A 57671-nucleotide genomic window follows, 5' to 3' on the forward strand; every position below is an offset into this window, starting at 1 on the left:
TCCCACATGCGTACCCGTGAGACGGCAGTCCTCGCGCAGCGCATCCGACAGCAGCTTTCTTGGTTCGGCATCAAACTCAATGTTCTGGCCGTTCACCGTCAGCATGATCCTTGCCTTGTTCATACGGGCTCCATCTCTTGTTCTGCCAGCAGTTCTTTCAGCGCTTGCGAGACCAGGCTCTGCGTCAACTCCTTGCGGTAGATCGCAGGGATACGGGCAGATTCTTCCGGGGTGAGTGCGTGGTAGACCGCAAGACCGACACTCCTCAACCAAGGCTCGTCGGGCGTCTTGCCAAGAAGTTCTTCCAAAACCGTGTCCAGCCGTACGGGAACAGGGGTCGCACCACCCACTCCCACGTGCAGCTTGGTCACCCGCCCTTCTTGCGTGCCCAGAACCACGGCCACCGAGACAATCGCGTAATCGCCATGGCGACGTGAAAACAGTTTGAACGAGAAACGCTCCCCTGCCTGCTGCACAGGAAAGCTCACCCGCACGATCATTTCATCAGGCCGGACTGCAGTGGTCATGGCCGCTTGGAAGAAATCAGCGCTTGCCAGCTCGCGCTCTCCTGCATGGCTTGCGAGTGTGATGCGTGCATCCAGCGTGCGAGCCACCAATGGCATCTGCGCGGCAGGGTCAGCGTGAGCCAAGCTGCCGCCCAAGGTGCCCCGCTGGCGGATCGCATAGTGCCCAATGGTGCTCGCGGCTTGCGACACCAGCGGACAATGCTCTGACGCCAAGGAAGAAGAGGCCACCTCCTGGTGCCGCGTGAGCGTACCTATCTCAATGAGGTCTCCGCGCTTTCTCACGCCCGCCAGCTCAGACAGGTCGTTGATATCGATCAGATGCGAAGGACTGGCCAGACGCATATTCATCATCGGCACCAGGCTCTGCCCTCCGGAGATCAGCTTGGCCTCGGCTCCGTGCTCAGCGAGAAGCTTCAACGCCTCTTCAATCGAGGCGGGACGATGGTATTCAAAAGACGCCGGTTTCACGGTAGTCTTAATTCAAGTTGTATGGCGTCGAGCGCACAGCCGCGGACGGCCACACCAGCCCACCAAGGCGATCAAGGCTGGTGCACTCAATTGGCATGCCGCACCCGTGATGACCGCTCGCGGTCTGCTGCAGACTTCGAGATCAGGATCAATCCCACAGCAAGCTCTGCGTGGTTTGTTTGTCAAAGAGATGCAGGCGGTTGGGGTTCAGGTACAACGTGGCCTGCTCTCCCTCTCGATGACGGTACTCCTTGCCAAGGCGCAGGAAAAGCTTGACGCCCTCCACCTCGACCTCAATGAACTGATCAGAGCCCACAGGCAGCACCGAAATCACCCGCCCGGCAAGGCTCGCACCATGATCCGGCCCGCTCGTCTCGACAACGTCTTCAGCGCGCAAACCAAGCACCACTTCCTGACCCGCTTGCGCCTTCACGCGTTCGGCCATGCCCAGAGGCAGGGAGATCTTCAGACCACCGCGCTCAAAGTAAAGAGCGTTGCCTTCCGAGGTCAGGCGTCCTTCCATGAAGTTGATGGGAGGATTACCCAGGAACGAGGCCACAAACATGTTTCGCGGCCGCTCATAGATCGCATCCGGACTACCGATCTGCTGCACCACGCCACTTTGCATCACGACGATCCGATCGGCCAGCGTGAGCGCTTCAGCTTGATCATGGGTCACGTAGACGAAGGTTGTCTGCATCGCCTGATGCAGTTGCTTGATTTCCGCTCGCATGGAAATACGCAAGGCCGCATCAAGGTTGGAGAGCGGCTCATCCATCAGGAACACCTGAGGTTGCCGCACCATGGCGCGGCCCAACGCCACCCGCTGACGCTGTCCGCCTGAGAGTTGCTCCGGGCGCCGTTCCAGGAGGGGCTCAATCGCCAGCTTGCGCGCTGCATCTCTCACCCGGCGATCAATCTCGGCCTTCTCGTACTTGCGCATCCTCAGGCCGAAGGCGATGTTTTCATACACCGTTTTGTGCGGATAGAGTGCATAACTCTGAAACACCATGGCCACGTCTCGCTTGTGCGGAGGTACGGTGTTCATGATCTCGCCATCGAAGGTCAACTGGCCTTCGGTAACGTCCTCGAGACCGGCGATCATATTGAGCGTGGTGGACTTGCCGCAGCCCGATGGCCCCAACAACACCAAAAACTCCTTATCCCCGATGTCGAGATTCAGATTCTCGAGTGCGACATATCCGTTGGGATAACGCTTGCCGACAGATTCAAACTTGATTCTGGCCAATCTGTGCTCCTGTAATGCTCTTGAAACGTGCCTGCGTTCTATCCCTTGACCGCGCCTGCGGTCAGACCAGAAACGATGTAGCGCTCAAACAAGATGGCGACGATCACCGGGGGAATAATGGCCATGACGCCTGCCGCATTGATGAACGAGAAACTGATGTTGAAATCCGAGGTGAACGACGCCACCACGATGGGCATGGTTTGAGAGGCGGTGGTTTGCGTGAACATGAGCGCCAGCAAGAACTCGTTCCAACTGGTCAGGAACGTGAACAGAATGACAGCCACGAGTGAGGGCAGCGCAAGTGGCAGGTAGACCAGCCACAAAGTCTGCAGACGCGAGCAACCATCTACCCGCGCCGCTTTGTCCAGCTCATCCGGAAGGGATTCGAAGTACCCCAGAAGAATGAACACCGTGAACGGCACCGTGATGGCCAGATACGTGATGACCAACGATGAAAGCGTGTCCATCAGCCCAAGCTTCTGAATGAAGAGGAAGAAGGGAACGACCAGGGCAATGTCGGGAATCACCCTGGTGGTCAACATGAAATAGATGGACGACGAACGGCCAATGAAACGGATCTTGGCCAGTGCATACGCGGCCGGCACGCCGATGAGCAAGTTCAGCACCACCACGGCGCAGGCCACGATGAAGCTGTTCTTCATGGAAGGCAGCAGGTTGCTCGCTGTGGATGGAATGAATCCGCCCGTAGCGGTATCGCCCTCCTTGCGAGTCTCGTAAGTCATCTCGGTTTCACCCGAGGTGAAGATGGCCGAGAAATTCTCCAGCGTGGGCTGCTCCGGTACCCAGTGCGGAGGCACGGATGTGATTTCAGCTTCCGACTGAAACGACGACGACACCAGCCAGGCCACAGGGGCCAGGACGTACAGCGCAAAGACGACCGAACAGCAGAAGATCAGCAGTTGCCTTGGCGAGGGGAGGTATTTCATAGTGACTCTTTTTCCGCAAGTTGGACTTGAAGCCGATCAAAGCTTTCGGCTGGTGCTGCGGATAATGAAAAACGCCAAGGTGAAAGTCGCAATGGCCATGATGTAGGCAAGCGCGGAACCAGTACCAAAGGCCAGCTTCCGGAAGGTCTCCACATACACCTGCCAGGCCAGCACGTGGGAAGCGTCTGCAGGGCCGCCTTCGGTCAGAATGAAGAACAGATCGAAATGGCGGATGGCCATCATGGACTCGTAGATCATCACCAACGCAAACCCCGGCACCATAGAGGGCAAGGTGATGTGAACGAAACGCTGCCACGCGTTGGCACCATCGACCTTGGCGGCGCTGTAGAGATCGGGTCGAATGGATTTGAGCGTGACCAGCAGGAGAATGGTCGCCAGGGGCACTTCCTTCCACACGAAAGCGTTCGTGATAAGCGGCATCGTCTTGCTCACATCACCCAGCATCACAACGTACTTGTCGATGAAACCCAGTTGCAGCAGCAGGCCATTCAGCGCGCCATAACCGGAGTCGTAGATCCACTTCCACATCAGTCCGTTGGCCACATAGGGGATGGCCCAGGGAATCAGCAAGATGGTCGAGAGAATTCGGCGACCGCGGAACTGCTCATTCAAGAGCATCGCCATCATGGTGGCGATCACCATGATGGCCAGCACGGACATCACCGTAAAGCTGAAAGTTCGCCCCACTGACTCCCAGAAAAGAGGGTCCTGGAAAATCTTGACGTAGTTGGCGAACCAGACGAACGGTACGCGATTCGGCCTGGTCAGCTTCAGATCGTGCAGGCTGACCCAGAACGAATAGATCACCGGGAACACTGCCACGATCATGAGCACGGCCATCATCGGCGCCAGAAACAGCATGGCGCTGTGCTGATCGTATCGACTCGATGGCAAGGTCAGCCAGGGGCGGCGCTGGGGCTTTTTAGCGTTCATGGGGCTGGGTTTTATTGGCCTGGCACGCATCAAGCGTGGTGCGACGTTTCATGGGAATGCGTGCATGGGGTGGAGCTTTCAGTGCCTCTCTCAAAGGCACCGTCATTTACACCGTTGCCCCTGACGGGGCAGTGGGGCTACCCCGTTGCCAAAGCATCAAGACTTGCGCATATCGTTCCAGGCATCGGAGGACTTCTTCAACGCCGCTGCTACTGGCGTCTTGCCGAGCACAGCCGATTGCCATGCGGTGCCGTTCACTTCGTCCCACTCGCCGAACCAGCGGGTAATGACGTCTTTCTTGCGTACAAGCTTCTGCTGAGCTTCGTACATCGACAGATCTGAATACTTCGCGTAATTGGCCTGCACTTCAGGGTCTCGGAAAAGCTCCTTGACGCCAAAGCCTGTTCCCAGGTCGTTGAACAGCAACTTCTGGAACTGGTATTTGCCGTCGGCCTTGCCACCAAACCATTCGATCAGCTTCACGGCATTGGCGGCGCGAGCCTTGTTCGCCGCCGCCTGGGCTGACATGCCGTGAAAGCGCATCCAACCCACCGTCATGTGGGAACCACCCGGGCCTGCAGGGATGAGCGCCTGTTTGATGCGGCCGGCCACTGCCGACTGTTTGGGATCGTTCAACGTGCGGATGCGGTAACGGCTGAGCAGAGCGAACGCATGGTTGCCAGAGCCAAAGGATTTCAAGCCGTTGAGCTCACCCGTCTCCACGCATGCTGGAGAGATGATTTTGTGCTTTTGCACGGCATCCACCACCCATTGCAGGGCTTGCTGCGCGCCTCGTTTGGGGTCTGCCATCGCGGCCGCGCCTTGGTCGTCGGTGAAGCGGCCACCATTGGAATACACCATGGCCGTCAGGAACTCAATCAACCAGCTTTCCCGTGCCATGGAAAGCATCATCGGATATTCAGACAGGCCAGCGGCTTTGATCTTGAGGGATTGCTGGAGCAGTTCGTCCCACGTCTTCGGTGGCGCCGCAATGCCCGCTTTCTTGAGCATCTCTTCGTCGTAGAAGAAGGCCATGTAGTCGGAGTAGTAAGTCAAGCCGTACTGCTTGCCTTTGTACTGCATGGATTGCGTGCAGAAGTCGTCCGCATCGGCGTTGTACTTCATCAACTCGGGGTAGTTGTTGATGGGCGCGATCCAACCGGCGTCTGCCCACTCAGGCAGCCAGCTGTCCGAGACCCAGAGCACATCCATAGGCGCCTTGCCCACGAACTTGGTGACCATGGCTTCACGGTACTGAGCCCAGGGCGCGTTGCTGTAGTTGACCTTCAGCCCCATCTTGCTCTCGAACGCGGTGACATGGCTCCTGACCAAATCCACCGCAGCGGACCAGGTGGCCAGGTTGATAGGCGCGTTCTGCGCCATCGCGTCCAGCGACAGGGCACCTGAAGAAGCGGCGCCTGCTGCAGCGGCGTACTTGAGGAAATCACGACGATTGCTGTCGCCGGTCCAGTTCTGGCTCATCGAAAAATCTCCCTGTGGGTGATACGCGAAAGCTGGTTCGCGCACTCGCGCAAGTTCGGCTAGGTACACAGATCACCGGCTTCGCCCATGACCCGACCCGTTGTTATTGTTGCCGCAGTTTATCTATATCGTCAAGTGACGATATTGGGGACGCTTTTGCACCGTTATGGTCACCGAGGTGCACTTCACTTTGCGGGGGAGAACGCGGCGGGCGTCATGAAAACGCTTTCCTGATGCACCAAATAGGGCAGCATGGAAGGCACAAAGCTTTGCCATTCAGGGTCTTGAGCCAGCTTGGCGCGCTGGGCACTGCGATGTCCGAAATCTTCGTAAGCCCATATGAACACGGTGGAATTCAGCACACCCGACTCCTTGACCCAGCAACCCACCAAGCTGGCGTAACGCGTGATGATGCCCAGGCCCTGCTCCTGGTAGAACTTGAGAAATTCAGCAGCTTTTCCTGGCTGGATCTGGTACGTTCGCATTTCGTAGATCATGAGCGAGCTTTCAAGAGAGTGGTAGGAAAAAAATGAGGACGCAAGTCACACTACATCGTCATATGACGATATACATTTTCGAGGTAAAGTGAACCTATGTCCAGACAGGATTCGAAGCAGTGGGCTCCGACACGATGAAAGCAAAGTCAGATCTTCTTGCGGCCAACAGGCAAGACAAGGCCCCGGCCCCCGCACCGTCGCTTCAGCCGAGCAAGCGTCGTGCCACGTCTCGGATGCCCGCCAACGAACGCAAAGCGCAAATCCTGGAAAAGGCTTTTGAGTTTTTCTCTGAATATGGGTTGACGGCTCAGACCCGCGCACTTGCAGATGCCTGCGGGGTGTCTCAGCGGCTGCTCTATACCGTATTTCCCAGCAAGGCGGCCCTGATAGAGGCGGTCTACGAAGCCAATATCGCGGGCCCTTTCAAGGCCGTCTGGCTGGAAAAATTGAAAGACCGCAAGATCCCGCTGGAGCAACGCCTGCTGTCGTTCTACAGGGAATATTACGACGGCGTTCTGACCAGGGGATGGTTGAGGCTGTTTCTCTACGCCTCCCTGGCTGAGGTCGAGATGGCCCCCGCCTACATCACGGCGGTCATCAAGACACTGCTGGATACGATCGTGGAAGAAACGGCGTTTGATGCCGGCATCGCACTGCCCGCACAGCTGGATCTGCGACAGGAAATCGGCTGGCTGCTCCATGGTGCCATCTCGCATCTTGCGATCCGGAGGCATGTCTACAGGAATTCAACCTCCATGGACATTGATGCCGTCATCAGGCTGCACGTATCGGCTTATCTGGCGGCTTCGCCCACGTTGCTGACGCAAAAGCTTGATTGATTTCTCTTAGGGCGGCGGTTGGGGGTAGCCGAAGAAGATGCCGAGCGGAGCCTCATCCCGCGTCAAGCTATTGCCTGATCGGAGGGCAGGAAATGCCGCTTCGAGAATGCGCGCGATAGCGTTGAAAGCGGGTCTAGCCCATGCTTCTCACCCGTTCGGGTGATGACATATTTGGTTACGGTTTCTATTCTGTGTGTGAGCGCCTACAAAAGCTCTCAATCCCAGGTAGTGGGAAGGCGGGGATGAAGGCGTTCTTATCACCAGCAAGCTCGTTCACCGAATTTTTAAAAGGCATCACTTCCATGGCTATCCATTCCACCAAGCTTTGGCGCTGCTCCATTCTGGCCAGCGCCGTTTTCGCTCTGGCTGCGTGCGGCGGAGGCAGTGATGATCCGGCACCTACTCCAGCACCTACTCCAGCACCCACACCGGCCCCGACGCCAGCGCCCGCCCCAACACCCGCACCCGCACCCGCACCCGCACCCGCACCCGCACCCGTGCCGCTGCCCCCGACTGCAGAGCTCCTCCAGAAGTTCATCCAAGCTCAGGAAGCACTTACTCAAAACGCACTGCCGGCGACAGGCGAGGCCCGCTATGCTCAGTCAGACGCTTGTGTGCTGGACGATGGCTACACACGTGCGCTTCAAATCGCCGAGTGGAACGAGAGCCAGGCTGAGGTCAGCGTGACCAACGCCTACCTGGTGGGGCGTAAGCTCAGTAATGCGCAAGTGGTGGCTGAACGTGAGATCACCAACGCCGACGGCTCCAAGCGCCGCGAAGTGGACGTGAGCTACGACGAGACTTTCACCGACGGCACGAGCAGGCAAAACCCCCTGGTGACACTGGTAGCTGGCAGTTCATCTGGCAGCTGCGCCACGCCGCAAGATGCCCCCGAGCTGCGCCTTCTGGGCAATGGCAGGGTCGTGGGGGCACGCGTGAGAGCACGCAATGCCGTGTGGTCTGAGTACAGCATCAATACTGTGAATGGCATGGCCACCCGCATACAGCAGCGGCGCGAGGTGCGTTTTCTTGTCAGCGACCCCGCGGCCAAGGCAAGCTACGCGGTGGTGCGCTGGGCGGCGAGCAATGGAAGCGAAATGTCGCTCAAGCTGCTCTCGCCTCGTATTTCACGGGACGCGCCTGAAATGCAGGGCAAGAACGGCAACGCCAATTATTCCGACACAGACGCCTTCCGAAATTGCCGTTCCAGTGCAGACAATGTTGCGGCCAATGCGGCCACCGCTGATTGCACCGGACTGGGCATCGCTGGAAACGTATGGGGCGCCTCATTCAATGATCCCAACACCCCAGCCCACACCACTGCCGCACGGGATGCAGCCTACGATACCTTGGGCTTGAAGCAAGGTGCGCAGTTCACGATTGACGTGTATGCCGACGACGGTTGGAAAACCATCAACGGGCAGCAGGGCAAGACTCCGATTGCGACCTACACAACCACACTGGGGCGCACGCCTTTGACCTTCGCGCACATGATGTCAACCGGAGACTATGGCGGATACGCGCTCCTCTCCGGCCAGCCTTCGCGCAACACCATAGAGATCGCCAGCGATTTCAGAGGCAGCGGCAACCAGCTGACTCTGAACTGGTCAGACCCCAAAGTGACGCTGGCAGGAGCCCCGACCATGGCCCCTGTGTCTTTGACCTCATTCGCTCAGGGCCCGAAAGCGGGCGCCACCGGAGGGTTCCCATTGGTTCGATCGGATCTGGCATTCGCGCCACTTCCCGCGGGAGCCAAATCGGCAACCATGGCGATCGTCGGCAAGCCCGCCGGCGCTTCAGCGACCACCTATGGGGAGTTCGCCCTCACCTACTCTGATCGACGCGGCTTGGAGATCCTGACGGGTTACCGATTCCAGTGACCTGATGCCCGCCCCGACCGGGGCGGGTTAGCCACGCCGCCGAAGCGGCGTACAAGGCTTAGTCCAGCTTCAGGCCCATCTTGTTGGTCAGCTGACCGAAGCGGTCGATGTCGTCCCAGACAATCTTCTTGAAGGTGTCGGGCGAATCGTTGACCACCACATAGAGCAGTTGCGTCATCTTGTCCTTGATCTCCTTGCTCTGCACAATGGCGGAGATGTCGGCGTTCATTTTGTCAACGATGGCTTTGGGCGTTCCGGCTGGCGCGAGCAGACCGTGCCATTGGTCCAGCTCATAGCCGGGGTGGCCTTGTTCAGCGACGGTGGGCACGGCCGGCAAGAACGGTGAGCGGGCTTTGGACGTGACACCCAAGGCCCGTGCCTTGCCCGAGGTGATGTATTGCATGGCAGATGAGGCCGTCACGATGGCGGAGTTGACTTGCCCACCGAGCAGGTCGACCAGCGCCGGGCCGCAACCACGGTAGGGCACGTGCTGAAGCTTGACCTGGCTGTCTGCTGCGAGCATTTCACCGGCCAGATGCTGAGGCGTGCCGTTTCCGCAGGAGCCAAAGGTCACGTGACGGCCTGCTTTGGCTGCGGCCACCATCTCCTTGAGATTCTGGAAAGGTGAATCTGGTGGCACCAGAATAACGGACGGCACATAAGCCACGTTGATCACTGGCGAGAAATCAGCCTTGGGATCAAACGCCAGTTTTCGGAATACGCTGGGGTTCACGGCAAAGGAGCTGTTGACCATGAGCAGGGTGTAGCCATCTGCCGGGCTGCGTGCAACAGCTTGCGCACCGATGTTGCCACTCGCACCTGCGCGGTTCTCCACCACCACAGATTGCTTCCATACTTTCTGAAGTTCAGTGCCCAACAGCCGAGCGAGCAGGTCTGTTCCCCCTCCGGGCGGAAAGGTCACGATGATAGTGACCGGCTTCTCTGGGAACTCTGCCGCGACTGCGGGCATGAGCGGCACCGCTAACGCGGCCAGACAAGCGAACAAACGACGAATCGGCTTCATAAAAGAACCTCCTGCAATGCAGTAACGCGTGGGACAAACTATTGTTGACGACCTATTGACCGAGCACTGTGAAATAGCAACCACAAACCCCGTTCATGCTGAGCTGGCCGAAGCCCGAAAGGTGGTTTTCAGCTCAAACGACATTGGCCGCTTGTCGAAAACCATTTAGCCACAGCATGAAGAGTTCACTCATCGCAATGCAGGATCAATAACACGCCCTAATCAATACCGTGTGAAATACCACTGGCCTGCTCAGCCAGATGCGCTGCCGCTTCCAGGTCTGACGCAGCGCTGGCGTGAATGGTGTAGAGCACCTGTCCTTTTTCGACTTCCTCGCCCACTCCAGCAGCCAGATGGATGCCAGCAGCTTTGTCTGCGGGTGCACCAGCACGGCGCGCGACTTCACTGATGCGGGCGATATCGATACCCCGAACACGGCCATGCCCTTTTGCACGCACGAAATGTGCCAGAGCGGCTGGTTGAACAGGCTCCGCACGCCTGCCCTGAGCATCGACAATCTGTTCGAACTTCTGTAGCGCTGCTCCAGTGCGAAGAAGCTCTTCGGCGCGTGCGCGCCCTGCTTCATAGTGACCCAGTGCAGGGTCCCAGGCCAGAATATGGCCCGCAAAAGCCAGCGCCTTGGTTCGCAGATCTGCAGGAGCATCGGGTGCGTTACTCAGTACCTGCCGCACATCCTGCACTTCCAGCGCCGGGCCAATGCCGCGCCCGATGGGCGCAGTGCCATCCGTCGCGTGTGCCTGCACCACCAGACCCAGGGCTTGGCCCACGGTTTCAAAGAGCCGCGCCAGCTCGCTTGCTTCTGCCAAGGTCTTGAGCTTGGCCTGCGGTCCCCACGGGAGATCGACGATGACGTGGGTGGAGCCTGCGCTGAGTTTCTTGGAAAGAATGGAAGCCACTGACCAGCGATTGGAGTCAATGCCCAGCGGCCGTGTGATGTGGTTCATCACATCATCCAGCGCGGAATGATTGAGCCTGCCATTCCAGGCAATGCAGCCTCGCGTGCGTTGCACGGTCTCTCTTACCTCGGCCGCCGTGAGATCGACACGCGCCACTGCCTCCATGGCGTCCGCCGTGCCAGCGGCGGAGGTGATGGCGCGTGAGGACGTCTTGGGAATCATCAGCCCATGCGCGGCCACAATGGGGATCACGATCAAGGTAATGCGGCTGCCGGGAATGCCGCCCATCGAATGCTTGTCCACCACGATGGGCTCGTTCCAGTCAATGCGCGGCATGAACGAAGCGCGGACCCTGGCAAGTGCCACGACCTCGGCGTCGCTGAGCGAACGCGTCGCGGCCACCAGGAAGGCAGCGACTTCGCTGTCGGGGTAGCGGCCCTGCAAGATGTCCTCTAGCAGCAGGGCATATTGCGCCTCGCTGAGGGGGTTGCCCTTGATTTTCTCGCGCAAGGCCTGACGGCTTTCCGGTGCAGGGGTGCGCTTGATGCTGACACGTGTGCCAGGGGTCAATGCCAGCGATTCGAACGCATGAACCGAAAGGCCAATCTCGTCTGCTGCCAACGCTGGCCCCGCCTGTGTCACATGGACACTGGCGGTGATGCTGCGCGAGACGCCTTCGATGGAGATACGCCCCGGACCAAGGTAGTCGGCTGCGCCCACCACGCTGTCCTGGGGCAGGTAGGCCACACGTTCGCGCCAGGTGTCTATGGGATAAGGAACGACCCTCAGACTGCGCTGAGCGCTGTCGATGGATGTCAGCAGCTTCTCTACGCCTTCATCGATCGTGCCGTCGTTATGAATGTCAAACAGCTGCACGCCTTCCGGTACCGCCAGGCTGACCTCGCGTCCAAGGCGCTGTGCAACTTGCTCGCCAGCTTCACGCCCCCGGTCACGAATGCGGTCAGCCAACGCACCACGGTCCGCCGAGATATGCAACACCACCAGGCGCGGCACTTTGCCCGCCAGCTCCCCAATGACGCCGCGCGATCCATTGGCGATCACGTGGCGGCCACCTTGAAGCTCATTCGCCAAAGTGGAAGGCAGCCCATAACGCAAGCCATGGGCAGACCAGGTGATCAGGAATCGGCCAGCTTGCTCATCTTGTGCAAACTGTTGGTCGCTGGAAGCAGTATGCTGCTCACCGCCTGCATCAGCAGGCCGGGTGATCACCCGCGTGGCGAACACGTGGCGGCCACCTGCTGACAGAGCAGCACGTGCACCATCGATCAAGGTGTCCTTGCCTGCACCGCTGGGTCCGACCACCAGAAAGAAAATACCCGACGGGCCGGGCCGCATGCCTGACATGGCGGTTTCACTCACACCTTTGCAGACGGGGTTCAGGCGGCGTCCAGGCCGATATCGACCGCGGGCGCTGACTGATGCGTCTTGGAAGTGGAGATGTAGTCCACACCTGTTTCTGCAATGGGGCGAATGGTGTCCAGGCGAATGCCGCCGGAGGCTTCGAGCTTGATGCGGCCATTCACGATCTTGACGGCTTGCGCCATGTCCGCCACCGACATGTTGTCCAGCATGATGACATCGACCTGTGCAGCCAGCGCTTCTTCCACTTGCTCCAGCCGGTCGCATTCGATCTCCAGCTTGGTAAGTACGGGCAACTGGCGGCGTGCACGCTCGACGGCCTTGGCAATGCCTCCGCAGACCGCGATGTGGTTGTCTTTCACCATGACGCCGTTGTCCAGACCCAGGCGGTGGTTCAAGCCACCGCCGCAAGTGACGGCGTGCTTTTCAAGCATGCGCAAGCCGGGTGTCGTCTTGCGTGTGTCGATCAAGCGCGCAGTGGTGCCCTTGATGACCTCCACGTAGCGCGCGGTTTCCGTGGCGATACCGCTCATGCGCTGGATGATGTTGAGCGATGTGCGCTCGGCGGTCAACAAACTGCGGGCGCTGCCGCTGACCTCCAGCAGCCGGGTGCCTTTGTCCACGACCTGGCCATCGCGCACCAGGGTCTTGACCTGCACATCTGCGTCATAGCGTCGAAAAACGCGCGCTGCGACGTCCACGCCAGCCACCACGATGGACTCGCGTGCATTCATCTGGAAGAAGGCTGTTTCATCTGCTTCGATCATCAGCTGCGCCGTGAGGTCGCAATAGCCGATGTCTTCGGTCAGCCACATATCGATCAGGCGATCAACTTGAAAAGTGTCGTACATGAAAGCTCCTGGGTATTGAAAATGCTTGGCCGTCGCCAGCCCAGGATCTTGATGCATTCACTTGAAATTGCACCATGCGTGGGCTGACATGTATTGTTTTTCTATTCATGGAGTACATACTTCATGAAAGTTAGCTCATCTTAAGAGTCCACTCCGTTGCAGTCAATCCGGGATCGCAAAGTAATGGCCCGTGTTTTCCCTAAAATCATTCGAACCCTCACTACTGTTCATTCCGTTCGGGCTGAGCTTGTCGAAGCTTTGCGCAAGGCTTCGACAAGCTCAGCCCGAACGGCGAGGGGGTCTCAACAGGACGGGCAATTGCATCAGTCTCACGGCTCACTGATGACCAGAGACGACCTGAGGAACATCGGTCGCTGGCGGCGTGTTGCGGCTGCGTCCACAGCGCACGAGGCCGTCGATCATCACCATCCCGACTCCAGGCAGGTCACCCAGTTGCACGCTCTCCAGCAGCGTCTGGCCGGAGGTGTGTTGAGCACGATCCATGAAGACGAAATCTGCAGCGCGGCCCACCTCGATCAGTCCGCAGTTGAGATTGCGCATGCGCGCGGTGTTGCCTGTGGCAAAGCAGAACACAAGCTCTGCGGGAATGTCAGCCATGGAAGAGATCAGCGAGATCATGCGCAAGATGCCCAGAGGCTGAACACCTGAACCGGCAGGCCCGTCAGTGCCCAGCAGTACACGGTGCGGACACTTCAATTCGATGGCTGCGCGAGCCGCACCAATGGCCACTTTCTCATTACCGTTGTGCACGATCTCAATGCCGCGCGTGCTTTGCTCGCACAGGTCACACACGTGCTTCAGAGGCAGCGAGGTGTGTCCGCCATTGATGTGGCCAATGATGTCAGCATCCGCTTCCAGCACGGTCTCTTTGTCGATATAGCCCGAGCCGGGCACCGAAGGACCGCCCGTGTGAATGGTGCTTTGTATGCCGTACTTGCGTGCCCAGGCCACCATCTCCTTGGCTTCGTACCCTGCCTTGACCGAGCCCAGGCCAATCTCGCCCAGCAAGCTGACGCCCGCTTCCGCCAGCTCCTTGAAGTCGCTTTCGACCATGCCTTTTTCAATCACGGGTGCGCCGGCGAGGACCTTCACACCACCGGGTCTGAACGCGTCAAACGCTCTTTGCGCGGTGATGGCCAAAGCCTTCAGTCCCACGATGTCTTTGGGACGACCAGGGTAGTGGACTTCGCCTGCCGAGATCATGGTGGTCACGCCGCCGTTCATGCTGGATTCGATCCAGTTCAGCTGGCTTTGGCGCGGGGTCCAGTCACCGGCTACAGGGTGCACGTGGCTATCGATCAGGCCTGGTGCGAGGGCGGTTTTTCGAACGTCTATGGTGGTCTTGGCATCGGCGGTGTCGCAGTCTTTGAACTTGCCTACGGCGGTGATGATGCCGTCGTTGACGACGATGGTGTCGGCGTCAAGGATGGGTTGGTCGATGTCGCCTGAGAGAAGCAGGCCGATGTTCTTGATGACTACTTTGCCGGATTTTTCGCCGGCTGCTATGTCTGCCATGGGGAGTTCCTGTTTTTGTGTATTGGTGGGATGGGGTGGGGTTGGTCAAGCGGAGCTTGAGACTGATAGGGAGTTCTGTTTTAGCTCCCTCTCCCGCATGCGGGAGAGGGTGGGGGGGGCCGGCCATCCGGTGAGGGCAAACGGCGCTCGATTAAGCGCTCCGGTTCCAAATTGCCTTCTGCTCTTCTCTTCAGGTCGGAGGCCGGGATGTGCGCCCGGCAGCGCACCTACTCTTTTTTGCTCCGCCAAAATAGAGTAGGCAGAAAAAAGGCGGCCCCACTGTCCGCGTCCCTCCGCTTCGCTCCGGGCAACCTGTGGTGCTCGGGCAAGGGGCGGTGCGGCAGAACTCTCTTCGTTCGCTTCGCTCTCTACGTTCAAACAGCTGCCGCAAGCTAGTTCACGAAGCAAGAGCATCTTGCAGTGCTCTTGCCCGCCCCTGGCCCTGCGCTCCTCGGCACGGCCAAAGGGGTGGGGAGCCCAATTCGGGCCATTGCTGCGCTCGGCCTTCGAATAGTTAGTCTTTCCCATCTGTGGGAAAGATAAGTTGGAAGCCTTGAACGGGCTGAGGTCAGGGCGTCGCACGGACTATCCGCAAGACGGAGTCGATGACGAATTCTTCCCAACGCTTGAGGGCCGCTGGTGTGTCTATGGCTTCACCGAGGAATGCACCTAAGGTATAGCGGTTCGAGGTGTGGAAGTAGCCTGCAGCGGCGATCAAAAGATAGAGCTGCCTCGCATCGATGCCCGGGCGTATAAGGCCCCGCTCCACACCACCGGCCAGCAGGCGGGCTGTGACTGTGACGGCGTGGTGGGAGTACTCACGTGCTCTGCTCGACTTGGCGATGTGGCTGCCCTTGTGAAGGTTCTCAGTGTTGAGCAAAGTCACGAACTCCGGGTGATCGCGGTAGTAGCGCGTCACAAACAGGATCAACTCCGCCAGTGCTTCCAGAGGTTTTGCTTCATCCAGCGCGAGCTTGCTTTCCGCCTCGTCCATGCGGCGGTAGATGTCTTCCAGCACAGCAATGAAAAGACCTTCCTTGCTACCAAAATAATAGTAGATCATGCGATCTACCGACTTGGCAGCGCTGGATATCTTCTCTACGCTGCCACCGGCATAGCCATACTTGGCAAACACCTTGGTGGCAGCGCGCAAGATTGCTTCGCGTGTGGCTTCTGCGGCGGCGGCACGTGAGCCGGTACGCCGCTGTGGTTTGGCAATGCCGCGCGCCAGTGCCACTGCAGGTGCAGGTGCGGCTTCGGCCACTTTCTGATGGGTGCGCGCGGGCTTTTTTGTCATGTTTCGCGTGTTATTTCTCTACGAATGCGCGCTCCACCACGTAGTCGCCAGGCGTGGTGGTGTTGCCTTCATGAAAGCCGCGTTGCTCAAGAATGATCTTCATGTCCGAGAGCAGCACCGGGCTGCCACACAACATGACGCGGTCTTCTGCGGGGTTCAGCGGGGGCAGGCCCAGGTCGTCCGTGAGCTTGTTGCTGCTGATGAGGTCCGTGATGCGGCCCTGGTTCTTGAAGGGCTCACGGGTCACTGTTGGGTAGTACTTGAGCTGCTCGCTCACCAGTTCGCCCAGAAGCTCATGGTGGGGAAGCTCTTGCGTGATGAAGTCGTGATAGGCCAGCTCGTTCACTTGCCGCACGCCGTGCACCAGAATAACCTGCTCGAATTTTTCATACGTTTCCGGATCGCGAATGACGCTCAAAAACGGTGCAACGCCCGTGCCGGTACCGAACAGATACAGGCGCTTGCCGGGCAGGGTGTAGTCGATCAGCAATGTGCCGGTGGGCTTACGGCCTACGATGATCTCATCACCGACCCGGATGTGCTGCAGCCGGCTGGTGAGCGGGCCGTCTTCGACCTTGATGCTAAGAAACTCAAGGTGCTCTTCATAGTTGGCGCTCACCACACTGTAGGCGCGCAGCAGGGGCTTGTCATTGACCTTGAGGCCGATCATGGTGAAGTGGCCGTTGGAAAACCGCAGCGCGGGGTCCCGGGTGGTGGTGAAAGAGAAGAGGCGGTCCGTCCAGTGGTGGACCGTTAGAACGCGCTCTGTATGCATTGAACTCATGATGCCATTGCCTGGATAGTTTGAAACCATGGCTCGGTGTTTTCGACCTTCTGGAAAACACCGAGACGAAAACTGGGTCTATAAGGTATATTTATCTTTCATGTGGTAATTACTACATGAACATGGAGCAGATGCTACACAACTCGCACATCCGAGACAAGCGTTTTGCACTCCACTAGGGAAAACGTTGACGAGCAGGGTCCCATACGATGACAGAACATACCAAAACAGACGGCCTGCCGGCGATGGATATACCGTTGCCGCCGGAACTGGGTGCCAAGGCGCCGCCGCGCAACGAGCGCATGGCCGTGGGCAAGGTCGAGTGCAACGCCTGCCCTGTACTCTGCCAGATCGCAGAAGGCCGCTCGGGCGCATGTGACCGCTATGCCAACCAGGCAGGCGCCCTGGTGCGGGTGGATCCGGTCGTGCTGCTGCGTCGGACCTTGAACGAAGGACAGACGGCCTTGGTGCCCTTTGCGCGCGAGGTTCAGGGCGACGCCCAAGAGGCCACCGGTGGCACATCGGCTGTTGCATCGACTGCTTCCTCCGCAGACTGGGACGGCGATCTGCTGCGTTCGGGCGAGGTGTTCGTTACGGGCGTGGGCGCTTCCACCACTTATCCAGACTACAAGCCCGCGCCCTTCATCGTGGGCTCCAAGGTCGATGGTGTGGACATGGTCACCGTGGTCACGGAAGGCATCTTCAGCTACTGCAGCTTCAAGGTGAAGATCGACACAGACCGCTTCCTGGGATCTGAGCAAGCCAATGTGCGCTATAAGGGCGAGACCGTGGGACATGTCACCACGGCTGAATATGGCTCCCAGATGCTCTCGCTGGGTGGCGTGCACCACCTGACCGGGGGCAGCAAGAAGGAAGGCCGCATGGCGCTGGAAATCATGCAGCACCTGGGCAACAAGCAGGCCGTGGAATGCACCATTGACGGCGGAGCAAGCCTTGTCATTCAGGCAGGCAAGGCGCCCATCGTCGGCGGTGTGGAAGAGCAGCGCATGCGCGTGGGATGCGGCTCTGCGGCGGTGGGAATTTTTGCGCGGCAGCTCTATGGGCATGCTGATGAGGTGGTGGTGGTGGATGACCACATCACGGGCGTGCTGAGTGAACACCAGGCGGGACGCTGTCTGGGCATGCCGTCTTCAGGCATTCAGATGCGCGGACGCAAATCCACACCGGGGCGCTACTTTCAGGTAGCCAATCCGGGCACAGGCTGGGGCGGTACGGACATTGCAGATCCGCTTTCCATCATTGAAGGGTGGGAACCTGGCGTGGCGCGGCCCGGCCTGCGCCTGTTGATGACCTCCACCACTGGAGAGCACGCGCAGTGGTATGTGCTCAATGATGCGTTACAGCCCGTGGAAGAGGACATGCCCGCCGTTATACGGCGCGTGGTCGAGCGCATTGGTGAGAACTGCGAGCCTTCTCTGTGCAGCGTGCTGTTCCTGGGTGGCGCGGGCGGAAGCTTGCGGGCGGGTGTGACCGAAAACCCTGTGCTGCTCACCCGTGCCATCAAGCGCGCACTGGTCAACGTGACCTGCGGCGGTGCGCCTGCGTATGTCTGGCCGGGCGGTGGTATTACTGTGATGGCGGATGTGCTGCGCATGCCCGACAACAGCTTCGGGACCGTGCCCACACCGGCCATCGTGGCGCCCATTGAATTTTCCATGCGGCTCGATGATTTTGGCGCGCTAGGCGGGCACGTGGACTATGTCATGCCGCTGGAGAAGGCGCTTGCGCGTGGCGCGTGGCAAGACGAGGGTGCTCCACTAGCCCGGCAGTGGTTGCGCAACCCGGCTGAAAACATCTGGCCTCTGGGACAGCCACCGATGCTGGGCTAAGGTTTGAGATTTTCAGCCAGGGCACTTTCATGAACGCTGAGCGACAACGTCTCGACGCCCATCGCTGGCATTGGCAGCACGGCCCGATCGATATCGTGGCCGAGGCGCATGGGGCGGCTGATGCGGTCGCGGCGGCGCATGAGGCGGCATGGGAGCGGTTTCACGGTGGGGAGCTTAGGCACGGTGTACTCACAGAACTGGTTGGCGAACTGCCTCTCCTGCGCCAACCCGTCACCAGTGCCACCTGCCCACTGCACGGCCCTATCGCCCAGCGCATGTGGCGTGCCTGCACCCTCTTCCTTCCAGAATTCATCACCCCCATGGCGGCGGTCGCAGGCAGTGTGGCGCAGGAATTGATCGCCTGCTACCAGCAACCAGGTATCGAACGCGCCTGGCTCAACAACGGCGGTGATATTGCGCTGCACCTGGCGCCCGGGCAGTCAGTGCGAGTGGGCTTGTTCAGCGATCTGGCTCGCTTTGATCTCGCGGACATGGGGCGCCTATCCACCGATGGCCGCTTCGAAATCCGTCACACAGACCCGGTGCGCGGGGTGGCCACCAGCGGTTGGCGTGGGCGCAGTTTTTCCATGGGCATCGCCGACAGCGTGACCGTTCTGGCCGCCACGGCGGCGCAAGCCGATGCCGCCGCCAGCATCATTGCCAATGCCGTGAATGTGAATGACGCCGCAATCCAGCGCCAAAGCGCCAACACCCTCAAAGACGATACCGACCTGGGCGAGCGCCTGGTAACTACTTTGGTACCACCTCTGCACCCCAATCAGGTGCAGCGCGCCCTGGATGCGGGCGAGGCCCGGGCCCGTGCACTGCAGCAGGCAGGCCTGGTCTGGGCTGTGCTCATGGTTTGTCAGGAGCAGTGGCGCCACGTAGAACCTATATCCTTGTTGCCAGAGACTCAGAAGGTCGCTGGCGCGGTCCTTGCTTGATTTATGAAGGAAGTTTTGTTCCCATGATTGATATTCGCCGCATCTTCACGCAAGTGGAAGACATCCGCCACGAATTCGGCCCTCCGCCGCCGGAGCCGCTGATTCGCGGCGCCATTGGCGTGGTGCTCACCAATCCTTTTGCCGGGCGCTACGAAGCCGACATTCTGCCCATGATGACGGCGTTGGAGCCTTTGGGCCTGGACATGGCGCAGCGCCTGCTGGCCGCGATGGACGTGCCACGCGAGCGCGTTGCTACCTACGGCAAAGGCGCCATTGTGGGCGGTGCGGGTGAACTGGAGCACGGTGCGCTCTGGCACGTCCCGGGAGGCTACGCCATGCGTGAGTTGCTGGGCTGGAAGGGCGATCGCGCAGCGTACAAGGCGGGCAAAGGAGAGGCCAAGACCGGTCAGCCCGGCAATGCGCTTTCTATCGTGCCATCTACCAAGAAGGTGGGACCACCCGGCGCGGCGTTGGATGTTCCGCTGACCAACATCAATGCCAGCTACGTCCGTGGGCAGTTTGATGCCATTGAAGTGCGGGTGCCTGGCTCCCCTGCTGCGGATGAAATCGTCTTCATCCTGGCCATGTCCACCGGCTACCGCATCCATGCACGAGTCGGTGGCCTGCTGGCCGAGAACATCAGTGTCTGGGACGGCCTGCGCTGACAGCGTCGCCGCACCTGCTCCAACCCATCAAGGAATTCAAGAATATGTCCGCCAACATCCGCAAGATCATTGTTCAGATAGATGAAACCCGTCAGGAGATGGGGCAATCCATCAATCCGCCCACACGCCGCGCGGTGGCGATGGCAGTTATCGCCAACCCCTATGCAGGCCGTTACAGCGAGAACCTGGATGAGCTCATCGCCATTGGTGAAGAACTCGGCGCACTGCTGGGTCAGAAGGCTGTGAAAGCCTTAGGCATTGCACCCGGTGAAGCGCAAAGCTACGGCAAAGCCGCCATCGTTGGTGAGGCCGGTGAGTTGGAACACGCTGCAGCCATTCTCCATCCCAAGCTGGGTGCGCCTTTGCGTACAGCGGTGGAGAAGGGCGCGGCATTGGTGCCATCTGCCAAGAAGCGTGGCACCCTGGGTACCGCCATCGATGTGCCATTGGGCCACAAGGATGCCGCCTTCGTGCGCAGCCATTTTGATGCGGTGGAAGCGCGTGTGAGCGATGCGCCACGCGCCAATGAAATCGTGGTGGCAGTGGCGGTCACGGATTCCGGCCGGCCACTGCCGCGTATTGGTGGCTTGCAAGCCCATGAGATCAAGGGTGAAGATGGGCTGCGCTGAGGCGCCTTTGCCTCTCCGACGAGCGGGAGACGGCACCAGGCCCTCGCGCCAGCGACTATCTATTCGAGGGCCGAGCGAAGCAATGGCCCGGGTGGGCATCCCACCCCTTTGGCCGTGCCGAGGAGCGCAGGGCCAAAGGCGGGCGGTGGCACCGCAGGATGCCATTGCTTCGTGCTCTAGCTTGCGGCAGCTGTTTGAGCAGAGAGAGCGAAGCGAACGCCGCGAGTTCTGCCGCACCGCCTTTGGCGCGAGCACCACAGGTTGCCCGCAGCGAAGCGCAGGGACACGGACAGTGGGGCCGCCTTTTCTTGCGCCAGGTTCTTTTGGCGGACCAAAAGAAGGTGGCTGCGCTGCCGGGCGCACTCCCCGGCCTCCGACCTCAATGCAAGAGCAGAGATTAATTTGTGAACGCAGCGATCAATCAACCGCTGCTTGCCCTCACCGGATGGCCAGCCCCCCCACCCCTCTCCCAAAGGGAGAGGGAGTAAAGCGACGCACATTCTCCAGTTCTGGGCGCCGACTCAGCGGGTGGGAGAGAGCGCAACACGGGTCTTTATCCAGAACATTGTCGTAAGCTCGCCTCGTTCCCTTCCTCACTCAAGGACTTTAGCCATGACCACACGTCGTCTCGCCCTCATCACTCCGGTGGCTCTGGCCACCCTGCTCGCTGCTGGGGCCTCCTGGGCGCAGAGCACCTACAAGATTGGGGAGCTCAACAGCTACAAGGCGCAACCGGCATTCCTGGACCCCTATAAAAAGGGTATGGAGCTTGCCGTGGATGAAATCAACGCTGCTGGCGGCATCAACGGCAGAAAGCTTGAGCTAATCACGCGAGACGACAACGCCAACCCAGGTGATGCGGTGCGGGTGGCGGAAGAGCTGATCTCCCGCGAGAAGGTCGATGTGCTCAGTGGCACCTTCCTCTCCAACACAGGCATGGCCGTGGCGGACTTTGCCAAACAAAAGAAAGTGTTCTTCCTGGCTGGCGAACCTCTGACGGACAAGTTGACCTGGCAAGGTGGCAATGAATACACCTTCCGTCTGCGCCCAGGAACCTACATGCAAGCCGCCATGCTGGTGCCGGAAGCGGTCAAGCTGAAGAAAAAACGCTGGGCGCTGATCTACCCCAACTACGAGTACGGTCAGTCGGCAGTCGCCGCCTTCAAGACGCTGCTGAAGGCCGCTCAGCCCGATGTGGAGTTCGTTGCCGAGCAGGCCCCACCCCTTGGCAAGGTAGATGCTGGCAGCGTGGTCCAAGCGCTGGCAGATGCCAAGCCCGACGCCATCTTCAACGTGCTGTTTGCCGCCGACCTCTCCAGATTCGTGCGTGAAGGCAATACCCGCGGCCTGTTCAAGGACCGCCCGGTGGTAAGCGTGCTGACTGGCGAGCCGGAGTACCTGGACGCACTGAAAGACGAAACGCCCAACGGCTGGATCGTGACCGGCTACCCTTGGCAGAACATCCAGACCGCCGAGCACAAGGCTTTCCTGCAGGCCTATCAGAACAAGTTCAAGGACTATCCCCGCCTGGGCAGCGTGGTGGGCTACGCCATGATCAAGTCGGCTGCAGCGGGCTTGAAAAAAGCCGGCAGCAGCGACACCACCAAGATGATTGCGGCCTTCAAGGGCCTGCAGGTGGACACGCCTTTCGGCAAGATCACCTACCGGCCTGAAGACCACCAGTCGACCATGGGCGCCTTCGTGGGAAAAACCAAGAATGACAACGGCAAAGGCGTGATGGTGGACTACACCTATTTCGACGGTGCCAAGTTCCAGCCCACAGCCGAAGAGGTGAAGAAGTCGCGTTCTGCGCCTTGATGGTTTGATGACGCGCTGACAGCCCATCTAGGCTCATACGCCGAAGATGCGCTGCGGACCCTCACCCCAACCCTCTCCCGCAGGCGGGAGAGGGAGTTAAACCAGACCCTAGGGATTGCATGAGTTTTTCGGGCCTCATTGTTCAGTTGCTCAATGGACTGGCCAGCGCCTCCTCGCTGTTTCTGGTGGCGGCTGGTCTGTCGTTGATTTTCGGGGTCACGCGCATTGTCAATTTTGCGCATGGCTCGTTCTTCATGCTGGGCACTTATCTGGCCTACACGCTGGTCGACAAGCTGGGAGCCAGTGTGGGTTTCTGGCCCGCTCTGGTGCTGGCAGCGCTTGCTGTCGGCTTGTTGGGAGCGTTCATTGAATTTGTATTGCTGCGGCGCATCTACAAGGCGCCGGAGCTGTTTCAACTGCTGGCAACCTTCGCACTGGTGCTGGTCATCAAAGATGCGGTGCTGTGGTTGTGGGGCCCCGATGAGTTGCTTGGGCCCCGTGCGCCAGGCCTGCGCGGTTCAGTGGAGATTTTGGGCCGGCAGTTTCCCTCTTATGACCTGTTCCTGATCGTCGTCGGCCCCCTGGTCCTGGGAGCCGTCTGGATGCTGCTCACACGCACCCGCTTCGGCACCCTGGTGCGCGCGGCCACCCAAGACCGTGAGATGGTCAGTGCGCTGGGCGTGAATCAAGCCTGGCTGTTCACAGCCGTGTTTGCGCTGGGCGCTGCGCTTGCGGGCCTGGGCGGTGCGCTTCAGTTGCCGCGCGAACCCGCCCACCTCGAAATGGACCTGAACACCATTGGTGCGGCGTTCGTGGTCGTCGTGGTAGGTGGCATGGGATCGCTGCCGGGTGCCTACCTGGCAGCGCTGCTCATCTCGCTCATCAAGGCAGTGTGCATCTGGATGGGCGCTGTGAGCGTGCTGGGCTACCCCATCAATTTTTCAAAGGCCACGCTGGTGGTGGATTTTCTGGTCATGGCCACCGTGCTTATCTGGCGACCATGGGGCCTACTGGGGCGCCCGCAAGCGCCCAGCCGCCACGTGGGCGAGCCAGAGGCGCCACTGCGGCGTTCGGGCATGGCCTACAAGCTGGCAGTGGGTGCTTTGTTGCTGGTGCTGATCGCGCTGCCTTTCTTCGCCCGCTCTTCCTACACCACCGTGCTGGCGACTGACCTCCTGATTGCCGCCCTGTTTGCGACCAGCTTGCACTTCATCATGGGCCCTGGAGGCATGCACTCCTTCGGCCACGCCGCTTACTTCGGTATAGGTGCGTATGGTGCGGGCCTGTTGATGAAGGCGGCCGGCTTGCCCATGGAGGCTGCGCTGGTGGGTGGTCCATTGGTCGCGGCCATAGGCGCTGTTGCATTCGGTTGGTTCTCTGTGCGGCTTTCAGGTGTGTACCTGGCCATGCTCACACTCGCCCTGGCACAAATTGCCTGGGCCATCACTTTCCAGTGGGACAGTTTCACGGGAGGCAGCAATGGCCTCACGGGCGTCTGGCCAGCGGCCTGGCTGACGGACAAGAGCAACTACTACTGGCTGGCCTTGGCACTCGTCGCACTGGGCACTTGGTGGCTCAGGCGCGTTCTCTTCTCACCCTTTGGCTATGCGCTGCGCGCGGGCCGCGATTCAGTGCTGCGCGCTGATGCGATTGGCATCAACGTGGACCGCGTGCAGTGGGTCGCCTTCATTGTGGCGGGACTCATGGCGGGCTTGGCGGGTTCCTTGTTTGCTTTCTCCAAAGGCAGCATCTCTCCTGAGTCCATGGCGGTAGGCAAATCCATTGACGGCCTGGTCATGGTGCTTCTGGGCGGGCTGCACACACTGGCAGGCCCGGTCGTGGGGGCAGTCAGCTTCACCTGGTTGCAAGATGCGGTGGCGCGCAACACCGACTATTGGCGTGCCTTGTTGGGGGGCATCATATTGATGCTGGTGCTCCTGTTTCCTGACGGCATTGCGGGCGGTATTCACAAGCTGTCGAAGCGCTGGAAGAAGCCCGAGCAGGAGGCCAAGCCATGAGTCTTCTCACCGTAAAGGACCTTGGCAAATCGTTCGGCGGCGTCAAGGCCGTCGATGGCATCAGCTTCGAGCTGGCCGCGGGCGAGCTGCTGGCGCTGATTGGGCCCAATGGCGCAGGCAAGTCCACCACCTTCAATATGGTCAATGGCCAGCTCAAGGCAGACCGCGGCTCCATTTCACTGGATGGGCAGGAGCTCATAGGCCAAAAGCCACGCAGCATCTGGCGTCTGGGCGTGGGGCGCACGTTTCAGATCGCAGAGACATTTCAGTCGCTCAGCGTGGTGGAGAACGTGCAGATGGCCTTGCTCTCCCACGATCAGAAAATCTACGCCATGTGGCGCCGCGCCGCGGATTACAGGCGACAAGACGCGCTGGCTCTGCTGGACCAGGTGGGCATGCTGGCCCAGGCAGACCGGCCTTGCAGCGAATTGGCTTATGGCGACGTCAAACGCGTGGAGTTGTCCATTGCCATGGCCAACAGCCCCAAGCTGCTGCTCATGGACGAGCCCACGGCAGGCATGGCACCCCGCGAGCGCAACGCCCTGATGGCTCTGACCAAGAAGCTGGTGACCGAGCGCGGCATGGCCGTGCTGTTTACCGAGCACAGCATGGACGTGGTGTTCGCTTACGCGGACCGCATGATTGTGCTCGCGAGAGGGCGTCTGATTGCCGCTGGCAAACCCCTGGAAATTCGCGACCACCCTAAAGTCCAGGAGGTGTATTTCGGCAGTGGTAAAACTTTTGAAAAAGCCGGCACGAAGCTGGGAGGCGCATAAATGGCGGGCACGAACGAACCCCTGTTGACCGTCAGCCAGCTGCGCGCCTGGTATGCCGCCGCTGAGATTCTCTTTGATGTGGATCTGGAGGTGCGCCGCGGCGAGGTAGTGGCATTGATGGGCCGCAATGGTGCGGGTAAATCCACCACGCTGAAGTCCATCATGGGCATGGTGCCCAAGCGGCGCGGCACGGTGCGCTTCATGGGTCATGACCTGTCTCGCGCCGAGCCTTTCACCAGCGCCCGCCTGGGCCTGGGTTATGTGCCTGAAGACCGGCGCGTGTTCACAGATCTGACCGTGCTGGAAAACCTGGAAGTAGGCAAGCAGCCCGCACGTGCCTGGCCAGACGGCAGTCCAGCGCCGCAGTGGACGCACGAGCGTCTGTTCAAGCTCTTCCCCAATCTGGGCGAGATGCCGCTGCGTCCTAGTGGCCAGATGAGTGGCGGCGAGCAACAGATGCTGACCGTGGCGCGCACGCTCATGGGTAACCCCTACCTGGTGCTGCTGGATGAACCCAGCGAGGGCGTGGCGCCCGTGATCGTGGAACAGATGGCGCAGATGATTCTTGAGCTGAAAGCGCAAGGCGTGAGCATTCTTTTATCCGAGCAGAACATGCACTTCGCGGAGCTTGTTTCCGACCGCGCCTACGTACTGGAGAAAGGGCAAATTCGTTTCACCGGCTCCATGGCTGAACTCGCCGCCAACGAAGAAGTCCGGCGGGCTTATCTCAGCGTTTGACAATGTCCAGAATTTCAACGTCTGGCCAGCATGGCGCCCTTTCTATTCGGGATAGGGCAGGGATTGCCGGCGAACAGGCAAGGGCTGACGGCATACGCCAGGTAGCGCATCGTGTCTTGCCATCTCAGCAGAATGCCCTAACCCCATCCAAAAACTTCTATACAGCCGCCAAGCCCTGCAAGCTCACCCCCTGGGACCGCCGAGCTCCTGCTCGGCATTTGGGCTTGTACATGCACTGCGGTGCCGAGCAGCAGCTCGGTGGTCCCGGCGGGCACGTTCTCCAGGGCCTGGAGCTCCAACCAGGTGCGCCTGCACCAGTAGCTTCCATAGGGAAGCTTGAATCCAATGCCTGACCTTGCCCTCACCGTCAACCAGCGACCCCTCGTGCTGGATGTTCCGCACGAAGCCTCGCTACTGCACATCCTGCGCAACGACCTCGGCCTGAACGGCCCCAAGTACGGTTGCGGCCTCGGCTCTTGTGGTGCTTGCACCGTGCACGTTGATGGCGTTGCAGCAAGAGCTTGCGTAATCCCTGCGCATGGCGTGGCCGGCAGAAGCATCACCACGCTTGAAGGCTTGGGATCACGAGAGAACTGGCACCCCGTGCAAGCGGCATTTGAAGAATGCCAGGCCGCCCAATGCGGCTACTGCTTGAACGGCATGGTGATGCAAACGGCTGCACTTCTGCAACGCGAGGCTCATCCAGACGAGGCTCGCATTCGCTCCGAACTTTCCGGCAACCTGTGCCGCTGTGGCACGCACGTGGAGATCATGGCCGCGGTGATGCTGGCAGCTAAGAAAGGGTTGAACCCCGGGCCTTGAAATACCCCACTAGCTCCAACACCGTTTAGTTAAGGGACTATTCCCCCCGCCCGTTCGGGCTGAGCTTGTCGAAGCCATGCGCTGTACCGCCCCTCTTCGAAGAGCTCACGACGAACGGACTTGACCAAACCGCATGCCCTGACTTCACCCAACGCTCAACGCTGTATCGCCCACAACTCAATGTCCCGCCGCGCTGACCTTCCCCGTACCCGTTCTGACATCCTGACCGCTGAAGGCGTGCTGGCTATCGTGCGTGAACCGCCTGCGCCTCCAGCACCTGCGCCGGGACAACCAACCGCAGTCAGCGCCAACCCGCTCGAAGGCGATGAAGTGCTGCTAGCGCTGTGGGACGATGGAAGCGTCACAGGCCTTAGCGGACACGTGGATCTGGGCACCGGCCTGCAAACTGCCCTGGCGCAGATCGTGGCCGAAGAACTGGACCTGACACTGGCTTGCGTCAGCATGGCGCTTGGTGATACTGCGCGCACGCCTAACCAGGGTGCCACGATAGCCAGCGCCTCCATACAGATTCACGCAGTGCCCTTGCGCCAGGCGGCAGCCCAGGCCCGAGCCTGGCTGCTGGTCAAAGGGGCCGAGTGGCTCGGCGTGGCAGTAGAGGAAGTCGAGACACGCTTGGGTGTGGTTCGCCTGCGCTCTGAACATCAGACCCATGTGGCCTACGGAAAGTTGCTGGCCGGCCAGCGTACGGTGCTGCGCCTCGACCCTCAGGTCGCGCTGAAAGACCCCGCCAGCTATCGGCTCGTCGGTACGCGCCAACCGCGTGTAGACATCCCCGCCAAGCTTTCAGGTGAGACCGTATTCGTGCACGACATGCGTGTGCCTGGCATGCTGCATGGCCGCGTGGTTCGACCGCCGTACGCAGGGGCCGATCACGGCGACTACATCGGCAACACGCTGGAGTCGGTCGATGAGAGCAGCATCGCCCACATTCCTGGCATACGAGCAGTGGTCGTGCTGCGCGATTTTGTAGGTGTGGTGGCCGAGCGCGAGGAGCATGCAGAAGCCGCCGCGCGTGAACTCATCGTCCGCTGGAAACCATGGCCAGGCATGCCCGACATGGGCGATGTGGAGAACGCGCTGCGCACCAACCCCGCCACCCAGCGCCTGCTGCTGGATGACGGCGACGTGGATGCCGCGCTGGCCAACGGACAAGGCCTGAAGCGCACCTATTTGTGGCCGTATCAAATGCATGCGTCCATTGGCCCATCTTGTGCGTTAGCGCAATGGCAGCCCGATGAGCAGGCAGGCGAGGACCATGGTGCGGCAACGGGCGTGTCTTTAAGAGTCTGGGCCGGCACACAGAACCCCCATGTGCTTCGCGCCGATCTGGCCACGCTGATGGACCTGCAGGACGTACAGGTGGACGTGGTCCGCATGGAGGCCGCTGGTTGCTACGGCCGCAACGGTGCCGACGACGTGGCCGCAGACGCTGCTCTGCTGGCACGCGCGGCAGGCGCCCCCGTGCGTGTGCAGCTCACGCGCGCGCAAGAGCACGCCTGGGAACCCAAAGGCGCGGCCCAGCTCATGGAGGCGCGGGGTGGCTTGACGCCCGAAGGCGCCATCGCGGCTTACGATTTCGAGACCAGCTACCCCAGCAATGGCGCCCCCACCCTGGCACTGCTACTCACGCGCGCGGTAGAGCCCACCGCACGCGCATTCGAGATGGGTGACCGCACGGCCCGCTGGCCCTATGAAGCCCCCAACCTGCGCGTCAAAGTCAACGACATGCCGCCCATCGTGCGCGCATCATGGTTGCGCGGCGTGTCGGCGCTCCCCAGCTCGTTTGCGCATGAGAGCTTCGTGGACGAACTCGCTGCGCAGGCGGGTCAGGACCCGGTGGCTTTCCGCATGAAGCATCTACCCGATCCACGTGCGGCAGAGCTGGTACAGGCCACAGCAGACAAGGCGGGCTGGCGCACTCGAACCGGTCCGCAGGAAAACGCCGACGGCGGGCTAGGCCAAGGGGGTGACATTCTCTTTGGCCAAGGCTTTGCTTATGCGCGCTACATCCACAGCAAGTGGCCTGGCTTTGGCGCCGCGTGGTCTGCCTGGGTAGCCGATGTCGAAGTGAACCGCAAAACCGGTGAGGTGCATGTGCGCCGCGTGGTCGTTGGGCACGATGCCGGCATGCTGATCAACCCGTCCGGCGTTGATCATCAGGTGCACGGCAATGTGATCCAGACCACCAGCCGGGCGCTCAAGGAGAAGGTGAGCTTCGCCCCGCATGGCGGCCGCGAGCAACAGGCCACGCAAACCGCATTGGCTGGCGTTCGCCCCGCAGGGTCGGTGCAAAGCATGGAGTGGGGCAGCTACCCCATTCTCAATTTCCGCGAAGTCCCCGTCATTGACGTGCTGCACATGCCACGCCCCGGTGAGGCACCGCTGGGCTCGGGTGAATCGTCCAGCGTGCCGGGCACAGCCGCCATTGCCAACGCCATTTTCGACGCCACGGGTGTCCGCTTTCGTGCGCCGCCTTTCACGCCAGAGGTCGTGCTGGCCGGGTTGCAAGCTGCGGGTGCTTTGGCGCCGCCTGACGCAGGTAAGGGCGTTCCACCGCCGCCTGCCGTGGGAGTGGGCGGTGGCGGCAGCGAAGATGGTGCGAGAGGCAACTTATCGGCCGCACACCCAGCAGCCGCAGAAGACACCAGCAGCGCCATCCCATGGCCCAGGCGCAAGAGCGTTTGGGCGACAGCTGGTGCGCTACTAGTCGGCGGGTTCGGTGTGCTCGCAGGCCTGGTGGGATGGCGCCCCGCCATTGCACCCATCCAACTGACGACCTCGGTCTACAGCACCGAAACCATAGAGCGCGGCCGCCTGCTGGCCGCTGCGGGTGACTGCTTCGTCTGCCACACTGCCCCAGGTGGGGTACGCGGTGCAGGCGGCCTGCCCATGCACACGCCCTTCGGCACGGTGTTCAGCACCAACCTCACACCTGATGCGGAAACAGGCCTGGGCCGCTGGAGCTTCTCGGCGTTTCAGCGCGCCATGCGTGAAGGCCTCTCGCGGGACGGAAGCCACCTCTACCCGGCGTTCCCGTACACCGCCTTTGCCAAGACCAGTGATGATGATCTTCAGGCCTTGTATGCCTATCTGATGAGCCAGCCTGCCGTGCGCGCAGAAGCGCCCGCCGCAGACATGCGTTTTCCTTTCAACCTGCGCCCGCTCATGGCCGGTTGGAACGCAATCAATCTGGACTCCAAGCCTTATCAGGCGGACCCCACGCAAAGCCTCGAATGGAACCGAGGCGCCTACCTGGTGCAAGGCCTTGGGCACTGCGGCGCCTGCCATACACCACGCGATGCCACCGGCGCCGAGCGGACGGGAAAATCCTTTCTCTCCGGCGCCATGATTGACGGCTGGGAGGCGCCTGCTCTCACCGGTCTGTCCAAAGCAGCGGTCCCGTGGGATGCACAGGCGCTCTACCGCTATTTGCGCCAAGGACATTCACCGCGCCATGGCTCAGCCGGTGGGCCCATGGCGGAAGTGGTCCGCGAAATGCAGGCCCTGCCGAATGAAGACATTCAGGCCATGGCAACCTACCTCGCTTCTCTCAATCCCACCGTGGCCGACCCCGCCACGTTGGCTGCCGCCGCCCAGCAGGTCGTGACCCAGGCAGCCCTTGGACAGGGCGCGCTGCTGGGCCCTGCCCAACGCACCTTCGAAACGGCCTGTGCCGCCTGCCATCACGATGGAGACGGCCCCACTGTGCTCGGCCAAAATCGCCCCCTGGCCCTCAGCAGCAAGCTGACAAGCGACCGCCCTGACAACCTGATTCAAACCATCCTCCAAGGTGTTCGCGATCCCGCCACGCGTGAGATCGGCTTCATGCAGGGCTTTGGCGACGTGTTTTCGGATGCACAGATCGCCGAGCTGGCCACCTATCTGCGTGCACGCTATGCGCCAAACTCGCCTCCGTGGGTGGATTTGCAAGCGCAGGTGGCCAGGGTGCGGCAGGGGCCGTAAGCGGCCGCAGGTGGCCGCAGGTGGCCACCAGATAAGTGGCCCCACTGAGACGGAAGTCCACGCGAGGTTGACCTTCTGGACTCCTCCTACACGCGGATCCCACCAGCCGGAAATGACGGGTGCCGCACTCGCACTACCGGCCTGTCTCGATACGACCGCTGGTTCTACTGCCCGGCTGTCAGCGACCACGTCGATGAATAGCTCACGGTCCCTGCACCTGCGGGCAATTCGCAAGAGATATCTCGTGTGCCCGCGAGTGTGCCGACGTCCGCATAGGACGGCATGGTGGCACCGCCCGCCGCGGCCTCCGCAGGGCAAACGTTGGTCAGCGCCGCACCGACTTCAGAGCCAGCTGCCACCATGGCGAACCAGTACCGGCTCGCAAAGGACGTGCCCTGGCGCGTCTTGTCGTACACGATCAACGTAGAGCCCTCGCTGTTGATAGGTACCGTCTCTGTACGGGTGTAGGGCGGCGTCCCCGGAATGGTGAGTGAAATGGTGGCCGTACCCTGGGCGGAGTACTTGATGAGATCGTTCGGCAGCACCTCAATGGGTACCAGGCGCAGAGAATCAGACTGGAACGAGGTGGTGATACCGCCGGGCATCGTCGAGGTACCGGAAATCGAGCCCGTATAGGTGGGGGTCGTGTCGGTGATGGTGACATTCGAAACCACCAGCACCTTGGCGCGTGTATTCTGAATCTCGGCCGATACAGCCACAGGGTTGGAGGCTGGCACTTTGGCTGGCGCCGTGTAAGTGGCGCCAGTGCCGTTGCCGGCTACGGTGCCCACACCTGCGCCACCACCTGGTGAGCCATTAACCGCCCAATTCACAACCCAGTTCAACGGGGCGGGAGTGTCTTCATCGCTATCGCAGGAGTAACCGACGTCTGCACCATTGCTATTGCCCGCGGGTCGAGCAAAGCAGAAGGCCAAACGCAACGCCAGGCTGGCACCTGTCTTGACGCTGGCGGTCCCCGGGCGCAACTGATAGCCCTTGACCAGCGACCAGTCGCTGAAATGCGTGGTGGTGGTCGTCACTGTCTTGGCTGCGGTATCCAGCGTGCCACCCTGCCACTGCCATGTACCGTCTTTCTGCTGAACCCCCACGCCCAGCGCGCTGGCGCTGCTACCCACGGTGTCCACATCGGCGTAGGTGAAGCGCAGTTGAACCGGCTTGGCAAAGACAACGCCTTCGGGCATAAGCCGATAGCCCGTACCTACGCGGCCTGGCGCACCGTTGTTGATCGGCTGGATAGTCAACGTGGTGAGTGCGGTAAGCGCCCCTTCAGGCACGATGAGGCTGAACCGCCCGTCAGCACTACCCACTGTGCCCCCCGCGCTGTTCAGGCTGGCGCTGGTTGGCGTGCCTTGGGCATCACCAACGGGTGTCACCGCAGGCAGGGGGGCTCCGGGCGCTGGTGCGGGCGCGGGCCCAGGTGTTGGGGTGGGAGACGAGTCATCGTCGCCGCCGCCGCAAGCCCCTAGGGCCACCAGCAAAGTCGCGGCAAAAGCCAGACGCAACTTGGATGCATTTTTCATAGTGATTTCTTTCAGAATGACGAGACCCAGGGATGGACATGCAGTGCGGCATGGGACCCATAGTTGCTTCGTCGCCGCACGGGCGCCAAGCCCACAGCCGCACTGTGCTGCGCTCACCGGGACGCAACAAGTGCCGAAAGTCATTCCATGGATGGAATGGGGGTCGGGCTTGTTTCTTTTTGAAACTGCTTGCGCCGCTCCTCAACCGCTGGACGCAGCGCCATTGGGAGGGCGATCTTTATCAGTTCAAGGTCCCCGCGCTGGAGACCGGTCGGATACCGGTGCAGGATTTTGATAAGCCCGGGCCGTTGCAGTTAGCACATTAGGGCAAGGCTGCCCGCGCGAGTCCACTCCAAGCTTCAACGTAGCGTTTGTCCAGCGTGGGCCATTGCAACGCAGCTGGGTTCAAACTGAGCGGCAGGCGCGTCTCAATCATGAATGCGAACGTCGCATCAAGCTTACTGGGAACCTGTGCTTCGTCAGCACCGCGGTGAAAGCTGGAGGTGTCCGGGCCATGAGGCGTCATCTGGGTATGCAGACTGAAACCACCGGGCATGAACGCATTGCCCTTTCCTTCATACGTGCCGGTGATCAGGCCCATGAACTCGGTCATGACGTTGCGATGAAAGAATGGAGGCCGGAAGGTGTTCTCTGCTACCTGCCAACGCGGCGGGAATACGACGAAATCACAATCAGCTGTGCCATGCAGATGGCTCGGTGAGGTCAGCACTGTGGAAATGCTGGGGTCGGGGCTGTCGAAACTTACCGAGCCAAAGGTATTGAACGTCCTCAGGTCGTACTTGTAGGGTGCGAGGTTGCCGTGCCACGCCACGACGTCAAAAGGCGAGTGCGCCTGCCGACGCTGCCAGAATCGACCGCCCAGTTTGGTAATGAGCTCAAAGGGTACATCGACCTTGTCGAACGCCGCGACGGGAGCCAGAAAGTCACGCTGGTTGGCCAAGCCATTGGCACCGATCGGTCCAAGTTCTGGCAAGCGCAACATGGCACCGTAGTTTTCCATGATGTATCCGCTTGCCGTGTCGTCCACAAGCTCAACTCGAAACTGCATGCCGCGCGGGATCACCAAAACCTCGACCGGTGCCAGATCGAACCAACCGGCCTCGGTTTGTACTCGCAATGCGCCTGACTGTGGAATGACCAGCAACTCTCCGTCTGCATTCGAGAACGCCATACCGTCCATCGAGCGGTTCGCCTGGTAGATATGCACGGCAACCCCGGCATGCTCGAGCGCGCTGCCATTGGCACCGACAGTAAAAATGCCTTCGATGAAGTTCTGCGGACGCGACGGCGTCTCTGGCGTAGCCCAACGTAGTTGATGCGGAATCACCAGCCCGTCAGACAGGGGGGCCGTGCGCCAGGCCGTTCCCGTCCACTCGTCATAAGTGCTCGCGTTGACCGATGGCGAGCGCCGATACAGCCAGCTACGCCTGTTTTCGCTGCGCACACTCGTGAACGCAGTACCCGAGAGCTGCTCCGCGTACAGGCCGTGTGGCAAGCGTTGCGGGCTGTTCATTCCTTGGGGCAGCACACCGGCCAGGGCTTCCGTTGCAAAGTGATTGGCAAAGCCACTCAAGTAGCTGAACTTGGTAGGAGATGTGTCCAATTTGATGTGTCCTCGTAGGGAAAGACTCGAATACTTGCCTTCTCGGAAGAAGACGAAACCTTGATGTGCCATGGGCCTGGCCGATCGAGCCGGTCAACCCACGCCATGCCCTCAGTCAACCATGGCGACGGCTTCTATTTCAAGCATGAGCTGTGGCTTCGCCAACGCTTGCACGCCGACCAGCGTGCTCGCCGGCAGCGCTTCATCCGACAGGAACTCCTTGCGCACTGCACGAATGACCGCGATCTTCTCGGGTGTCAAATCGCGCACGAAGATCGTGGTCTTTACCAGGTCGACCATATCGGCTGCGTTCTGTCGCAGCGCCGTTCGAATGTTCGAATAGACCTGTCGCACCTGCTGTTCAAAGTCTTCGGCACCGACGATCTGACCTTGTGCGTCGTAGGCGACTTGTCCTGCGACCACCAGAGTGGTCTTCCGGTTGGTCCTGACGACGTGGCTGAAGCCAGCAGGAGTGGCCAGGCCGGGCGGGTTGTTATGGTCTTTCATGGGGTGACTCCTTCTGCAATTGCTTTGCACATTTCCAGGGGCTCCGAATTGACCCATTGCGCCAGTTCGAAGTCCTGCGTGATGAACCGTTGTTCGAGCAAGAATTTCTTCTGCGCGTCAATCGCATTCAGCCAGCGCGGCTCCAGGCTCAAAACCAGGCGATCCGTGCCCATGCTGGGCCCGTACGCGTTCGCTATCCATTCTTCGGGCGCACCTACTTCGCTGGCAAAAGTGCGGCGCGAATCGAAGGGGTGCTCACTCGCCCACCGCGCAGCGGACTGCAGTGCGAAGAGATAGCGGGCCACAACGTCAGGCCGTTGCCTGCACAGCGCGCCGTCCACGGTGAGTACGTTCGGAACCTGGTTGTTGATCTGCACTTCTGGATCGGTGTGAAAGCCGAGATCCGTTACGACATGCGCACTCAGCATGGCCGCGAGCTGACTGCCTTGCGCCCCAGACACGTAGATCGCGTCCACCTCGTTGCGCATCAGTGCAAACAGTTCAGCCTGCTGGCGCCGCATGCGCGCCGCACCTGACCACATCCAGGTATTGGCTTCTCTCTCAGTGCTTAGCGGGTCGATGTAACGCTCATGCACTGGTAAGCGGACGAGTTCGGCGTCCGTCAGTTCGAACCCAACGGTGCGCAATGCCGATTGGAAGCCGCGCAAACACATGGCTTGCCAAAAATCGATCTCGCCACCCGAACGGACAGGAAGCCCCAGCCTACGGCCTTTCAAATCAGCCGCGGACCGTATGCCAGAACCTGGCAAGGCCAGAATGGCCTGGTATTCCGGTGTCCATGCAATCCCGACCAAAGCGGTGTCCGTGCCCTGGCTGCGTGCCCAGATCGGCGGGATGTTGCCTCCTTGACGGAATAGCTGGGGCAGCTTGTGCGTGAAGTGCGAATGCATCGCCGACGGATCGTCGGATTGCTCAATCGAAAGAGCCTTTTGCCCGATGTCAGCCAACGCGTTTTCAAGTAGGCCGTTGTCCAGCGCGATGCCGGAGGCAGTCGGTAACGGACAACGGGTGTACCAAAGCGGATGCTCCACCGCTTTTAGGTTTGTACTCATCGCTTTCAGGCGGGGTTGGGCACGAAGGACTTCGGCGTGAAGGCGTACAAGCGGGCCGCATTGCGCCAGAACAGCTTCTGCTTGAATTCGTCACCGAGTTTTTCCGCCGGTGCAGAAAACTCCTCCACCAGGTTTCCGTGCGCGGCCTCGTCCTGGTGCGGCATATCGCTGCCAAAGACCATGAAGTCTGAGCCGAAGCGATTGGCCATGTACGCAAAGTCTTCCGATGGTTCAACGCTGACGAAAATGCGCCCTTCGTCAAACAGCCGGCGGCTATGCCCCTTGCCAGCACGTTCCAGCGCACCGACGGCGCCCAGAAGCCACTCGCTGCCTGTGGCCTCGAGGAAGCCCCAGCGCAGTTTCGGGAAGTCGATCGACAGTGAAGTTTCAGCCAGGCTGTAGAAACCGAACTGCACTGTCATGGGACCAATCAGACGCTTCATGCCGCCGGGCCAGAAAGGCTCCTCACCGCGGATGCGCTCCTGGGAAGAAAACACACTGCGCATCTTCGGGCTGCCCGATCCAACGTGCACGGATATCGCCAGGTCGTGGCGCTGTGCTTCTTCGTAGATGGGATAGAAGAGACGGTCATGCAGGGGACGGTCCCATTCCAGGCCGCGCACATAGATCGCCACTGCACCGCCCATGGCCACGACACGCTGAATCTCTTTCACCGCCAATTCCGGAGAGCGGAAAGGCACCATCGCCGCGTACAGCAGCCGGCCACCAGATTCCTTGTATTTCTCGGCCATGAAGGTGTTGTAGCTGCGCATAAGTGCAGCCTCGAGGACGACGTCCTCGCACAGGTTCAGGAGCGCAAACGTCGGGTGGACCACCTGGTAGTCCGTCTTGCGCTGATCCATGTCCTTTAGGCGAGCATCGGTCCCCCACAGGTTCTGTGAATCCAGCGAGTAGCTCTTTCGCAGTGACCTCGTGCCAACGGCAGGGGACGCTCCAAACACCTGGATTTGCTCATCAATCAGCCAGGCCGCATTGAACACGCCCAACGAGGTGTCTTCTGGTAGCGTGACCACAACCGGGCGGCGTGCGTAGAACTCTGGTTCGAGATAGGCCCAGGTTTGCTCGGACTCCATCACGTGGGCATCAGCATCAATAACAATCACGGCGTTTTCCTGAAGTTAGGTAGTTAAAACATGAAGAGAAACAACGGTCGGCTCAGCGCCCGTTGTCTGGGAGGTTTAGACAACCGGGGGCGAGTTCTGAACTTGCCATTGCTCAACTGAAATTCGCGGCACTTGAATCACTTGATGCGCGACGCTGTAGCCGCCGCCCCCGTGCATGCGCGCCACCAGATCTAGAGCCGGTGAATCGATGTAGCAGCGCTCTTTGTCCAGCACGGCCTCATCGCGAATGTGTACGCCCATCACTGAAGCCACCACGATCTTGCGATGAGCACCGATGTCCAGCACCTGCATGACTTGGCATTCCATAGCCACCGGGCAGCGGGCGATCCGCGGAACGCTGACCCGCGTACTGGTTGCAGTCTCCAAGCCTGCCACGTCGAGTTCGTTGGTGTCGGGGTCGAAGTCGATCGCCGTGACATTCATCTCGCCCAGCAGATCCTTGCTCACCAGGTTGACGACAAACTCGCTACCTTGCTGCAGGTTCCTATGCGTATCCTTGGCCTTGCCGTCGCGCGCCCCCACGCCTATGGTGATCACGGGGGGCTCGCCAGACATCAGTCCAAAAAACGAGAACGGCGCGGCGTTAAGTGTCCCGTTGGCGTTACGGCTGACCACCCAGGCGATAGGGCGCGGAACCACGACAGCCGTCATCAGTTTGTAGACGCTGCGACCGTCCAGCTCTGAGAATTCGAAGTACATGGCCGGTACGCTCAGCTTGCGGTGACTTCGCTTGTAAGTTCCAACGGCACGGTCCGCGCGTCGTAGCCGTATATCCATCGATAACGGTCCTCAACACTGGCCGCGGACCATTCGCGCTCGATATAGGCTTTGGCGATTTCTGGATCTGCAAGCTCAGGGTTATGGACTCTCCTCAGCTGTTCAGCCGAGCTGTTGACAATGCGGCCAGTGCGCGGGCGCCGCATGGCGTCGTAGACACGCAGTGCATGGGGAGAGTCTTCAGGTGTGGCAGCCAGACAGCGCGCCAATACCAATGAGTCTTCAATCGCCATATTGGCGCCTTGGCTCAGGAAGGGAAGCGTGGAATGGCAGGCGTCGCCCAGCAACGTCACGCCATCCTTGCTCCATTGCTGCAGAGGCGGGCGCACCATCAATGCCCACTTGAAGGGTGTCTCTATGTTGCGCACCATGTGCTGCACATGGGGATGCCAGCCTTGGAAATCATCCAGGCATTCTTGCGTCGTGCCCTTCTCTGTCCAGGATTCCACCCGCCAGTCATCGCGGTCCACCATGCCAATGAAGTTCAACAACTTGCCCTGCCGCACAGGGTAGGTCACGATGTGGGCAGTGGGGCCCAGCCACATGCTTCCCCCTGACAGATTGGTCGTGGCCTCGATGGCCTCAGCCGGAATCAGGCCTCGCCATGCCACACAGCCGGTGAACTGAGGTTTGTCCAAGCCGAACAGCTGTCCACGCACCCTGGAATGAATCCCGTCGGCGCCAATCAGGACGTCAGCCTCGGCACTACGGCCACCCGAGAAGTACGCCCGCACGCCGGATGCCAGTTGCTCAAACCGTTCAAACTCGTGATCAAGGTAAATCGCATCCGCCTTGGCAGCGTGAACCGCGTCTTGCAACATGCGGTGCAAGTCTGCCCGATGAAAAGTCAGGTAGGGCGCGCCGAACTGGTCTGCTGCGTTTCCACCGAGTGCGATGAACGGCCGCTTCTGACCGGTATTCCAGAGGTAGGTGTCCTTGCCCTTGCTTAAGGTTCCTCGCTCAAGCATGGCTGACTCCAGGCCCAGTTCCATCAGAACCTTGGCGCCGTTTGGCGTCACCTGCACGCCTGCGCCGACCTCGCCCAGGGCGGGGGCGCGTTCATAGACCTCTACGTCTATCCCTTTTTTCAGCAGGGCGAGTGCCGCGGCCAAACCGCCAATACCTGCGCCGATGATGATGACCTTGTTTGTCATTTGGAATGCTCCTTTTTTCTGTCGTGCTCTACCGTTCCCACAATCAGCATGGGGACACGTGCCCTGACTTGGGCGGCTTACGTTGGCTCTGTTTGCTCGGTTGTCGCGCAGACCAGTTACTGACTAGTTACTGCTGAGCGGCGAGGCCGCGCGATTTGATGAGGTTGCCCAGCTTGGCGCGCTCCTGCTCTATGAAGCGGCCAAACTCAGCGGCAGACTGCGGCGTCGGCTCGAACCCTGCCGCCTTCAGCTTGGCTTGTACGTCACGGTCGTTGACCGACACATCCACTGCGGCGCGCAACTTCGCAATCACGGCCGCAGGTGTATCTGAGCGAACCGCGAAGCCTTGCCAACCGGATACCGAGAATGATTGGTAGCCCAGCTCAGCGATGGAAGGCACATCGGGCATCAGTGAGCTGCGTGCCGTGTCCGCGCTACCCAGGACGTTGATCTTGGAATCGTCCTTCAGCAGGGCCGCGCCCCCTGCGTAGTCCAGGAACATCGTGTCCACTCGACCGGGCAGCAAATCTTGCATGATCGGCGCCACGCCCTTGAACGGGATGTGGACGATATCAACATTTGCAAGCTGCTTGAAAAGCTCCATGAACAGGTGATGTGGCGTCCCCTGTCCCGGGGATCCGTAGTTCAGTTTGCCAGGCTCTGCCTTGGCCCGTGCCACCAGATCGGCCACGCTGCGTATGCCTGACTTTTTGCTGGCGACCAGGAAGAAGGGCAAGCGCGCCGGCATGCCGAGCAGAGCGAATCCATTGACCGGATCGTAGGGTAGCGTCGCGTAGAAGTACGGATTGGTAACGAAGGTATTGGTCGTTCCCAGCAGCACTGTGTAGCCATCTGCTGGTGCCCGTGCAACCATGCCCGCAGCGATATTGGTCGACGCTCCTGGCCGGTTGTCGACGATGACGGGTTGTCCCAGCGCCGTACCCAGCCGCTGTGCCACCACTCTGGCGAGGATGTCAGAGCCCCCTCCCGCAGGGTAAGGCACGATCAACTGGATGGGCTTGGTTGGAAAGTCTGGCGAAGCAGCCGTTGCCGACGAGAGCGGCATGGCAGCCCAGGCCACAAGGACAATGACCTTGGAGATCAGGAATCTTCGAGCATAAGCAAACATCGTGGTACCTCTTTGTTTTGCGCGATCTACCTGGGCTTTGCTCGCCATCTGTGGCGGGCAAAATCAGGAATGAGGCTCGTCTTGTGCCCGACGAGTTGAAGCGAATGATCTTGCAAATTAGTGTCAATGTCAACTGTCTTGAAACTAATTTTCGATCTAATCCGGTAAGCTTGCGGGCAGCAGCGACGTCGGTCCTCGCCTCACTCTGGATAATCCAGGCCAAGGGCTGTACCCCTGCCCCATCTCAGGCATGGTTCCAACATTCACCGCAAACGGGTAACCTGCAGCAACCACATGAACGCCTCTCCATTGAATCTTCAAGAATTTCTTCCCTACAAGCTGTCCCGCCTGGTCAACGACATGAGCGCAGGCTTGATGCGCGATTACTCACATCGTTTCGGTCTGAATGTCTCCCAATGGCGAATGCTGGCGGCATCCGCACAGCTGCAGCCCACCAGCGTCACGGAACTCACAGAGTACTCGGGCATGGACAAGGTGACGGTCAGCCGCTCTGTGCGTGAGTTGGTCGATCGCAATTTGTTGTCTCGCGAACTGGACGAGCTAGACAGGCGGCGCGCGACGATCACCTTGACGCCCGAAGGCCAACGCGTCTACGAGGAGATTGCACCTGGCGCTGTGGCTTTTGAGGAAGCGCTTCTAAGCGTGCTCAAGCCCGCTGAGCGCAAGGCCTTCTCTTCCGTCATGGATCGGTTGCTTGACCAGGCTGCCGTGCTGCGGCAGACGACGTCCCGCCGTTTCCCACGGGGAAGCGGGCCTAGGTCGAGGCAATCAAAAGCTTGAGATAAACACACGGAGATCGTCAGCTTCTCGCTCCACCTGGACTCGGCTCTTGAATGCGCCGCGATCACGTCCTATCCAGAAAAGCGAGCATCCTTGGAGGCAGGTGATCTGAGGAATAAGACCCCTACCTGAAAGACGCTGTCCCAAGCGCGGGCATCTGGTCGTCGCCCCTTCAGGTGAGGAGGTCGCGCAGCGCGATTAAGCGTAATACGCGCAGTGCCTTGGAGTGCTACTTGCGCAAGACTCCGCTGACAGGGAGCAAGGGGACGGGACCTGCTCCACGTAATTTCGAGCGCTTGCGCCGCTTACCTTCACGATATCCGTGGTCCGACTGTTTTGAGGCAGAAGCGTCCGCTGGCATTGAGCAGCACACCGACCAGCAGCGGCCTGACAACCTGATTCGCACCATCCTCGAGGGAGTGCGAGACCCCGCTACGAGCGAGATTGGTTTCATGGATGGGTTTGGCGATGTGCTCTCTGATGCACAGATCGCTGAGCTGCCACCTATCTTCGTTCCTTCTATGGCCCGCAGGCGCCTCAGTGGGTGGATTTGCAGGCGCAGGTGGCCAGGGTGCGCGGGGGGCCTTGAGCCAGCGACTAGCAGGCTTGCTCTCGCCTGAGTTCTGTCATCGCCAGATACTGGAACTGCGCGTGGATAAGGATGTGTTGCAAAGACTTCAGATATGCATTGCTGCGCCGATCCTGTCTCGTCAGTCCCGGACAGCCGGGCCCACGCAGGGGTATGTATTCAAGTTGAACAAACCAATTTCGTGCAGTTTGGGGAGCGGCGTTGAGGCCGCTCCGAGAGTCATTCCACACTCCACCGCGTCCCCGGAGGTGATCTGACTTGGCTGCTATTGCGGTTAGTCGAGCTACAACCACTCTATAATTAACACAAAAGAATTACAAACGAACTTATTAAAGATAATTATTTTAAATTTCGGTTTATTTTCAAATGCACATTAAATATACGATCACATTAAAAAAACATCTGAGTATTTTGTTGCTCTTTCTAATACTATCAATATTTACCGTTTCTTGTGCATCAGTTCCTACCAGTCATTCATTTTCTTACGATTTTGAAGACAATCCGCAAGTAAGTTTATTGACATGGGAATACTCAGGAGGGCGTGTTGGTTTCACCGGCGAGCATACGGGATTGGGCAATTTCTCACACGGATTTAGTTCAGTTGGCGATGAAATGAAAATAAAATGGCTGGACAAAAGTTCAAATAAAGTATTTTATGCTTCGCTGCCAATTAAAAAAAACATGCCATTTGACTCAAATTACTCAGAAATAAGACTTACCTTCGATGAATCCAATTCGCCAGAAATATATGCATTTTACAGAAGCCCTAGCGCGCACAAGTATTTCAAATTCAAAAACCGAATTTACGTTGATAAACGTGTTAGAAAAATATTTCCAACTGTAGAAGAGATGAAAATAAATCCTTAGGATAAGCGATGGAAAATATACCCAACAAAAACTCTCTCCATCATCTGCACCCGCAAAGAGCTCTACCTCCCGGTACGCCTCGTCCATTAACTAATATAGAACTCAATGAACTTCAAAGAAATATATCGTACTCTGAAAATCTACCTACAAAGCCAAAAGCCCAATTAAATTTCATCCTTATTCAAGACGGCACTTGGAATAAGAGGGGAGATTTGAAATTATCTGGAAATGTAGCAGACACAAGTATCAATATGATTGGAGATCTGATCTCAGTCCTCAAAGATCCAACTATTGAAGTACGACATGAGAGAGGTGTTGGCTCGGACGGCCCCATAAGTAAATATGTTGCTGGCAGCATATTACCTACTGCGGAAATCGTAGCACAAGCGACTAGAGGATATAATTCATTAGTCGAGCAATTTAATACTTGGAAGTCCAAAGGATATGATGTACTTCAGACTAAAGTCACAAGTTTATCTTTTAGTCGAGGTGGTGCAGCGTTTCTCTTTTTTTCGGATATTCTCAACTCCAAAGGTATCCCTGATTTAAACTCGGCATATACAGTACAAGTAAATGGTGACGCAGACGGGACTTTTATAAGCGAAACACGCTACTCGCGCGACTTAGTTCCGCCGGGCGCAACCGATATTGTAGGAATTCTCGTTGACCCCGTAAAAAAAGGCGTGGCTGGCACGCCCACGCTTCGTGAAAACTTTAAGAACGGCTATGTTATTCTCGCCAAAGATGAGCATAGAGGAGCATTCGCACCTGTCATATTGAGTAATCCTGATAATCCCGATTCAAGAATTATCACTATAGATAGTGCAGGAGCTCATTCAGATTTAATTAATGGCTATGACTTGAACGGAATAGGAGCCGCAAACCTGCAAGTCATTCGCAACTTGGTCCTGAGCGAGGGAATACCAGTTGCACCAATTCCGCCCGGATACGAATATAAACCTGAAACTGCACGAGTTCACGACTCTGCTGTTGGGTTGTTCAAGGACGCATGGCTTCCCATGCGGGGAGAAGACAATCACTGGGATGAGTCGCCTCGTATTAGAAGAAGCCACGAGTCACAAACCGAGCAGCCAAGGCTGCACGCCGCGCCCGAGCCCACAACTGCAGGCTCGGGAACAATTCCAGCTGACGATTCAGGCCTAGCCGACAACTTCGGCCCTCCCCTCGACCCCGGTGTACCGTGGCCTCCCTTTATCACACCTGTCGAAGCGGTTGCGCCACCACAGGGGACTTCCCCACAAGCGTCAGGCTCAAGCAACGAAGTGCCTGACGCCGTGACTCCGCACCGTCCCCCAGGTTGGTCTATTGCCGATGCGGGTTCCAACGTCTGGACCGATGGTGGGCCGCATAACTCCTATGGTGAGATTGCGGACTCCAGCAACTACAAAGCGCCCCCCTCCATCAACGATTTGATTCCAGACTTCGTACCGGAGGCAACAAACGCATCACCCGCAGGCCAAGCGCCTTCTGCACCTGCGCCAGCTCTCATCCCCACGGACGAAACCCCGGCCCCATCCGCTCCTGAGCAATCCCCAACCCTACCTGGCGAAACAGGGTGGAGCGGCATTCCGCGGGGAAATTTGAACAATCCCTACGGATACACCCCCGACTTCACCGAACCCGAGGCAGCTGCTGGGTCCACTGAGTCCGCACAAGCCCCCGCACCTGAAGGCCAGGCTCCGACAGCCGTAGCCCCAGCCAGACCACTGACGCGCGAAGAGATTGCAGGACGCAATGCCCAGACAGCGGCGAGCACGTTCACCACCATGCTGAGCACCCTCAATGGTTGGGAGAACATGACTGCGGTGCAAAAGTCTGCTGCCATGGTCAGCGTGACCAACAGCCTGGCAGCGATGTCGGGCAACACCATCGGTCCTGCAGGCGCCAGCCTCAAACTCGGCAGCGCACTCGGACTGGCTGCCGCCTTGGAGCGCGGCGATCTGGCTTCAGCCGTGGTCAACGGCCTGCAATTGGTCGATACGATGACTCAGACCGCCACAGCTGCGGGCATCGTCTCGCAAGCCGGCGGCCAGATCCTGCCGTTTCTCAACCTGATCCTTGCTGTGCGCAGCGAAGAGCCCACGGCCATCGCCAATGCCGCCCTGGGCATGTACACCGCCTTCAACCCCGCATCGATTGCCTGGACCGGGCCAGTCGGCTTTGTCATCGCGATCATTGGCGTGGCCATCATGTCGGGCGAGCGTACCCCGATTGCGGGCTGGAGCGAATTCAGCCTGGATGAGAACGGACAACTGAGCCCGCGCACCACGTTCGACCAGGAAGGCGGCGGCAACTATTCACACAGCGCCACACAAAACCTGGTTACCAGCTTGCAGGGAATGCTGTCCAAGGTCCTAGGTGACGACGGCCAGCCCCTGTATGCCATCAACCCCGCGCGCTTGCCCCAGATCGGCTACTGGTACTCGCCCGACAGCATGATGTACCAAGGCGAGGGCGACAGCCTTCTGCTGCGCTGGGTCGAACCCAACGGAGAGACTGTGACGCGCTTCTACAATGGCAGGGGTGAGCGCGCTGATGGTTCGGGCGAGAACATCATGCAGGACTTCATCCGTCAGGTCGATGGCGCCATCGTGCCGTCCTGGATGCTCGAGGCCGCCGTGCCCGCGCACACAAGACACCTGGACCGAGCTGAAGAGCTCGAGCGCCAAGCCCAGGCGCTGCAAGATGAAGTCAGGCGGCTCGCGCCGAGCATGGGGCGCTCCGATGAGAGCAACGAAGGCGACTCCCTGGTACCTATCCCCAGCCCTGATCCTGTTCGCTACGAAGCCCTGGGCTCAGAAATCGATCGACTTCGTGCACAAGCCCTGGCCGAGCGCGACCAGGCCCGAGAGGAGTTGGCCCATATAGCGCGGCTCACCGAGTTAGGCCAAACCCCTGAGATCCACGAGGATGGCACGCAAAGCCTGCGCGTGCTCACCATCCCAGCGAATTCGGGTGCGGACCAGAGCACGGCCATCACCGAAGCTCCCCGCACCGTCTTGTTTGACCTGGATAACGACGGGTATTTTGAGCCCACGCAATGGATCGCACCGGGCCAGGCTTTGCTGGGCATTGATCTGAATGCGGATGGACGCCTGGACGGCCATGAACTGCTGAGCGGGGACCTGGGATGGCTGGATGCCAATCAGGATGGCCGGGTCGATGTGCGAGACCCGGCGTACCGGGCTATCGTGGTGTGGAATGACGCCAATGGCGATGGGCGGGTGCAGCACGGGACCCCTTCCACTGAACTTCCAGCCCTGCCGGGGGGAGATCAGGCGCCTGCTGGCTCGGAGTTGAGCAGTTTGAAGGACGCAGGCATCAGCGCGCTGGACTACGGCTCCGGCCAAGTCAGGGCCGAGCACACCGATGGCAGTGTCACCCCAGTGCCCGAGCAAGAGCTCAAGGGCGATCAGCTGGGAGTGAAGTTCAAGCCGCCTCAAAACGGAGGTCACGGCGTTGTTCGTGTCGACGAACAACGCGATGGAAGCGGTTCGGAGAAGCTCTGGGCAGAAAACATTGAGCCCCCGCAGTCTGCACCACCTCCCATCGCTCCGCCCCCTCCACCGCCCCCACCGGCACCGGTGCAGCCAAGCGCGCCAGCTCCAATTGCCGAACCTCCTCCTCCTCCGCACATCAACCGTGATCCTGTAGCCCAGGAAGATACGTTTAGAGGCGAAGAAGATCAGGCTGTGGCCATCGGCTTTCATCAGTTGCTGCAAAACGACTGGGATCACGACACAGCCATTACCGGCGATGTGCTCACCGTGACCGCCGTGGGTGAGGCGCAGCACGGCCGTGTCTCTCTTGAAGCAGGCTATGTGCTGTTCACGCCAGATCCAGACTTCTCTGGCGAGGCCTACTTCCGCTACTGGATCACAGACGGGCGTGGGGGCCATGCCAGTGCCCTGGTGAAGGTGGGGATCAATGCGGTCAATGACCCACCGGTCGTTGATGGAATCACCTTCGACACCGCACCCAACCGCTGGGCGCAAAAGAATTGGGAAGGCGATCTCTATATGTTCAAGGACCCTACGGTAGAGAGTGGGCGGGTGCTGGCGCATGACATTGATTCGCCCGGGCCCCTGAGGTTTGAGCTGGATAAGGCACCCGTCCACGGGCACGCGAGCGTGGATGCCAGTGGAGCGTGGACCTACCACACGGAGTTGGTCGATCCTTATGTGGGGCCAGATCCGTTCTGGGTGCTGGTCAAAGATTCCGAGGGTGGCGCATCGGTTGCCACCGTTGAAACTTCCCACGTGAAGGATCAGAAGGTACGCCTTCAGGACAAGAAGCCCAGGGGTTGGACGCCGCCGCCTCGCGCTGCCCACTTAGACAACTCCATGCAGGGCCCTGTGGTCATTGATCTGGGCGGAGATGGTTTGCAGTTGATCGATGCGGCTTCTAGCCCGGCGCAGTGGGACGTCAACGGGGATGGAGCCGCCGATCAGATGGGTTGGATCGGGCCGCAGGACGCGTTTCTTGCCCTGGATCGTGATGGTGATGGACGGATTACGCGCCTGGATGAGTTCAGCTTCATGGACGATTGGCCGGGCGCCAGGACGGACCTGGAGGGCCTGCAGGCGTTCGATACCAATGGAGATGGGATGCTGAGCGCTGAAGATGAGCGCTGGCAGGACTTTGGGCTGTTCCAGGATCTGAATTCGAATGGAATTCAGGATGAAGGCGAGTTCACGCCGATGGTGGACACGGGCATTGTGGCCATCAGTTTGACTGGGCAGGGTGAGGCGTTCGACATCAACGGGAACCTGGTGATGGGCATGACCACGGTGTGGATGGCAGATGGCTCCACGCGTGAGGCAGGTGATGTGATGCTGCGGGTGATCGATGGCGCCAAGGCGCGGGCGAACGCCTTAGCCTCATCCGCGCAGGAACAACAGGTGAGCCAACAGGTCGATCAGCTGCTCTCCGCCATGGCGGGGTTTGCGCCCCAGCCAGCGGGGGAGGTTTGCATGGCTGAACACTACCCCAGCAGCTTGAGGGTTGAATTGGCTGTGCCCTGTACCTGACTCGGGGTTGCATTGAACTGCCAAGCTGGAGCTTGGCGCTCCCAGGACAAAAGCCACTTACACGAGGTCACAACCGAGCGGTGGCGAAGGCCTCCAGGACCATGCCCCGCGATGTCTCGGTATTCCCTGGGAGCGCCAAGCTCCAGCTTGGCACTGCAGCGGTTGAAGGCATCCCTGGATGACCAACCCCATCTGGCCGGTGTTGTAAGCCTTCCTAGCCAGTCATCCCCGGAACCTGCTTGATGATGCGTGCATTAGCGGCTGATTCAGCGGCGATGTAGCGGCCAAAATCTGCCGCACTGCCGCCAGTGGGCACGTTTTCCGCGGCTTCTATACGTTGGCGAACGTCGGGGTCTTTGAGTAGCTTGTTCACTTCGGTGTTCAGCCGCTCCACCACAGAGGCAGGTGTACCCGCTGGCGCGAAAATGCCAAATACCGAGGCCAGATTGGCCGCGGGCAGGCCCAGGTCAGCCAGCGTCGGCACGTTGCGCATATTGTCCAGCCGCACAGGCGAGCCCACGGCGAGAGGTCGCAGCTTTCCGGCTTGAATATGGCCATTGATCGCCGGGCCTGCATTGACCGACAGCACTTCAAAGTGCCCGGCCAAGGCGTCGTTGATCTGCTGGCCACCGCCTTTGTAGGGGATGTGGGTGATGTCCACGCCCGCACCTGCCTTGATCTGCTCCAGCATGATGTGGCCTAGCGACGCAGGCCCAGAGGTCGCCCAGCGCAATGCCCCGGGTTTGGCCTTGGCTTGCTCCAGCAATCCCTTGAAGTCCTTGGCAGTGCAGGCTGAAGTGGCGAGCAACACCACCGGCGAAGCGATCACATTGACCACCGGCGCAATGTCTTTGACCGGGTCGTAAGGAACTTTGCCCAGATGGGGGCTGAGCACCAAAGGACTGATGGCCGAGAACACCAGCGTGTGTCCGTCGGGTGCTCCCTTGGCAGCCGTGTCCATGCCAATCGCACCACTGGCACCGGCCTTGTTGTCTACCACCACACTGTTGCCCAGCACAGTGCTCAGCTTCTCGGCCAGCAACCTGGCCATGTTGTCGGCGACGCCGCCAGGCGGGTAGGCCACTGTGAGCTTGATGGGCTTGGCAGGCCAGGACTGCGCTTGTGCGGTGCCATGGCCCAGGGCCAGTAAGCTCGCCAGGCCACCCATGGTACCCAAGGCGCGGCGACGCGACACCAAGGAAGAAATTTCAGAGGATTGAGTCGGGTTCATAGCCTCGAATTGTGAGCCAAAACGGCTTTCTTCGATGGCTTTAGGCCACCAGGGCACCGGGTCGCAGCCGCAAGTGGCAACACCCGGTGAGCATGCGTGGCCCGGATATGCCATCATCCATTCAACTGCTGCCCACTGCACACCATGCCTTTCTCGCACCTGCGATTCATGATGGCGTTTCTTGCGAACGCCTTCTTGATCGCCTGTCCGGCCTTGGCACAGACCGCACCCCTGTGCGCCAGCGACGGGCAAGCTGTACCACGCATGCTGCTCGAGCGCTTCATCAACGCTGATTGCGCAAGCTGCTGGAAGGACGGGGCCGCCAAGCCGCGCCCCGGTACGCTCGTGCTGGATTGGGTCGTGCCTGGTCACCAGGGGCACGAAGCTCCGCTATCTGCGGTCGCTCAGCAGGAGACCCTGGAAAGATTGAGTGTCCTCGGGATCACCCCGCCGGCAGCCAACGCTTCACACTCAAGCAAGGTAGCTGGCGGGCCCCATCGCTTGCGCGTCGCGCACGGGCTGGTCTTGAATGGGTACGTGGGTGCTTCGCTTCGCTTTGATAGCCCCGCTGCGCTCGCCAAGCCCCTTACCGGGTGGCTGGCGCTGGTGGAGCGTCTTCCCGCCGGCACGGAAGGCTCTCCCGTGGCGCGCACCCTGGTCCGCAACCTGCTCACCGAGCCCATCTCCCCTCGTCCCGCCGATGCTATGGGACAGTTCTGGCGAACCATGAGTGTCCCGGAAGGCACTGATCCAGATCGGCTCGCGGTGCTGGGCTGGGTCAGCGATTCAAAGGGGCGTGTGCTGTCTGCTGCGTTCTCGCGTTGTCCGCCACTTCGTTGACCGACTTCAACGAATGGTGCTCACTCAGGCAAGATCTTGGCGGCCTTTACCACCCTGGCCAGTTGCGCGCGATCAGTTTCCATGAAGGCCAGTGTTTCTTCCGGGCTCAGGGGTGCCACGATGGCACCGCGCTCCAGGAAAGCCTGGCGGATTTCAGAACCAGCCAGAGCAGCCTGGGCGCGTTGCGCCAACTGCGCCAGGACAGCGCCTTGGGTGCCTTTGGGCGCCATCACGACCTGATAGTCCACCGCGCGAAAGTTCGGCAAGACCTCTTTCACCGTGAGAACGTCAGGCCACTCGCGCAAGCGCTCATCACCATAGACGGCCAGTGCCTTGAGCTTGCCAGCTTTCAGCAGGGGCGCCGCTTGTGCCAGTGAGCTCGTAATGACGTCCACCGTGCCGGCAGCCACGTCCATCATGCCGGGCACGCCGCCTTTGTAGGGCACGCGCAGCAACTGCACGTCTGCCTCAGCGGCCACTGCGGCAATGCCGAGGTCGCCGTAATACGCATACGTATGCTTGCCAGGGCTTTTGCGGGCCATGTCCAGCAGTTGGCGCAAGTTGGACGCCGGAAAGGACGGCGCAGCCACGATGACCGCCTGGATCAGACAGGCTCTGGTGACAGGAACCAGGTCTCGCAAAGGCTGAATGCGGTTTTCCTTCATGAGGAATTCCTGATTGAGCATCAGGTTGCCGAAGGTGTACATCAGGGTCCTGCCATCCGGCGGAGATGAGGACACATGGGCAGTGCCCAGCATGCCGTTGGCCCCTGGTCTGTTTTCCACAATGTACTTGTCACCCGCTTGAGACGAGTAGGCTTCCGTGAACAGGCGACCGAGGATATCGGTGCTACCCCCTGGCGTATAAGGCACGACCATCGTCGGCTGACGTCCTGACTGAGCCCGTGCCCACCCGCTGGATGCGAGCGCGGCTCCGGCCAACAAGCCTTTGCTGAATGTTCTGCGTTCCATAGCCTTGCCTTTCAGTTGAGCCATTCCAAGCCGGGGCGTCCCGGGGCGTGAGGGCGTCCCGAGACCCTATCGCGTCACGCCGCGGAGCATCATTTGTTCAATTTCTTCTGGACCGTAACCTGCCTCGGCCAGAACTTCGGCACTGTGTTGCCCCAGAGTGGGCGGCGGACGGTAGCTTTGAGCAGGCGTGCCAAACCATTCGCTGGGCACGGCTGTTTCACGCACAGCCCCCACGCCAGGCACCTCTTCGTCTCGGAAGAAGCCTATATCGTTCAAGTGCCCGTCTTCCAGCAAGGTCTCGAATGTATGAGCCGGAAACACGGGCACATCGGCTTCCTTAAGCAATTGCTGCCATTCGGCCGTGGTTTTCTCAACCAGGTGTTTCTCTACAAAAAGATTGAGTTCATCCGCGTGCATGGTGCGGGCAGTGATGTCTTTGAACCGCGGGTCGGTGTCGTACAGATGCCCCATGCCCAGAATGCCGAGAAACGCCTTCCAATGGTGGTCCTGGTAGATCACGCAACACACTTGCGCGTCCTTGGTCCGAAATGGGCGCCGTGCCGAAGACATGAGCCTTGGATAACCAAACCCCCCTTGAGCGGGCTGGTACTTCTGGCCGTAAAGATGATCGCCCAACACGTAGGGCACCATGGTCTCGAACATGGGCACATCCACGCGTTGACCCTGGCCGGTTTTCTCACGGGCGTACAAAGCCGAAGCGATGACACCAAACGCGTAAAGGCCCACAGAGCGGTCCATCAGATTCAAGGGCACAAACCCGGCCGATCCGTCAGCGCTGGCAGCGCTCATGGATGCAGTCACACCAGCAGCCGCCTGAATCAGGTCATCGAACGCAGGGGAGGGCGCGTAGCGCCCGCGCTGGGAAAATCCGAACATGCCGACATAGATCAGGCGCGGGTTGAGCGCACTGAGCGCCTCATAGGTCAAACCCAGGCGCGCCATGGCAGCGGGACGCACGTTGTAGGTCAGCACATCAGCCGTTTTGACCAGGCGGCGCAGCGCCTCCAGACCCTCGGGTTTCTTCAAGTCCAGAACAAGACTGCGCTTGTTGCGGTTCACGCCCAAAAAAATAGGCCCCATCTTGCGATCGCCCATGGGGCCAATGGCACGCGTCTTGTCGCCATCAGGCGGTTCGATCTTGATGACGTCGGCGCCCAGATCTGCCAGTTGCTGCGTAGCCGAAGGGCCCATCAGAACGGCTGTGACGTCGATGATCTTGACGCCGGCCAAGGGGCCGGAAAGAGAATGGCTGGATTCCATCATGAAACGCAATGAAGTACGTGAAGGACCTGTACGGTCCTGAGATCGGGTGATGAATCCTGCGGCATGTACAAGCTGCTTGCGCAAAAGAAGTTCTATTAAACGAACAACATGCTAACAAGAATTCCCGCATCTGGGAAGAGTGTAAATACCCGTGCTGTGATGCGCGGCTTGGTATTCGCTGGGACCGCCGAGCTCCTGCTCGGCATGCGGGCCATTCCTCTGGCGCAGCGATGACCAGTGCCCCTGGCTCTAAGCAGCACTCAGGCATGCCCTGGAACTCAGCAATGCCGAGCAAGAGCTCGGCGGCCCCAGCCAACTGCCAGCTTACGAATCAGCGAAAGTAATCGATCAGATCACGCTCAAGACCGAAGCGGTCGCCGCGGTAGATGCTCACGGCCACGTAGATGACGCGCCCTGAAGCATCACACACCACGCGCTCGGCCCGAGCCGCCGGCGCCGCCATCGGATAACCCAGCGCAGACGCGGCCTCAAAATCAGTGGGCACCACGGTGACCCGCTCACGCGCCATGGACAACGGCTGCCCGTACTTGCGCACCAGTTGTGCCAGTTTCTGCTTTCCTTCAGCGCCTTTTGGAAAACGCTTATACAGATCCTCAGCCACATGCACCGATGCCAGACCGTAGACCAGTTCGCCATCGCGGTCGAGTTTGCGGATGTGCACATAAGGGCCTTCATCGCGGCCAACTGGCCAGCGCCCCCTGGGCAGCCCGGCCACGCGTTCCCTGGAGATCAGAACCACATTGAACTCAGGGCGACGCTCTTCCACCGCGGTCATGTAGGAGACTACAGGACCGTCCATGCCATTGCCATTGCTCTGGCTTTCCGGAGGCTCATAGGTCACGAAGGTGCGGCGCCCTCGCTGGCTGGAGATCAGCCCTTCGTCTGCCAGAATCTGGAGTGCCTGCCGCACCGTGACGCGGCCAAGCCCATAGAGCTCGGTCAACTCCTGCAGACTGGGGATGGTCTCGCCGCTGGCCCACTCGCCGCTGAGGATTCGGCTGCGCAGCAAACTGGCCAGCTGCGCATACAGAGTCGTGGCACCCAGTGTGAATTGGGGCGGCTGCTGGAGAACAGATGGAGAAGGCATGGCAGAAACCCCGGCGGTCCGGTTGGCAAAAGGAAAACGCGTCGCGAAATTCTACGTGGCCGCCTTCAATGAAGGCGACTCGCTTCTTCGCAACGCATCAGAATCATGAACAAATCGACAGTCAAGGCCACAAGGCCCGCTGAAAAACCGATAGTGCCCGAAATCAAATGACTTCAGGTTTTTCTGGCAACTCGATCTTGACCTCAATCACTTCCAGGTCGTCCTGTCGCTCCAGATTGACCTTGATGTCTTTCGGATCGATCTTCACGTACTTGCTGATCACAGCTACCAGATCGCGCTGCAGGGCAGGCAGATAGTCCGGTTCGGCAGAGCGGCCTGAGCGCTCATGCGCCAGAATGATCTGAAGCCGCTCCTTGGCAACACTGGCGGTTTTTTTCTTCTCGCCGAGAAAAAAAGAGAAAAAGGACATGGTCTCACTTTCCTCCGAAGAGGCGCTTGAAGAAACCGGGCTTCTCGGCGTCAACGAAACGCATAGGTTTCTCTCCGCCCAAGAAGCGCTCGATCACGTCGGTGTAGGCATCAGCTACGTCCGTACCTTTCAGGTGGACGGCAGGCAAACCCTGGTTGGAAGCCTGAAGAACGGCCTCGCTCTCGGGAATGACACCAATCAGCTTGATGCGCAGGATGTCCTGGATGTCTTCCAGGCTGAGCATCTGCCCGTCCGCCACGCGGTTGGGGTTGTAACGTGTGATCAGCAGGTGTTCCTTGATAGGCTCCTTGCCTTCCATGGCACGCTTGGTCTTGCTACCCAGCATGCCGAGAATGCGATCCGAGTCACGAACGCTGGAGACTTCGGGGTTGGTGACCACAATGGCTTCATCAGCAAAGTGCATAGCCATCAATGCGCCGGTCTCAATACCCGCTGGCGAATCGCAGACGATGTACTCAAAACCCATTTCTGACAGGTCTTTCAGGATCTTTTCAACGCCATCTTGCGTCAGCGCGTCTTTGTCTCGCGTCTGGCTGGCAGCCAGCACGAAGAGGTTGTCGCACTGCTTGTCCTTGATCAAAGCCTGATTGAGGTTGGCTTCGCCCTGGATGACATTGATGAGGTCATACACGACGCGGCGCTCGCAACCCATGATGAGGTCCAGATTGCGAAGACCCACGTCAAAGTCGATGACAGCGGTCTTGTGTCCAGCCAGCGCCAGACCTGAGGAAAAGGCAGCACTGGTGGTCGTTTTGCCTACGCCACCCTTGCCGGAAGTCACCACAACGATTTTGGTCATGCGTGAAAAATCTTTCTGAAAATCAACCCGGATTCAACCGGACAACAAGGGGTTTTAGAAGTTTTAGCCGGAAATAGCGGTAACGATGAGTTTGTCAGCCCCATCATCGCTGGCCAGATGAATCTGAGCGGCGCGGCCCCAGACTTCAGGTGCCAACGGACTATCGGTAGTGCGGTAGACACCGGCAATCGAGATCAACTCCGGATTCATCTCCAGCGCAAAAATACGTGCGTGTTGATCTCCACGCGCGCCTGCAATGGCGCGGCCGCGCAGCGGCGCATAAACGTGGATATGACCATCGGCGATCACTTCAGCGCCTGGATTGACCATGGCCATGACCACCAGATCCCGCCCACGGGCATAAACCTGCTGGCCCGATCTTACCGGACGATCGATCACGAGGGCTGAAAGCGGAGCCTGGGCAGGCTCTGCCGGCGGCACAGCGGCGTCCGCACTGACAGGTGAGGGTGCCGATGCCACCACGACCTCAGCTTGCGATTGAGGCCTGGGCGGTGGCGCAGTCTCCGCTACGGGCGGGCGGCGCGGCACGATGGCCTCAGCGGTGGGTACCAGCCCCACCTTGATGGCCGCTTCCATCTGCGCAGGACTACCGCCTCTGACCGAAAGCGGTCGCAGCCGGTGCTGCCGCAGCAAAGGCAGCAAGGCATCGAAATCCAGCACAGCTTCCGGCTGCTCAGCCTTGATCGGAGCCAGATCGATGATCAAAGCATCATCATCGAAAAAATCTGGAATATCGCCGAAACGCGCGGCCATTTCGCGCTCCAAAAGTCCTAAATCGGACGATTTCAGCAGCAGAGCAACGAGGGGAAGGCTGGCGCTTTTGATCTCGAAGGAGGCAGGGACATTTCCAGCGAGGGCGACAGGCATCCGTTGATATTAACACTGGAGAAAAGACGACCTTCGCCCAACCACCCGCGGCCTGACTGTTTCCGTGGATAAGTTCGTGGAAATTCCTGAAATTGACGATGGCGATGAGCCCCAAAACCTCGTTTTCAGGTTCATCTCCGGCGCCCCAAAGTGAGCTTTTGAACCTTGCGCGGCGCTTTTGAGTTGTCCCTGTATCTCTTATTGTTTTCTATATATAAATAGATCGTTGTAGTAGAGGCCTGTGGGTTTGTGGAGCTATCTGTTTTTTTCTTTAAAAATCAAGTAGTTAATGAAGACTTTGGGTTGTGTGCAACCTAGCCTGGGCTCCAAAGTCAGATAGGTACAACTTCCACCCTCGCCAAACATCTGTGGATAACTGTGACGTTATGCCAGTTTTATCCACAGGTTTTTCAGACGCGGTTCCAATGGTTGGCAAACGGCAGAGTCCGCACCCACGCGGCTGCACAAGCTCTCGACAACCATGCGGTGAGAGGTTTTGGTATTTCCTGGGAGCGCCAAGCTCCAGCTTGGCAATTCGGGGGTATCTGCAAACGCTGCAATGCCAAGCTGGAGCTTGGCGCTCCCAGGAGGAACAGCCAATGCAAGAGAGTGGCCGAGCGGTTGCAGAGGCGTCTGAGCGCCATGCCGCGAAGGGTTTTGGTATTTCCTGGGAGCGCCAAGCTCCAGCTTGGCAATTCGGGGGTATCTGCGAACGCTGCAATGCCAAGCTGGAGCTTGGCGCTCCCAGGATGAACAGCCGAATGCGAGAGAGTGGCCGAGCGGTTGCAGGGACTTCTGAGAGCCAAGTCGCGAGAGGTTTTGGTATTACCTGGGAGCGCCAAGCTCCAGCTTGGCAGTTCGGGGGGCATCTGCGAACGCTGCGATACCAAGCAAGAGCTCAGCGGTCCCAGAGGTGGCGGATATCAAGAAAAGCTGGGGGGCGCGCTTCTAGCGCGTCATGAACCACTCAAGGATCAGCTTGGCGACAAAGCCCAGCATCCCGAAGGCCAGGCCTAGAAAGATCACGAATGTCCCAAACTTTCCGGCTTTCGATTCCCAGGCCAGCTGCGCCACGATGAACACCATATAAAGCATGAACGCCCCCACACCAACCGTGAGGCCAAACCACGCAATCTGTTCTTCGTTAAAGCCAAACATAGTCAGTGATCCACAGCGCCTTGCGCTGGCCGCATTGCATAAAGCGCGGGGGAATGGGCCGAAGGGGACCTAGAACAATAATCAAAAGGCCGCGGAGCAGGCCATGCGCGGGCCACCGCGGAGCGGGCTTTGCCCGGCCGCCAGTGGCGTCCCCCGAGGGGGATGGCACCAAAGGTGACTCAGGGGGAGCGCTCATTCGGCCGCGGAGCAGGCCAAGCGCGGGCCACCGCGGAGCGGGCTTTGCCCGGCCGCCAGTGGCGTCCCCCGAAGGGGGATGGCACCGAAGGTGACTCAGGGGCGGGCTCATTCCAGAAGGCGTTCAGGCAGGTTGCTGGGATCCACCAGAGATCGGTACGCGTGCCAGCTCGCGTGTCCAAGCCAGGGGACGATCACGATCAGGCCCAGCATGCCCGTGGCCATGCCGATCATGCTCAGGCCCATCAGAAGCGCGGCCCACAAAGCCAGTGGAGCTGGATTGGTGAGGACGGCCTGCCAACTGGTCAGCACGGCTTGCAGGACGTCCACACGCCGGTCCAGCAGCAGCGGCATGGCCACCACGCTGGAAGCAAACAGGGGCGCCGCCATCAGGGCGCCCATGGTCAGCCAAAGCTCGAATAAATATCCACCAGGAGCCAACACCACGTGACGCACGAAATCCATCGGGGTGTGAACGGCCTGGGGTGCCATCAATGTGATCAGTGCCGCGGAGGTCAGCACCCAGCCTGTTCCCGCCAGTGAAAGCAGCAAGCCGAAGCGCACCAGGCTCCAGTACCCCCCATGCGCGGCATAGCGCGAATACTGCCAGCGGGTCCAGGTCGATGCGATGGTGGAGATGCCAATCGGCTCACCGCGCTCCAACGAGCGACTCAATGCATAAAGGCTGGTCGCCAGTACGGGGGCCACGACCAGAAATCCTGAGAACGCTCCGGCCAGCAACCAGAACTGATCGTGCGCCAGCCACAGCAGCATTCCACCAAACAGTGCCAGCACCAGCCCATGGGCGAGGCTCAAGCCGCCACATTGTCTAAAGTCGCGCCAGCCAAGCGCCAACCAGCGCAAAGGAGCACCCAGTTCGACGCTACGCACGGCTGGCAAGTGCAATGTGCCAGCAGGCGGGCGAGAGGGTAGGGGCGGAGGCTGATAGTTGGCTGGCACGATGGCCTCAGCTTAGCCCATTTCATGAACAAAAAAGCCAAAGCTCCGTTGCCGGAAGCTTTGGCAGAACTACTTCTTGATGTAGGTCAATTTCAGCGACGGTCTGGCGCTGGCCCACCATGGTGGTGAGGACCACCGTGTGGCCCGTGCCTTCCGTGCCGCTCATGTCGCAGTGATTCGGTGTCAAAGGTCTTTTGCTGCTCGGGGGTCAGCTGACCATAGAACACCTTGATGGACTCGCCGCGTTGACGCATGGCAGCCTGACGCTCGGTTTGCATGGCTTGCATGCGATCGATACGCTCAGGCGTAGTGAGCTTCTCGAAAGCTGCGCGGTCAGGGCGCTGTTTGCCGTCCCGAGCGGGCGGTTGCATGGCTGCAGCATAGGTAGTCCATGCACCTTCCTGAGCGGGCGTGAGCTTGAGTTTGGCTTTCAGCTCATTCATGCGTTTGGCGTGGTGCTCGGCCATGCGCTTGGCACGCAACTCCGGATTCTTGTGAGCGCGGCGGTCGCCAGCGGCGGGCCGGGCAGAAGACTCGCCAGCGGCAGGCATGCTGTTCGGGGGCGGGGGAGGCGTCTGGGCCAGAACTGCCGAGCCCAGAGTGGTTGCCAGCAAGCCGGCGAGGAACAGGCGTTTCGGATGATGGGTCATGA

Annotated in this window: 47 protein-coding genes (1 of these 47 only partly in view); 16 read left to right on the top strand and 31 right to left on the bottom strand. The window is 59.7% G+C overall.

What is annotated here, in order from left to right:
* The 7 genes from ABIE13_RS11635 to ABIE13_RS11665 form a co-directional block, all read right to left on the bottom strand.
* Positions 1-123, bottom strand: the beginning of a protein-coding gene (locus tag ABIE13_RS11635; protein WP_354443500.1) for a (2Fe-2S)-binding protein. The gene continues 462 nt to the left of window position 1, outside the view; only the first 123 of its 585 coding nucleotides appear in the window; the start codon lies at positions 121-123; its stop codon lies off the left edge, out of view.
* Positions 120-995: an FAD binding domain-containing protein gene (locus tag ABIE13_RS11640; RefSeq protein ID WP_354443502.1), complete on the bottom strand. Its 876-nt coding sequence runs from the start codon at positions 993-995 to the stop codon at positions 120-122. The genes ABIE13_RS11635 and ABIE13_RS11640 overlap by 4 nt, the downstream gene beginning before the upstream one ends.
* Positions 996-1143: 148 nt before the next feature.
* A complete protein-coding gene (locus tag ABIE13_RS11645) occupies positions 1144-2244 on the bottom strand; it encodes an ABC transporter ATP-binding protein (RefSeq protein WP_354443504.1) in 1101 nt (366 codons plus the stop codon).
* Between the two features lie 38 nt (positions 2245-2282).
* Complete coding sequence (locus ABIE13_RS11650) at positions 2283-3191, bottom strand: carbohydrate ABC transporter permease (RefSeq protein WP_354443506.1); 909 nt, start codon at positions 3189-3191, stop codon at positions 2283-2285.
* Between the two features lie 36 nt (positions 3192-3227).
* The gene (locus ABIE13_RS11655) at positions 3228-4145 is read right to left on the bottom strand and encodes a carbohydrate ABC transporter permease (protein WP_354443508.1); all 918 of its coding nucleotides are present in this window, start codon (positions 4143-4145) and stop codon (positions 3228-3230) included.
* A 156-nt stretch (positions 4146-4301) separates the two neighbouring features.
* Complete coding sequence (locus tag ABIE13_RS11660) at positions 4302-5627, bottom strand: extracellular solute-binding protein (protein ID WP_354443510.1); 1326 nt, start codon at positions 5625-5627, stop codon at positions 4302-4304.
* 185 nt (positions 5628-5812) lie between these two features.
* A complete protein-coding gene (locus ABIE13_RS11665; RefSeq protein ID WP_354443512.1) occupies positions 5813-6124 on the bottom strand; it encodes an NIPSNAP family protein in 312 nt (103 codons plus the stop codon).
* Positions 6125-6258: 134 nt separating this feature from the next.
* On the opposite strand from ABIE13_RS11665, the gene ABIE13_RS11670 reads away from it, so the two are divergent.
* Together ABIE13_RS11670 and ABIE13_RS11675 are read left to right on the top strand one after the other, a co-directional pair.
* Positions 6259-6963: a TetR/AcrR family transcriptional regulator gene (locus ABIE13_RS11670; protein WP_354443514.1), complete on the top strand. Its 705-nt coding sequence runs from the start codon at positions 6259-6261 to the stop codon at positions 6961-6963.
* Positions 6964-7265: 302 nt separating this feature from the next.
* Positions 7266-8843, top strand: a complete 1578-nt coding sequence (locus ABIE13_RS11675) for a hypothetical protein (protein WP_354443516.1) — start codon at positions 7266-7268, stop codon at positions 8841-8843.
* A 58-nt stretch (positions 8844-8901) separates the two neighbouring features.
* On the opposite strand, the gene ABIE13_RS11680 is transcribed toward ABIE13_RS11675, so the two are convergent.
* The 6 genes from ABIE13_RS11680 to ABIE13_RS11705 form a co-directional block, all read right to left on the bottom strand.
* Positions 8902-9867 (bottom strand): Bug family tripartite tricarboxylate transporter substrate binding protein, encoded by a 966-nt coding sequence (locus ABIE13_RS11680; RefSeq protein ID WP_354443518.1) that lies wholly within the window; start codon positions 9865-9867, stop codon positions 8902-8904.
* Between the two features lie 218 nt (positions 9868-10085).
* Positions 10086-12164 carry a phosphonate metabolism protein/1,5-bisphosphokinase (PRPP-forming) PhnN gene (phnN, locus tag ABIE13_RS11685; protein WP_354443520.1) on the bottom strand — a complete coding sequence of 693 codons (2079 nt, stop codon included), beginning with the start codon at positions 12162-12164 and terminating at the stop codon, positions 10086-10088.
* Between the two features lie 17 nt (positions 12165-12181).
* Positions 12182-13015, bottom strand: a complete 834-nt coding sequence (nadC, locus tag ABIE13_RS11690) for a carboxylating nicotinate-nucleotide diphosphorylase (RefSeq protein ID WP_354443522.1) — start codon at positions 13013-13015, stop codon at positions 12182-12184.
* 336 nt (positions 13016-13351) lie between these two features.
* Complete coding sequence (locus ABIE13_RS11695; protein ID WP_354443524.1) at positions 13352-14551, bottom strand: amidohydrolase family protein; 1200 nt, start codon at positions 14549-14551, stop codon at positions 13352-13354.
* A gap of 568 nt (positions 14552-15119) precedes the next feature.
* Positions 15120-15848: a TetR/AcrR family transcriptional regulator gene (locus ABIE13_RS11700; RefSeq protein WP_354443526.1), complete on the bottom strand. Its 729-nt coding sequence runs from the start codon at positions 15846-15848 to the stop codon at positions 15120-15122.
* 10 nt (positions 15849-15858) lie between these two features.
* Positions 15859-16632, bottom strand: a complete 774-nt coding sequence (locus tag ABIE13_RS11705) for a ferredoxin--NADP reductase (protein ID WP_354443528.1) — start codon at positions 16630-16632, stop codon at positions 15859-15861.
* A gap of 209 nt (positions 16633-16841) precedes the next feature.
* Here ABIE13_RS11705 and ABIE13_RS11710 point away from each other — a divergent pair, with 209 nt between their 5' ends.
* The 10 genes from ABIE13_RS11710 (at position 16842) to ABIE13_RS11755 (ending at position 30876) form a co-directional block, all read left to right on the top strand.
* Positions 16842-18482, top strand: a complete 1641-nt coding sequence (locus ABIE13_RS11710) for a 6-hydroxynicotinate reductase (RefSeq protein WP_354443530.1) — start codon at positions 16842-16844, stop codon at positions 18480-18482.
* A gap of 29 nt (positions 18483-18511) precedes the next feature.
* Positions 18512-19426, top strand: coding sequence for a UPF0280 family protein (locus ABIE13_RS11715; RefSeq protein WP_354443532.1), 915 nt, complete (start codon positions 18512-18514; stop codon positions 19424-19426).
* Between the two features lie 23 nt (positions 19427-19449).
* Positions 19450-20091: an amino acid synthesis family protein gene (locus ABIE13_RS11720; RefSeq protein WP_354443534.1), complete on the top strand. Its 642-nt coding sequence runs from the start codon at positions 19450-19452 to the stop codon at positions 20089-20091.
* A gap of 44 nt (positions 20092-20135) precedes the next feature.
* Entirely contained in the window at positions 20136-20720 is a 585-nt protein-coding gene (locus ABIE13_RS11725; RefSeq protein WP_354443536.1) for an amino acid synthesis family protein, read from the top strand.
* A gap of 612 nt (positions 20721-21332) precedes the next feature.
* Positions 21333-22538 (top strand): ABC transporter substrate-binding protein, encoded by a 1206-nt coding sequence (locus ABIE13_RS11730; protein ID WP_354443538.1) that lies wholly within the window; start codon positions 21333-21335, stop codon positions 22536-22538.
* A 119-nt stretch (positions 22539-22657) separates the two neighbouring features.
* A complete protein-coding gene (locus tag ABIE13_RS11735) occupies positions 22658-24556 on the top strand; it encodes an ABC transporter permease (RefSeq protein WP_354443540.1) in 1899 nt (632 codons plus the stop codon).
* Positions 24553-25332, top strand: a complete 780-nt coding sequence (locus ABIE13_RS11740) for an ABC transporter ATP-binding protein (protein WP_354443542.1) — start codon at positions 24553-24555, stop codon at positions 25330-25332. The genes ABIE13_RS11735 and ABIE13_RS11740 overlap by 4 nt, the downstream gene beginning before the upstream one ends.
* On the top strand, positions 25333-26070 hold the full coding sequence (locus ABIE13_RS11745) for an ABC transporter ATP-binding protein (protein WP_354443544.1): 738 nt from the start codon (positions 25333-25335) through the stop codon (positions 26068-26070). It abuts the gene before it with no gap.
* Positions 26071-26415: 345 nt separating this feature from the next.
* A complete protein-coding gene (locus tag ABIE13_RS11750) occupies positions 26416-26892 on the top strand; it encodes a (2Fe-2S)-binding protein (RefSeq protein WP_354443546.1) in 477 nt (158 codons plus the stop codon).
* A 180-nt stretch (positions 26893-27072) separates the two neighbouring features.
* A complete protein-coding gene (locus tag ABIE13_RS11755) occupies positions 27073-30876 on the top strand; it encodes a molybdopterin cofactor-binding domain-containing protein (RefSeq protein WP_354443548.1) in 3804 nt (1267 codons plus the stop codon).
* Positions 30877-31040: 164 nt separating this feature from the next.
* Here the strand turns inward: ABIE13_RS11755 and ABIE13_RS11760 are convergent, their stop codons facing one another.
* The 8 genes from ABIE13_RS11760 to ABIE13_RS11795 form a co-directional block, all read right to left on the bottom strand.
* On the bottom strand, positions 31041-32417 hold the full coding sequence (locus ABIE13_RS11760; protein ID WP_354443550.1) for a hypothetical protein: 1377 nt from the start codon (positions 32415-32417) through the stop codon (positions 31041-31043).
* A gap of 322 nt (positions 32418-32739) precedes the next feature.
* The gene (gene hmgA, locus ABIE13_RS11765) at positions 32740-34047 is read right to left on the bottom strand and encodes a homogentisate 1,2-dioxygenase (RefSeq protein ID WP_436278403.1); all 1308 of its coding nucleotides are present in this window, start codon (positions 34045-34047) and stop codon (positions 32740-32742) included.
* A gap of 105 nt (positions 34048-34152) precedes the next feature.
* The gene (locus tag ABIE13_RS11770; protein ID WP_354443554.1) at positions 34153-34548 is read right to left on the bottom strand and encodes a RidA family protein; all 396 of its coding nucleotides are present in this window, start codon (positions 34546-34548) and stop codon (positions 34153-34155) included.
* Positions 34545-35621 carry an ABC transporter substrate-binding protein gene (locus ABIE13_RS11775; protein ID WP_354443556.1) on the bottom strand — a complete coding sequence of 359 codons (1077 nt, stop codon included), beginning with the start codon at positions 35619-35621 and terminating at the stop codon, positions 34545-34547. The genes ABIE13_RS11770 and ABIE13_RS11775 overlap by 4 nt, the downstream gene beginning before the upstream one ends.
* Before the next feature lie 5 nt (positions 35622-35626).
* Positions 35627-36745: an amidohydrolase family protein gene (locus ABIE13_RS11780; protein ID WP_354443558.1), complete on the bottom strand. Its 1119-nt coding sequence runs from the start codon at positions 36743-36745 to the stop codon at positions 35627-35629.
* 75 nt (positions 36746-36820) lie between these two features.
* Positions 36821-37465: a flavin reductase family protein gene (locus tag ABIE13_RS11785; protein WP_354443560.1), complete on the bottom strand. Its 645-nt coding sequence runs from the start codon at positions 37463-37465 to the stop codon at positions 36821-36823.
* Between the two features lie 11 nt (positions 37466-37476).
* A complete protein-coding gene (locus tag ABIE13_RS11790) occupies positions 37477-38697 on the bottom strand; it encodes an FAD-dependent monooxygenase (RefSeq protein WP_354443562.1) in 1221 nt (406 codons plus the stop codon).
* A gap of 127 nt (positions 38698-38824) precedes the next feature.
* Positions 38825-39826 (bottom strand): Bug family tripartite tricarboxylate transporter substrate binding protein, encoded by a 1002-nt coding sequence (locus ABIE13_RS11795; RefSeq protein WP_354443564.1) that lies wholly within the window; start codon positions 39824-39826, stop codon positions 38825-38827.
* A 294-nt stretch (positions 39827-40120) separates the two neighbouring features.
* Here ABIE13_RS11795 and ABIE13_RS11800 point away from each other — a divergent pair, with 294 nt between their 5' ends.
* From ABIE13_RS11800 to ABIE13_RS11810, 3 genes are all read left to right on the top strand, one after another.
* Positions 40121-40627 (top strand): MarR family winged helix-turn-helix transcriptional regulator, encoded by a 507-nt coding sequence (locus tag ABIE13_RS11800; protein ID WP_354443566.1) that lies wholly within the window; start codon positions 40121-40123, stop codon positions 40625-40627.
* A gap of 955 nt (positions 40628-41582) precedes the next feature.
* Positions 41583-42083 carry a hypothetical protein gene (locus ABIE13_RS11805; RefSeq protein ID WP_354443568.1) on the top strand — a complete coding sequence of 167 codons (501 nt, stop codon included), beginning with the start codon at positions 41583-41585 and terminating at the stop codon, positions 42081-42083.
* A gap of 1295 nt (positions 42084-43378) precedes the next feature.
* Entirely contained in the window at positions 43379-47134 is a 3756-nt protein-coding gene (locus ABIE13_RS11810; protein WP_354443570.1) for an Ig-like domain-containing protein, read from the top strand.
* 214 nt (positions 47135-47348) lie between these two features.
* Here ABIE13_RS11810 and ABIE13_RS11815 read toward each other — a convergent pair whose 3' ends face one another.
* Positions 47349-48365: a Bug family tripartite tricarboxylate transporter substrate binding protein gene (locus ABIE13_RS11815; RefSeq protein WP_436278402.1), complete on the bottom strand. Its 1017-nt coding sequence runs from the start codon at positions 48363-48365 to the stop codon at positions 47349-47351.
* 144 nt (positions 48366-48509) lie between these two features.
* On the opposite strand from ABIE13_RS11815, the gene ABIE13_RS11820 reads away from it, so the two are divergent.
* Positions 48510-49205, top strand: a complete 696-nt coding sequence (locus tag ABIE13_RS11820; RefSeq protein WP_354443572.1) for a hypothetical protein — start codon at positions 48510-48512, stop codon at positions 49203-49205.
* A gap of 20 nt (positions 49206-49225) precedes the next feature.
* Here ABIE13_RS11820 and ABIE13_RS11825 read toward each other — a convergent pair whose 3' ends face one another.
* The 9 genes from ABIE13_RS11825 to ABIE13_RS11865 all read right to left on the bottom strand — a co-directional run bounded on the left by ABIE13_RS11825 (position 49226) and on the right by ABIE13_RS11865 (position 57669).
* The gene (locus ABIE13_RS11825) at positions 49226-50176 is read right to left on the bottom strand and encodes a Bug family tripartite tricarboxylate transporter substrate binding protein (RefSeq protein ID WP_354443574.1); all 951 of its coding nucleotides are present in this window, start codon (positions 50174-50176) and stop codon (positions 49226-49228) included.
* A 66-nt stretch (positions 50177-50242) separates the two neighbouring features.
* Positions 50243-51457 (bottom strand): CaiB/BaiF CoA transferase family protein, encoded by a 1215-nt coding sequence (locus ABIE13_RS11830; RefSeq protein WP_436278404.1) that lies wholly within the window; start codon positions 51455-51457, stop codon positions 50243-50245.
* 334 nt (positions 51458-51791) lie between these two features.
* The gene (locus ABIE13_RS11835) at positions 51792-52568 is read right to left on the bottom strand and encodes a GntR family transcriptional regulator (RefSeq protein WP_354443578.1); all 777 of its coding nucleotides are present in this window, start codon (positions 52566-52568) and stop codon (positions 51792-51794) included.
* A 163-nt stretch (positions 52569-52731) separates the two neighbouring features.
* Positions 52732-52998: a cell division topological specificity factor MinE gene (gene minE / locus ABIE13_RS11840; RefSeq protein ID WP_354443580.1), complete on the bottom strand. Its 267-nt coding sequence runs from the start codon at positions 52996-52998 to the stop codon at positions 52732-52734.
* Positions 52999-53002: 4 nt separating this feature from the next.
* Positions 53003-53818: a septum site-determining protein MinD gene (gene minD, locus ABIE13_RS11845; protein WP_354443582.1), complete on the bottom strand. Its 816-nt coding sequence runs from the start codon at positions 53816-53818 to the stop codon at positions 53003-53005.
* 63 nt (positions 53819-53881) lie between these two features.
* Positions 53882-54706: a septum site-determining protein MinC gene (gene minC / locus ABIE13_RS11850; RefSeq protein WP_354443584.1), complete on the bottom strand. Its 825-nt coding sequence runs from the start codon at positions 54704-54706 to the stop codon at positions 53882-53884.
* A 948-nt stretch (positions 54707-55654) separates the two neighbouring features.
* Positions 55655-55864, bottom strand: coding sequence for a DUF2788 domain-containing protein (locus tag ABIE13_RS11855; protein WP_354443586.1), 210 nt, complete (start codon positions 55862-55864; stop codon positions 55655-55657).
* Positions 55865-56167: 303 nt separating this feature from the next.
* Positions 56168-57019 (bottom strand): DUF2189 domain-containing protein, encoded by an 852-nt coding sequence (locus tag ABIE13_RS11860; RefSeq protein ID WP_354443588.1) that lies wholly within the window; start codon positions 57017-57019, stop codon positions 56168-56170.
* A gap of 92 nt (positions 57020-57111) precedes the next feature.
* The gene (locus tag ABIE13_RS11865) at positions 57112-57669 is read right to left on the bottom strand and encodes a Spy/CpxP family protein refolding chaperone (RefSeq protein ID WP_354443590.1); all 558 of its coding nucleotides are present in this window, start codon (positions 57667-57669) and stop codon (positions 57112-57114) included.
* Positions 57670-57671: the final 2 nt, after the last annotated feature.

The organism is Ottowia thiooxydans, assembly GCF_040548795.1.
Lineage (GTDB): Bacteria > Pseudomonadota > Gammaproteobacteria > Burkholderiales > Burkholderiaceae_C > Ottowia > Ottowia thiooxydans_A.

Coding starts and splice junctions, on each gene's coding strand:
- ABIE13_RS11650 (WP_354443506.1), bottom strand. CDS start 3,191: ATGAAATACCTCCCCTCGCCAAGGCAACTGCTGATCTTCTGCTGTTCG.
- ABIE13_RS11655 (WP_354443508.1), bottom strand. CDS start 4,145: ATGAACGCTAAAAAGCCCCAGCGCCGCCCCTGGCTGACCTTGCCATCG.
- ABIE13_RS11660 (WP_354443510.1), bottom strand. CDS start 5,627: ATGAGCCAGAACTGGACCGGCGACAGCAATCGTCGTGATTTCCTCAAG.
- ABIE13_RS11665 (WP_354443512.1), bottom strand. CDS start 6,124: ATGATCTACGAAATGCGAACGTACCAGATCCAGCCAGGAAAAGCTGCT.
- ABIE13_RS11670 (WP_354443514.1), top strand. CDS start 6,259: ATGAAAGCAAAGTCAGATCTTCTTGCGGCCAACAGGCAAGACAAGGCC.
- ABIE13_RS11675 (WP_354443516.1), top strand. CDS start 7,266: ATGGCTATCCATTCCACCAAGCTTTGGCGCTGCTCCATTCTGGCCAGC.
- ABIE13_RS11680 (WP_354443518.1), bottom strand. CDS start 9,867: ATGAAGCCGATTCGTCGTTTGTTCGCTTGTCTGGCCGCGTTAGCGGTG.
- nadC (WP_354443522.1), bottom strand. CDS start 13,015: ATGTACGACACTTTTCAAGTTGATCGCCTGATCGATATGTGGCTGACC.
- ABIE13_RS11695 (WP_354443524.1), bottom strand. CDS start 14,551: ATGGCAGACATAGCAGCCGGCGAAAAATCCGGCAAAGTAGTCATCAAG.
- ABIE13_RS11700 (WP_354443526.1), bottom strand. CDS start 15,848: ATGACAAAAAAGCCCGCGCGCACCCATCAGAAAGTGGCCGAAGCCGCA.
- ABIE13_RS11705 (WP_354443528.1), bottom strand. CDS start 16,632: ATGAGTTCAATGCATACAGAGCGCGTTCTAACGGTCCACCACTGGACG.
- ABIE13_RS11710 (WP_354443530.1), top strand. CDS start 16,842: ATGACAGAACATACCAAAACAGACGGCCTGCCGGCGATGGATATACCG.
- ABIE13_RS11715 (WP_354443532.1), top strand. CDS start 18,512: ATGAACGCTGAGCGACAACGTCTCGACGCCCATCGCTGGCATTGGCAG.
- ABIE13_RS11720 (WP_354443534.1), top strand. CDS start 19,450: ATGATTGATATTCGCCGCATCTTCACGCAAGTGGAAGACATCCGCCAC.
- ABIE13_RS11725 (WP_354443536.1), top strand. CDS start 20,136: ATGTCCGCCAACATCCGCAAGATCATTGTTCAGATAGATGAAACCCGT.
- ABIE13_RS11730 (WP_354443538.1), top strand. CDS start 21,333: ATGACCACACGTCGTCTCGCCCTCATCACTCCGGTGGCTCTGGCCACC.
- ABIE13_RS11735 (WP_354443540.1), top strand. CDS start 22,658: ATGAGTTTTTCGGGCCTCATTGTTCAGTTGCTCAATGGACTGGCCAGC.
- ABIE13_RS11740 (WP_354443542.1), top strand. CDS start 24,553: ATGAGTCTTCTCACCGTAAAGGACCTTGGCAAATCGTTCGGCGGCGTC.
- ABIE13_RS11745 (WP_354443544.1), top strand. CDS start 25,333: ATGGCGGGCACGAACGAACCCCTGTTGACCGTCAGCCAGCTGCGCGCC.
- ABIE13_RS11750 (WP_354443546.1), top strand. CDS start 26,416: ATGCCTGACCTTGCCCTCACCGTCAACCAGCGACCCCTCGTGCTGGAT.
- ABIE13_RS11755 (WP_354443548.1), top strand. CDS start 27,073: ATGTCCCGCCGCGCTGACCTTCCCCGTACCCGTTCTGACATCCTGACC.
- ABIE13_RS11760 (WP_354443550.1), bottom strand. CDS start 32,417: ATGAAAAATGCATCCAAGTTGCGTCTGGCTTTTGCCGCGACTTTGCTG.
- ABIE13_RS11770 (WP_354443554.1), bottom strand. CDS start 34,548: ATGAAAGACCATAACAACCCGCCCGGCCTGGCCACTCCTGCTGGCTTC.
- ABIE13_RS11775 (WP_354443556.1), bottom strand. CDS start 35,621: ATGAGTACAAACCTAAAAGCGGTGGAGCATCCGCTTTGGTACACCCGT.
- ABIE13_RS11785 (WP_354443560.1), bottom strand. CDS start 37,465: ATGTACTTCGAATTCTCAGAGCTGGACGGTCGCAGCGTCTACAAACTG.
- ABIE13_RS11790 (WP_354443562.1), bottom strand. CDS start 38,697: ATGACAAACAAGGTCATCATCATCGGCGCAGGTATTGGCGGTTTGGCC.
- ABIE13_RS11795 (WP_354443564.1), bottom strand. CDS start 39,826: ATGTTTGCTTATGCTCGAAGATTCCTGATCTCCAAGGTCATTGTCCTT.
- ABIE13_RS11800 (WP_354443566.1), top strand. CDS start 40,121: ATGAACGCCTCTCCATTGAATCTTCAAGAATTTCTTCCCTACAAGCTG.
- ABIE13_RS11805 (WP_354443568.1), top strand. CDS start 41,583: ATGCACATTAAATATACGATCACATTAAAAAAACATCTGAGTATTTTG.
- ABIE13_RS11815 (WP_436278402.1), bottom strand. CDS start 48,365: ATGAACCCGACTCAATCCTCTGAAATTTCTTCCTTGGTGTCGCGTCGC.
- ABIE13_RS11820 (WP_354443572.1), top strand. CDS start 48,510: ATGCCTTTCTCGCACCTGCGATTCATGATGGCGTTTCTTGCGAACGCC.
- ABIE13_RS11825 (WP_354443574.1), bottom strand. CDS start 50,176: ATGGAACGCAGAACATTCAGCAAAGGCTTGTTGGCCGGAGCCGCGCTC.
- ABIE13_RS11830 (WP_436278404.1), bottom strand. CDS start 51,457: ATGGAATCCAGCCATTCTCTTTCCGGCCCCTTGGCCGGCGTCAAGATC.
- ABIE13_RS11835 (WP_354443578.1), bottom strand. CDS start 52,568: ATGCCTTCTCCATCTGTTCTCCAGCAGCCGCCCCAATTCACACTGGGT.
- minE (WP_354443580.1), bottom strand. CDS start 52,998: ATGTCCTTTTTCTCTTTTTTTCTCGGCGAGAAGAAAAAAACCGCCAGT.
- minD (WP_354443582.1), bottom strand. CDS start 53,818: ATGACCAAAATCGTTGTGGTGACTTCCGGCAAGGGTGGCGTAGGCAAA.
- minC (WP_354443584.1), bottom strand. CDS start 54,706: ATGCCTGTCGCCCTCGCTGGAAATGTCCCTGCCTCCTTCGAGATCAAA.
- ABIE13_RS11855 (WP_354443586.1), bottom strand. CDS start 55,864: ATGTTTGGCTTTAACGAAGAACAGATTGCGTGGTTTGGCCTCACGGTT.
- ABIE13_RS11865 (WP_354443590.1), bottom strand. CDS start 57,669: ATGACCCATCATCCGAAACGCCTGTTCCTCGCCGGCTTGCTGGCAACC.